Source organism: Streptomyces sp. NPDC055749, from assembly GCF_053617235.1.
Genome location: NZ_JBSHFH010000046.1, coordinates 1 through 57671 on the forward strand (window position 1 = coordinate 1; position 57671 = coordinate 57671).

Annotated in this window: 49 protein-coding genes and 3 pseudogenes (1 of these 52 running past the window's edge); 23 read left to right on the top strand and 29 right to left on the bottom strand. The window is 70.3% G+C overall.

What is annotated here, in order from left to right; translation table 11 throughout:
- A pseudogene (locus tag ACWGO0_RS28115) lies at positions 1 to 82 on the bottom strand (electron transfer flavoprotein subunit beta); the annotation flags it as partial.
- Between the two features lie 108 nt (positions 83 to 190).
- Between ACWGO0_RS28115 and ACWGO0_RS28120 the strand changes: the two are divergent.
- Positions 191 to 1003: a TetR family transcriptional regulator gene (locus ACWGO0_RS28120; protein ID WP_453540864.1), complete on the top strand. Its 813-nt coding sequence runs from the start codon at positions 191 to 193 to the stop codon at positions 1001 to 1003.
- A gap of 98 nt (positions 1004 to 1101) precedes the next feature.
- Entirely contained in the window at positions 1102 to 1485 is a 384-nt protein-coding gene (locus ACWGO0_RS28125; RefSeq protein ID WP_453540867.1) for a Zn-ribbon domain-containing OB-fold protein, read from the top strand.
- A gap of 39 nt (positions 1486 to 1524) precedes the next feature.
- On the opposite strand, the gene ACWGO0_RS28130 is transcribed toward ACWGO0_RS28125, so the two are convergent.
- The 9 genes from ACWGO0_RS28130 to ACWGO0_RS28170 form a co-directional block, all read right to left on the bottom strand.
- Positions 1525 to 2487 carry a DUF3048 domain-containing protein gene (locus ACWGO0_RS28130; protein WP_453540870.1) on the bottom strand — a complete coding sequence of 321 codons (963 nt, stop codon included), beginning with the start codon at positions 2485 to 2487 and terminating at the stop codon, positions 1525 to 1527.
- A 187-nt stretch (positions 2488 to 2674) separates the two neighbouring features.
- Positions 2675 to 2863: a DUF6381 family protein gene (locus ACWGO0_RS28135; protein ID WP_453540873.1), complete on the bottom strand. Its 189-nt coding sequence runs from the start codon at positions 2861 to 2863 to the stop codon at positions 2675 to 2677.
- 96 nt (positions 2864 to 2959) lie between these two features.
- Positions 2960 to 3823, bottom strand: a complete 864-nt coding sequence (locus ACWGO0_RS28140) for a VOC family protein (protein WP_453540876.1) — start codon at positions 3821 to 3823, stop codon at positions 2960 to 2962.
- A 303-nt stretch (positions 3824 to 4126) separates the two neighbouring features.
- On the bottom strand, positions 4127 to 4738 hold the full coding sequence (locus tag ACWGO0_RS28145) for a DNA polymerase ligase N-terminal domain-containing protein (protein ID WP_453540879.1): 612 nt from the start codon (positions 4736 to 4738) through the stop codon (positions 4127 to 4129).
- Between the two features lie 89 nt (positions 4739 to 4827).
- Complete coding sequence (locus ACWGO0_RS28150; protein ID WP_453540882.1) at positions 4828 to 5343, bottom strand: DUF4232 domain-containing protein; 516 nt, start codon at positions 5341 to 5343, stop codon at positions 4828 to 4830.
- Between the two features lie 124 nt (positions 5344 to 5467).
- Positions 5468 to 6739, bottom strand: coding sequence for a protein kinase domain-containing protein (locus ACWGO0_RS28155; RefSeq protein WP_453540885.1), 1272 nt, complete (start codon positions 6737 to 6739; stop codon positions 5468 to 5470).
- 168 nt (positions 6740 to 6907) lie between these two features.
- Positions 6908 to 7627, bottom strand: coding sequence for an HAD family hydrolase (locus ACWGO0_RS28160; protein ID WP_453540888.1), 720 nt, complete (start codon positions 7625 to 7627; stop codon positions 6908 to 6910).
- 25 nt (positions 7628 to 7652) lie between these two features.
- The gene (locus tag ACWGO0_RS28165; protein ID WP_453540891.1) at positions 7653 to 8135 is read right to left on the bottom strand and encodes an Lrp/AsnC family transcriptional regulator; all 483 of its coding nucleotides are present in this window, start codon (positions 8133 to 8135) and stop codon (positions 7653 to 7655) included.
- Positions 8136 to 8235: 100 nt separating this feature from the next.
- Entirely contained in the window at positions 8236 to 9348 is a 1113-nt protein-coding gene (locus tag ACWGO0_RS28170; RefSeq protein WP_453540894.1) for a glycerophosphodiester phosphodiesterase, read from the bottom strand.
- 151 nt (positions 9349 to 9499) lie between these two features.
- On the opposite strand from ACWGO0_RS28170, the gene ACWGO0_RS28175 reads away from it, so the two are divergent.
- A complete protein-coding gene (locus ACWGO0_RS28175; RefSeq protein WP_453540897.1) occupies positions 9500 to 12202 on the top strand; it encodes a SpoIIE family protein phosphatase in 2703 nt (900 codons plus the stop codon).
- Between the two features lie 157 nt (positions 12203 to 12359).
- Positions 12360 to 13889 (top strand): alkaline phosphatase family protein, encoded by a 1530-nt coding sequence (locus tag ACWGO0_RS28180; protein ID WP_453540900.1) that lies wholly within the window; start codon positions 12360 to 12362, stop codon positions 13887 to 13889.
- 59 nt (positions 13890 to 13948) lie between these two features.
- On the opposite strand, the gene rhaS is transcribed toward ACWGO0_RS28180, so the two are convergent.
- The 4 genes from rhaS to ACWGO0_RS28200 are packed head-to-tail and all read right to left on the bottom strand — an operon-like array spanning position 13949 to position 18692.
- Positions 13949 to 15034: a rhamnose ABC transporter substrate-binding protein gene (gene rhaS, locus ACWGO0_RS28185; protein WP_453540903.1), complete on the bottom strand. Its 1086-nt coding sequence runs from the start codon at positions 15032 to 15034 to the stop codon at positions 13949 to 13951.
- 52 nt (positions 15035 to 15086) lie between these two features.
- Entirely contained in the window at positions 15087 to 16118 is a 1032-nt protein-coding gene (locus tag ACWGO0_RS28190) for an ABC transporter permease (protein WP_453540906.1), read from the bottom strand.
- Positions 16111 to 17166: an ABC transporter permease gene (locus ACWGO0_RS28195; RefSeq protein WP_453540909.1), complete on the bottom strand. Its 1056-nt coding sequence runs from the start codon at positions 17164 to 17166 to the stop codon at positions 16111 to 16113. The genes ACWGO0_RS28190 and ACWGO0_RS28195 overlap by 8 nt, the downstream gene beginning before the upstream one ends.
- Positions 17163 to 18692 (bottom strand): sugar ABC transporter ATP-binding protein, encoded by a 1530-nt coding sequence (locus ACWGO0_RS28200; RefSeq protein ID WP_453540912.1) that lies wholly within the window; start codon positions 18690 to 18692, stop codon positions 17163 to 17165. The genes ACWGO0_RS28195 and ACWGO0_RS28200 overlap by 4 nt, the downstream gene beginning before the upstream one ends.
- A 244-nt stretch (positions 18693 to 18936) precedes the next feature.
- Between ACWGO0_RS28200 and rhaI the strand changes: the two genes are divergently transcribed.
- The 4 genes from rhaI (at position 18937) to ACWGO0_RS28220 (ending at position 26483) form a co-directional block, all read left to right on the top strand.
- Positions 18937 to 20103, top strand: coding sequence for an L-rhamnose isomerase (gene rhaI, locus ACWGO0_RS28205; protein WP_453540915.1), 1167 nt, complete (start codon positions 18937 to 18939; stop codon positions 20101 to 20103).
- A 74-nt stretch (positions 20104 to 20177) separates the two neighbouring features.
- On the top strand, positions 20178 to 22223 hold the full coding sequence (locus ACWGO0_RS28210) for a bifunctional aldolase/short-chain dehydrogenase (RefSeq protein ID WP_453540918.1): 2046 nt from the start codon (positions 20178 to 20180) through the stop codon (positions 22221 to 22223).
- Between the two features lie 16 nt (positions 22224 to 22239).
- On the top strand, positions 22240 to 23709 hold the full coding sequence (locus ACWGO0_RS28215; RefSeq protein ID WP_453540921.1) for a rhamnulokinase: 1470 nt from the start codon (positions 22240 to 22242) through the stop codon (positions 23707 to 23709).
- Between the two features lie 29 nt (positions 23710 to 23738).
- Complete coding sequence (locus ACWGO0_RS28220) at positions 23739 to 26483, top strand: SpoIIE family protein phosphatase (RefSeq protein ID WP_453540924.1); 2745 nt, start codon at positions 23739 to 23741, stop codon at positions 26481 to 26483.
- 583 nt (positions 26484 to 27066) lie between these two features.
- Here the strand turns inward: ACWGO0_RS28220 and ACWGO0_RS28225 are convergent.
- Both ACWGO0_RS28225 and ACWGO0_RS28230 read right to left on the bottom strand, forming a co-directional pair.
- A complete protein-coding gene (locus ACWGO0_RS28225) occupies positions 27067 to 27729 on the bottom strand; it encodes a response regulator (RefSeq protein WP_453540927.1) in 663 nt (220 codons plus the stop codon).
- On the bottom strand, positions 27704 to 28876 hold the full coding sequence (locus ACWGO0_RS28230) for a sensor histidine kinase (RefSeq protein WP_453540930.1): 1173 nt from the start codon (positions 28874 to 28876) through the stop codon (positions 27704 to 27706). Before ACWGO0_RS28230 ends, ACWGO0_RS28225 begins: the two co-directional genes overlap by 26 nt.
- A gap of 175 nt (positions 28877 to 29051) precedes the next feature.
- On the opposite strand from ACWGO0_RS28230, the gene ACWGO0_RS28235 reads away from it, so the two are divergent.
- Positions 29052 to 31322, top strand: a complete 2271-nt coding sequence (locus ACWGO0_RS28235) for an MMPL family transporter (protein WP_453540933.1) — start codon at positions 29052 to 29054, stop codon at positions 31320 to 31322.
- A 168-nt stretch (positions 31323 to 31490) separates the two neighbouring features.
- Here ACWGO0_RS28235 and ACWGO0_RS28240 read toward each other — a convergent pair.
- A pseudogene (locus ACWGO0_RS28240) lies at positions 31491 to 31796 on the bottom strand (transposase); the annotation flags it as partial.
- Between the two features lie 262 nt (positions 31797 to 32058).
- Here ACWGO0_RS28240 and ACWGO0_RS28245 point away from each other — a divergent pair.
- The 5 genes from ACWGO0_RS28245 to ACWGO0_RS28265 all read left to right on the top strand — a co-directional run bounded on the left by ACWGO0_RS28245 (position 32059) and on the right by ACWGO0_RS28265 (position 38508).
- Complete coding sequence (locus ACWGO0_RS28245; protein ID WP_453540935.1) at positions 32059 to 32649, top strand: hypothetical protein; 591 nt, start codon at positions 32059 to 32061, stop codon at positions 32647 to 32649.
- Positions 32650 to 32962: 313 nt separating this feature from the next.
- The gene (locus ACWGO0_RS28250) at positions 32963 to 33898 is read left to right on the top strand and encodes an NAD-dependent epimerase/dehydratase family protein (RefSeq protein ID WP_453540938.1); all 936 of its coding nucleotides are present in this window, start codon (positions 32963 to 32965) and stop codon (positions 33896 to 33898) included.
- 267 nt (positions 33899 to 34165) lie between these two features.
- Positions 34166 to 36022, top strand: a complete 1857-nt coding sequence (locus ACWGO0_RS28255) for a glycosyltransferase family 2 protein (RefSeq protein WP_453540941.1) — start codon at positions 34166 to 34168, stop codon at positions 36020 to 36022.
- Positions 36023 to 36068: 46 nt separating this feature from the next.
- Entirely contained in the window at positions 36069 to 37097 is a 1029-nt protein-coding gene (gene galE / locus ACWGO0_RS28260; RefSeq protein WP_453540944.1) for a UDP-glucose 4-epimerase GalE, read from the top strand.
- Positions 37098 to 37125: 28 nt separating this feature from the next.
- Positions 37126 to 38508, top strand: coding sequence for a UDP-glucose dehydrogenase family protein (locus ACWGO0_RS28265; protein ID WP_453540947.1), 1383 nt, complete (start codon positions 37126 to 37128; stop codon positions 38506 to 38508).
- Here ACWGO0_RS28265 and ACWGO0_RS28270 read toward each other — a convergent pair.
- A complete protein-coding gene (locus tag ACWGO0_RS28270) occupies positions 38487 to 39758 on the bottom strand; it encodes a right-handed parallel beta-helix repeat-containing protein (protein WP_453540950.1) in 1272 nt (423 codons plus the stop codon). The two genes, ACWGO0_RS28265 and ACWGO0_RS28270, sit on opposite strands and share 22 nt — an antisense overlap.
- A gap of 66 nt (positions 39759 to 39824) precedes the next feature.
- Positions 39825 to 40211 (bottom strand): hypothetical protein, encoded by a 387-nt coding sequence (locus ACWGO0_RS28275; RefSeq protein WP_453540953.1) that lies wholly within the window; start codon positions 40209 to 40211, stop codon positions 39825 to 39827.
- 690 nt (positions 40212 to 40901) lie between these two features.
- On the opposite strand from ACWGO0_RS28275, the gene ACWGO0_RS28280 reads away from it, so the two are divergent.
- Positions 40902 to 42413, top strand: coding sequence for an FUSC family protein (locus ACWGO0_RS28280; protein WP_453540956.1), 1512 nt, complete (start codon positions 40902 to 40904; stop codon positions 42411 to 42413).
- 25 nt (positions 42414 to 42438) lie between these two features.
- Here ACWGO0_RS28280 and ACWGO0_RS28285 read toward each other — a convergent pair whose 3' ends face one another.
- Complete coding sequence (locus ACWGO0_RS28285) at positions 42439 to 42570, bottom strand: hypothetical protein (RefSeq protein WP_453540959.1); 132 nt, start codon at positions 42568 to 42570, stop codon at positions 42439 to 42441.
- 215 nt (positions 42571 to 42785) lie between these two features.
- Between ACWGO0_RS28285 and ACWGO0_RS28290 the strand changes: the two are divergent.
- Both ACWGO0_RS28290 and ACWGO0_RS28295 read left to right on the top strand, forming a co-directional pair.
- Positions 42786 to 42943 (top strand): annotated as a pseudogene (locus ACWGO0_RS28290) (FUSC family protein); the annotation flags it as partial.
- Between the two features lie 96 nt (positions 42944 to 43039).
- Positions 43040 to 44107 (top strand): lactonase family protein, encoded by a 1068-nt coding sequence (locus ACWGO0_RS28295; protein ID WP_453540962.1) that lies wholly within the window; start codon positions 43040 to 43042, stop codon positions 44105 to 44107.
- Between the two features lie 118 nt (positions 44108 to 44225).
- Here ACWGO0_RS28295 and ACWGO0_RS28300 read toward each other — a convergent pair whose 3' ends face one another.
- The 4 genes from ACWGO0_RS28300 to ACWGO0_RS28315 form a co-directional block, all read right to left on the bottom strand.
- Positions 44226 to 45149 carry a sirohydrochlorin chelatase gene (locus ACWGO0_RS28300; RefSeq protein WP_453540965.1) on the bottom strand — a complete coding sequence of 308 codons (924 nt, stop codon included), beginning with the start codon at positions 45147 to 45149 and terminating at the stop codon, positions 44226 to 44228.
- Positions 45150 to 45298: 149 nt separating this feature from the next.
- Positions 45299 to 46381, bottom strand: a complete 1083-nt coding sequence (locus ACWGO0_RS28305; RefSeq protein ID WP_453540968.1) for an N-acetylglucosamine kinase — start codon at positions 46379 to 46381, stop codon at positions 45299 to 45301.
- Entirely contained in the window at positions 46378 to 47055 is a 678-nt protein-coding gene (locus tag ACWGO0_RS28310) for a uracil-DNA glycosylase (RefSeq protein WP_453540971.1), read from the bottom strand. The genes ACWGO0_RS28305 and ACWGO0_RS28310 overlap by 4 nt, the downstream gene beginning before the upstream one ends.
- A gap of 94 nt (positions 47056 to 47149) precedes the next feature.
- Positions 47150 to 48235, bottom strand: a complete 1086-nt coding sequence (locus ACWGO0_RS28315; RefSeq protein ID WP_453540974.1) for a WD40/YVTN/BNR-like repeat-containing protein — start codon at positions 48233 to 48235, stop codon at positions 47150 to 47152.
- A 235-nt stretch (positions 48236 to 48470) separates the two neighbouring features.
- On the opposite strand from ACWGO0_RS28315, the gene ACWGO0_RS28320 reads away from it, so the two are divergent.
- The 5 genes from ACWGO0_RS28320 (at position 48471) to ACWGO0_RS28340 (ending at position 52220) form a co-directional block, all read left to right on the top strand.
- Positions 48471 to 49187, top strand: coding sequence for a cupin domain-containing protein (locus tag ACWGO0_RS28320; protein ID WP_453540977.1), 717 nt, complete (start codon positions 48471 to 48473; stop codon positions 49185 to 49187).
- 65 nt (positions 49188 to 49252) lie between these two features.
- The gene (locus ACWGO0_RS28325) at positions 49253 to 49645 is read left to right on the top strand and encodes a hypothetical protein (RefSeq protein WP_453540980.1); all 393 of its coding nucleotides are present in this window, start codon (positions 49253 to 49255) and stop codon (positions 49643 to 49645) included.
- A gap of 147 nt (positions 49646 to 49792) precedes the next feature.
- Positions 49793 to 50902 (top strand): NADH:flavin oxidoreductase/NADH oxidase, encoded by a 1110-nt coding sequence (locus ACWGO0_RS28330; RefSeq protein WP_453540983.1) that lies wholly within the window; start codon positions 49793 to 49795, stop codon positions 50900 to 50902.
- Between the two features lie 86 nt (positions 50903 to 50988).
- Complete coding sequence (locus tag ACWGO0_RS28335) at positions 50989 to 51726, top strand: class I SAM-dependent methyltransferase (RefSeq protein ID WP_453540986.1); 738 nt, start codon at positions 50989 to 50991, stop codon at positions 51724 to 51726.
- 104 nt (positions 51727 to 51830) lie between these two features.
- Entirely contained in the window at positions 51831 to 52220 is a 390-nt protein-coding gene (locus tag ACWGO0_RS28340; protein ID WP_453540989.1) for an ArsR/SmtB family transcription factor, read from the top strand.
- Positions 52221 to 52239: 19 nt separating this feature from the next.
- Here the strand turns inward: ACWGO0_RS28340 and ACWGO0_RS28345 are convergent, their stop codons facing one another.
- Both ACWGO0_RS28345 and ACWGO0_RS28350 read right to left on the bottom strand, forming a co-directional pair.
- Entirely contained in the window at positions 52240 to 53619 is a 1380-nt protein-coding gene (locus ACWGO0_RS28345; protein ID WP_453540992.1) for an FAD-dependent oxidoreductase, read from the bottom strand.
- A 92-nt stretch (positions 53620 to 53711) separates the two neighbouring features.
- Positions 53712 to 54398: a DUF305 domain-containing protein gene (locus ACWGO0_RS28350; protein ID WP_453540995.1), complete on the bottom strand. Its 687-nt coding sequence runs from the start codon at positions 54396 to 54398 to the stop codon at positions 53712 to 53714.
- A 159-nt stretch (positions 54399 to 54557) separates the two neighbouring features.
- On the opposite strand from ACWGO0_RS28350, the gene ACWGO0_RS28355 reads away from it, so the two are divergent.
- Complete coding sequence (locus tag ACWGO0_RS28355) at positions 54558 to 56048, top strand: LVIVD repeat-containing protein (RefSeq protein WP_453540998.1); 1491 nt, start codon at positions 54558 to 54560, stop codon at positions 56046 to 56048.
- Positions 56049 to 56183: 135 nt separating this feature from the next.
- Here ACWGO0_RS28355 and ACWGO0_RS28360 read toward each other — a convergent pair whose 3' ends face one another.
- The 3 genes from ACWGO0_RS28360 to ACWGO0_RS28370 form a co-directional block, all read right to left on the bottom strand.
- Entirely contained in the window at positions 56184 to 56681 is a 498-nt protein-coding gene (locus ACWGO0_RS28360; protein WP_453541001.1) for a GNAT family N-acetyltransferase, read from the bottom strand.
- A gap of 49 nt (positions 56682 to 56730) precedes the next feature.
- Complete coding sequence (locus ACWGO0_RS28365) at positions 56731 to 56910, bottom strand: hypothetical protein (protein ID WP_453541004.1); 180 nt, start codon at positions 56908 to 56910, stop codon at positions 56731 to 56733.
- 95 nt (positions 56911 to 57005) lie between these two features.
- On the bottom strand, positions 57006 to 57671 hold the 3' portion of the coding sequence (locus ACWGO0_RS28370) for a phosphatase PAP2 family protein (RefSeq protein WP_453541041.1). Its footprint extends 3 nt past the window's final position; the window shows 666 of its 669 coding nt (coding positions 4-669); its start codon lies beyond the right edge, outside the window; it ends in the stop codon at positions 57006 to 57008.

Consider the following 57671-nt stretch of genomic DNA (forward strand, 5'->3'; position numbering starts at 1 on the left):
CCACCGTCAAGTCATCAGCGAAATGCCGATCACCAGTCGCGTCGGGCACATACTTCACACAGACAACGATCCTCAAGCTCACGCCGGCTCTCCTAGCTGATGCGATTCGTTGTCACGACAATATGGCACTCAGTACCCTCTCGCAAGGTACGTAGTGCCAATCGGTGCATTCCGGTGTTACGTTCCCGGCATGACTGAAGCGCGCAGAGGACGCAGGGCGGCAGCCGGCCCGGCATCCGGGGGTTCCCCCGTGAAGGTGCCCATGCGGGAGGCGCTTGCCGAAGCGGCTTTCCAGCTCTTCCTGGAGCGCGGCTACGAGCGGACCACGGTGGACGACATCGTGGCGCGGGCGGGTGTGGGGCGCCGTTCGTTCTTCCGGTACTTCCCGTCGAAGGAGGACGCGGTCTTCCCCGATCACGAGCGGTGCCTGGCCGATATGACCGCCCTGCTGGACGGTCGCGACGGCCCCGATCCGGTCGGCGCGGTGTGCGACGCGGCCAGGCTCGTGATGCGGATGTACGCGGCGAACCCCGAGTTCTCCGTACAGCGCTACGGGCTGACGCAGGAGGTGCCGGGTCTGCGCACCTACGAGCTGTCGGTGGTGCGCCGGTACGAGGGCACGCTCGCCGGCTATCTGCGCTGGCGCTGGGCGGAGGCTCCCGACGGCGGGCTGCGCGCCGAGGTGGTGGCCGCCGCGGTGGTGGCCGCGCACAACAACGCTCTGCGTTCATGGCTGCGTTCGGGCGGAGTGGGCGATGCCGAGGCGGCCGTCGACGAGGCCCTCGGGCTCGTGCGCGAGGTGTGGGGGAGCGCGGACGGTGGACCCGTCGCGGACAGGGGCGCCGATGCGGAGCCGCCGCAGGGCCGGGGCGGGCGCTCGGGCGGGGATTTCACCGTGGAGGCGGGCGAGGACGTGATCGTCATGGTGGCCTCCAGGTCGGCCCCGATGTGGCGCGTCGTGCAGCGGATCGAGGCGGCCATGGGGCAGTCGGAGCAGAAATAGGCACTGAGTACCTTTACCGCCAGGCACTCAGTGCCATATGGTGCGTGAGCGTCGCGCGATGGTGCGACGCCCAGCAGCCGAGTGCAGGGGGTCGAGACGTGTCCCAGCCAGGAAGCGGCACCGCTACGGCGGTGCGTGAGAGAACCGGTCTCATCTACCAGCGTTGTCGTTGGTGCGGCACGGCCTCCTTCCGGAGGCTCTTGTGCCCCGTATGCCAGTCGAGCGACCTGGAAGCGGAGTTGAGCGAGGGGCACGGGGTCGTGGTGCGGTCGACGGTGGTGCACCGCTACACCGAGTACGCGCGCAACGAATCCCTGGTCCGGTTCCCCGAGGGCTTCATGTTCCGTTGCCGCATCATTGGAACGGCGCCCCAACTGGTGTGGCCGGGAGCCCGGGTGCGCCCCGCGGCCGGTGCCGATCTCAGCACCGGAGAGGTCGTCCTCGAAACGGTCGAGCAGGTCGAACGCGATCCCTGGCGCTGAACTCCCGTACCGACGCGGGGCCTTCACCCGGCTGCCGCGTCACTCGGGAACCAGCACGACCCAGACCTGGCCGCGCGCGAATGTCATCGCCTTGCCGTCCTCGGTGGTGAAGTCCGTCGCCGACGCGGCGCCGTCCCGCTCCAACGTGACGTCGTAGGACTTGCCGTCGCGCAGTACGAGCGCCGAGCCGGACCCCACGGTCTCGGTGAAGGGCGAGGTGTTCCCCCACCGGTCCCGGAAGCGGGACGGACCCAGGGTCACGTCCTGGAGGACCACGGTGGCCGCTCCCAGTCGTTCCCCGGAGGCCGTACGGGACGGCTTGCCGTCCATGCCGACCAGCCATTCCTTCTGCTCCGGCGACCAGGAGAAGGTGAACCGCGCCGCCGGGTAGCTCACCGTGCGGCTGTCGGTCGGCTTCCCGCCGGCCGGTGCGGTGGCGAAGCGCATGCCGATGTCCTCGGCCGCGTTGATCTCGGAGGATTCGTGCGGGATGTCTCCGGGGCGCAGATACAGATTGTGCGGTGCCGGCCTGTCCTGGCTCCTGAAGTAGGCGTTCGGTGCCTTTGACGGCGGCAGCGCGTCGAGCGGAGCCGCCTCGATCGACGGCGTCAGCGCCGACTGGGCACCGGAGTACGCGAGGGTGGGCCGGTCGAACTGCCGGAGCAGTTCCAGATCCGTCTCGCGGGCGCTCCGTACGGGGCCGATCACGGACGGCACGTCGGAGGAGTAGACGGCGAGTATGCGGCTGAGCCCCGCCTCCACCTGCTCCACGTAGACGAGGTCGGCGTTCTCCAGTCCGGTCGGCGGCCGGGCAGGAGCAACGTTGTCGATCTTCACGGCGAGCACGTCGGCGCGCTCCGCGGATGCGGATGTCGGCGCGACCGGGCTGTCGGGAGAAGGGCTCGTTTCCCCTGTGCTCTGGCAGCCGCATGCCGCCCCGACGAGGAGCGCGAGGACGGCGAACGAGGCAGCGGCCGGTCTCTTCGTTCCAGAGGTGTGCATGACGGCCGCCCCTTTCGAGCCGGCTCGTCACACGGGCGCCGGCTGATGTCTGCTGCGGCGATGACTCTTCTGTCCATCATCACGCAGAAGACCGGCTGCCGGTTCCGCTGTTCCCCGATCGGCGCCCGCAACGCCTGTGGCCCGGACGGGGAGCAGTGCACCCGCCCGGGCCCGGCAGGCGGGGCTGTCACCGTCCGCCGGTACCGCCGTCCATCCCGTCGCCGTCCTGCTCGCTCTGGGCGATGAGCCGCTGGGCCTTCTGCTGGAGGCGCAGACGGTGCTCGGGATCGGTGGTGCGCTCAGCGGCCTGGCTCAACTCGCTTGCCTTCTGGCGCATTTGCTGGACGCGGCCCCTGGGGCCGGACGTGGCGCTCATGATCACTCCTGGGTTCAAGGGGAGCGGACAGTGCCAGAGAACCAGCCTCCTGTGCGGACTGCACCCCGTACCCTCACTCTCCGTGGTCAGGCGTGCTCACGGCCACTCCGCGCCTCCCTGTGCCGGTGGAGGACCGGCCGCCGATGCGATGCAGAAGACGGCTCCGCCGGGGTCGCGGAGCGTGGCGCCGTCCTCCAGGGCCGAGATCCGGCGTTCGACGACCAGGCCGCCGTACCGGACCGCCGTCGCCATCGCCGCCTCCACGTCCTGCACCGGGAAATGGATGTTCCAGCGCGGCCCGCGCCCCGGGACGGCCTCCGTGTTCTCGGCGCCCGCCGTGATCAGGGCGGCGACACGGCCGTCGTCGCGCAGCACCACGTCGTCGTGCTCGTAACCGACTTCGCAGCAGCCGGGACGCTCCGATGCCCAGTCGAGGATCTCGCCGTAGAACAGCGCGGCCTCGAACGGGTTGGGGGTCGTCAGGTCCAGCCACCAGGGGCGGTGCTGCCGCCAGGCCTCCCAGTCGGCCACGAGGCGCCCCTGCCAGACCCCGAACCGCGCACCCTCGCGATCGGCCGCGACCGCCGCCCGGCCGATGGGGAAGTCGATCGGCCCGACCGCGACCGTGCCCATGCGTTCCCGGATCCGCGCGGCGGCCACATCGGCGTCCGGGACGGCGAAGTACGGGGTCCAGTCGTTCGCGAGGTGCAGGGAGTCCGTCAGCTCCGCCACTCCGGCCGTCGGCACGCCGTCGGTGAGGGCCACACTGAACTCGTCGCCCAGGTCCGTGTCGCGGAAGGTCCATGCCAGAACGGCCCCGTAGAACTCCTGCGACGAGGCCAGATCACGCGTGGCGAGACTTGCCCAGCACGGCGCCCCGAGGCCCGAGGCGTCCGTTGTCGACCTCTGCTGCGGAGACCTCCGCCGCGGAGCCTCCTGCTGTGGATGCGAGCCGATCACGGTGCGTACACCTCCAGAGCGGACCGGCGCGACGCTTGCCCGGCCCTCGTGGGCGCCCGGGTGCGGCTGGTGCGGCACCTGCGGGCGCGGGCCGGGCGCGTGGCTGCCTGTCGTCGGGCTCCCGCCATGGACTTGTGAGTGAGTGTCCCGGCCGATGCCCAGCACGGCATGCGCGAAGCGCGGCCGGTCCTCGCGACCATGCTGCCCGAAGGCACCGGTCCGGGCCACTCGTGCGCCGCGCCTCCACTGCTGTCTTCCGGGTCGGCACGGTCTCGGCGGTCACCTGACCCGCAGCCCGGCGCGTCAGCTGCTGTGCTCGCGCTCCGCGGCCTCGACCTGGTGCAGTGTGCGCCCGGTACGGGCCGACCTCGCGTGGTACGGGTTGGGGGTGCCGGGCCTGTCGTGGACGGCCTTGTGGTCGTTCGCCTTGATCAGCATCCACGCCACCTGGCCCGCCCCCGGCACCTCGTCGCCCACCCGCAGGCGGGTGAGGGCGAATTCGCCGCGCAGTTTGGCACCGTCGAGCCAGAACGTCGCGTGACCGCGCTCCAGGGCCTCTTCGAACGAGACGGGCGTGCCCTGCTCGTCATGGCTGAGCGGCCGGTAGGTGCCCTGGTCCCAGACGATGACCGTGCCGCCCCCCTGCTCGTCCTGCGGAATGACGCCCTCGAACTCGCGGTACTCCAGGGGATGGTCCTGCGTGGGTACGGCCAGCCGCCTGTCCCGCGGATTGTCCGAGGGGCCCCGCGGGACAGCCCAGGATTTCAGTACGCCGCCGACCTCGAGCCGGAAGTCGAAGTGCATGCGGCGGGCGTCGTGGATCTGCACCACGAACCTGGGTGCGCCGGCCGTCGCCGCGTCGTTCCCGTGCTGCTGCGGACCCGTACCGGTCTGCCGTGCGCCGTCGGTGTTCATGCCAGGTCCTCCCGCCCGCGGTTGCTTCTTCCACTGTGCGGCCCGGGGCGGTGGACCGCACCGTGGTGAACCGGTGGCGGGACTCCGTATCAGCCGGTGTGCTCGGCGAGCACCGCGTCGGCCTCGGCCCGTGTGGTGTGCCACCACGTGGTGACGGGTTCGAAGACGCGGATTCCGTCCGGCATCCCGAGGGAAGCGGCGTCGAACGTCCGCCCGCGGTGCGCGGGATGCCCGGCGACGGTCACCTGGTCCACCAGCCGCAGCTCCGTCGAAGCGGGGTCCAGGGTGCGGACGGCCGCGTACGCGGACCTGCCCGCTCCCAGCCGGTACGGGGCGCTCTCGGTGTCCGGCACCGGCAGCGCCGGTCCGTCAAGGTCGCCGAAGACCACGGTGGGAATCCGGTCGACGACGCAGGGGCGCGCGCCCTGGTTGGTGACGCTGATCCGCACCACGTCCGCGACGTCGGGCGAGGCGGCGGCTGCCACCCTGAGAGCACTCTCCGCGCACATGGCGGGACCGGGCGCGGCAGCCGCCGGAGCGGCGGACGTGGCCAGCAGGGCGAGGACGGCCGCGGATGAAGCGGCGAGAGCAGGACGGATACGCATCGGATTTCCCCGTTCGTCGGCATCGGCCCGACCAGCATCCACCGCGGACGGGCGGTCTGCCTGATATGACGCGCATGCCCGGCAATCGGTTGTGGCGAATGAACCAACCGGGCCGTGACGGGCGTCAGTCGTCGTCCTGTTCCTCGTCCCTCTGCTTCCTGTCCTTCTGGTGGTCCTGCTGGCCCTCGCCCTGCGAGCCGTCGGTGGAGTAGCTCTCCTGCGGCACGGTTTCCTGGGTGGGTGCGTCCTCGGACGGCGTCACCGGCCCGGTCGTCCCGGTGGGGTCGGTGGCCGGCGTATCCGCCGAGCTGGGGTCCGGGGCGAACAGGACCATCCCCAGGTAGACGGCGGCGATGAAGGCGGCCGTCCCGGCGATGGCGCTGGCCACCCGCGGCCTTCGCCGGATCGCCTCACGGGTGCTGCGTCCGCGGGCGGGCGCGGGTGCACGTCTTCGGCCGGTCGCCTGCGGCAGCCGGTACGTCGTGGGACCCGCGGAACCGCCCGCGGTGTCGGGCCCGGTCCCGGTCCACTGCGCACCGGTGGCCATCGGAGAGGTGAGCGGCCCCCGCGCCGGGGGAGGCGGGGGCGCGTGTACCCGACCTGCGGGGGCTGCGTGCGGCGGCAAGGGCTCCGGACGCCCGCGCCAGGCGTCGGTGCGGAACCAGTCGGACACCTGCTGGGCTCCGGGCCGTTCCTCGGGCTGCTTGGCGAGCAGGCTCAGCAGATACGTGTCGAACGCGGCGGAGATGTCCACGCCCCGCTGCCGCAGCGGCACGGGAGGGGTGTCCACATGCTGATAGAGCGTCGCGGTCGCCGTATCGGAACGGAACGGCGGGTGGCCGACGAGGAGTTGGTAGATCACACAGCCGAGGGAGTACATGTCCGAGGCCGAGTCGGCCGTACGGCCGAGCGCGCGCTCCGGGGCCAGATAGAGGCTGGTGCCCACGATCTGTCCTGCGGTGGTCAGCGCCGTGGCGGGATCGTCGACGAACTGGGCGATCCCGAAGTCGCCAATTTTGACCGACCCTTCGGAGTCCAGCATCAGATTTCCCGGCTTGATGTCGCGGTGGACGACACCCTGTCGGTGGGCGGCGGCCAGACCGGCGGCCGCCTCGCCCGCGATCCGGGCCACCTGCTCCGGATGGACCGTCTCCTGGGCCGCGAGCAGATCACTGAGGCTCCGGCCCTCGACCAGCTCCATCACGAGATAGAAGCGGTCCTCCCACGCCCCGAAGTCGAACACGGCCACCAGGTGAGGGTGGCTCAGCCGCGCCGCGGTCTGCGCCTCCAGACGGAACCGGGCTGCCGACGACACGTCGTCGCGGTCGCCCAGCAGGAGTTTCACGGCGACGGCCCGGCCGAGCACCTCGTCCGTCGCACGCCACACCTCGCCCATGCCACCGCGGCCGATAGGGGATATCAACCGGTACCGATCAGCTACCAGCACCTGTGCACCAATCTCGAACTGTGGCCTGCTTCGACGGGCAAGGATATCGGCCTGCGGGAACGCAGTTGGCACCGGTGACCGCTGCCCGTGGACGGGAAGCGCTGGTGGGGGCGGCAATCAGCCATTCGGTACGGAGTTCCCGGGGCCGCCCGCCCGGAGCAGCCACCCATAGGCGGCCTCGGCCGTGAACTCGCCCTGCCCGCCCGCGAAGAGCAGATCCGCCGCCAGGAACGCCGGGTCACCCGCCGTGGCGGTCACATAGGGGACCGCCAGACAGCGCATCCCCGCCGCGCGCGCAGCCGCCGCGCCCGGAGCCGCGTCCTCCAGGACGACACAGTCGGCCGGTTCGGCGCCCAGGCGCCGCGCGGTCTCCAGGAACACGTCGGGCTCCGGTTTGCCGTGCGGGACCTCCTCGGCGGAGACGTACAGGGGGATGTACGCGGCCAGGCCGGTGACGGCGAGAACGGCCCCGATCGCCTTCCGGGACGAACCCGAGGCCACGGCCATCGGGACACCCGCACCGTGCAGGCGCTCCACGAGCCCGCGCATCTCGGGGTAGACCTCGGTGGAGGAACCGGCCAGTTCGAGATAGAGGGCGTTCTTGCCGGCCAGCAGTTCGTCGACCGACGCCGTGATCCCGTACTCGGCGCGCAGCGCGGTCAGCGTCTCCCGGGTGCCGATCCCGATGAAGCGGGTGTGGTGCTCCCAGCTGAAATCCGCCACCCCGTACCGGGCGAGGAGGCGGCGGCCCGCCTCGTAGTAGTTGGGCTCGCTGTCCACGAGTGTGCCGTCGAGATCGAAAATGACCCGGGGGACCTGGGTGTGCGTTGAACTCATGGCTCCCAGCATGCCGGGCGGACGATCAGTCCGCGCCGCCGGCCGTCCGTCCCACCGCTTCGACCAGGGGCAGCACCCGGTGCGCCACGCGCTCGCGCAGCGCCACCTCCGTACGGGTCCTGACCACGCCCGGGAGCTGGATGAGCTGCTGGATCAGATCCTCCAGATGCCCGTTGTCCCGGGCGACGACCCGGGTCAGCAGATCGCCGCCGCCCGTCGTCGAGAACGCCTCGATGATCTCCGGGACGGCGGCGAGGGCCTCGCCCACCTCGTCCAGGTGCCCCTGGGTGACCTCCAGGTGGACGAAGGCGAGCACGGGGTGGCCGAGGGCGGCGGGGGAGAGGGCGGGTCCCGTACCGGTGATCACGCCGTCGCGCTCCAGGCGGTCGAGCCGCGCCTGGAGCGTGCCGCGTGCGATCCCCAGGATGCGCGCGTACTCCCGCACGCTGGTGTGCGGCTGCTCGATCAGCAGGCGCAGAATGCGGGTGTCGAGAGTATCCACACCCATGACCCGTTGGCCTCTTCCTGGCTCGGCGAAACGTATCTCGACTGTACCAATGGCACAGCGAATGCTCGTCGGGCGCGGAACAGGGTGGTTTCCCCCGGCGTCAGGACCGAGGGGCGCGGTACGCCTTCGGGAGCTTGAAGCCGCGCTCGGTCATCACGGTGCGCAGCCGGTCGGGATAGTCGGTGATGATGCCGTCGACCCCGTCGTCGATCAGCTTGTTCATGGTGGCGGTGTCGTCGACCGTCCACGGGATCACCTTCATCCCGGCCGCGTGTGCCTTGGCCACCATCGCCCTGGTCACGTACGGCTGATAGCCCGGGTCGTTCACCGTGCCGCCCTGGGGGCTGCCGTGAACGGGTGAGACGGCGTCCGCGTCGAAGGACTTGGTGGCGGCCACGAGGTCGCCGCCGAAGTCGTCGATGTCCAGCCCGCCCAGCCAGGGCGACTTGCCTTCCATACCGGCCTGCAGGAACTGCTGTCCGTTGGTCAGGGCCACGATCGGCAGCCGCGGTTCGACCTGCCGCATGCGCATGAGCGCGCCCCAGTCGAAGCTCTGGACGGTCACCTGACCGAGAACACCGGCCTTGCGCACCTCGTCGGCCACGACCTGGACGAACTGCTCGCGCGGGGCGGTCTCGTGCGGAGCACCGGCCTCGACCTTCGTCTCGACGTTCATCGTGACCTTGTGGGCCTTGTACCGCTCGACGAGGCCGAAGACCTCGGACAGCAGCGGCATCTTCGCGCCGGGGCTCGGACGCTGTCCCGGGAACTGGGGAAGGGTCTGGGAGCCGCAGTCCAGTGTCCGTACCTGGGCGAGTGTGAGGCCGACGATGTACTTGCCGACGTACGGGTACTGGGGGTCTCCCGCGAAGGCCGGGCCCGTGTCGCGGCATTTCGTCGCGGCGATCCGGCGGTCGTGGGTGACGACCGCCTTGCCGTCCTTGGTGATCTGCACGTCGAGTTCCAGTGTGCTGACCCCCGTTTCGAGCGCGTTGGAGAACGACGCGAGGGTGCTCTCGACGACGAGCCCGAGTCCTCCGCGATGGGCCTGCAGATCGAACGCGTGACGCTGGCCCTGCATGCCGCTCTCGGTGGCCGCCGCGGAGCCGGCGGGAGTCACCGCCCCGATGGCCGCGAGAGCGACGAGTGTGGAGGCCACGAGCCTGAGCCGCGCGGAGCGCCGGGAGAGAGGGGGCAAGGGGTGGAACTGCATGCCGTGTCCTTCGGGGGGATGACTGAAGCCGAATTCGTGGTCCAAGGTTCAACGGTGCCGTGGTCTGCCGGGCCGACGCCAGAGGTCTGCACGGTGTCCGCCCGGTGACGGTTGCACCGGGCGGGCATGCCGAATCCGAGCCGCGCCTAAAATGGTTGCCGTGGACGGGTTCAGCCGGTTCTTCGCCGGGCTCCGCCGCGCCGGCCGACCGTCGGGCTCACGCTCCCTGTTCGGCATACGAGGGGTCGCGGGCCGGGTCTTCGCGCTGATGCTGGGCCTCGTCGTTCTGGTCGTCGCCGCCGCGGCCGTGTCACTGGTGCTCCAGGGCAGGCGCGACAGCGGAGAGTCCGCAGAGAGCCGCTCCCTCGCCATCGCGCAGGCGTTCGCCTACTCCCCGGGGCTCGTCGCCGCACTCGAAGGCCCGGATCCGACAGCGGCACTGCAGCCGCCGGCCGAGGCCACGCGCAAGGAGACCGGGGTCGAGTACGTCGTCGTGTCCGACAAAAACGGCTTCCGCTACACGCACCCCGACCCCGCGCTGATCGGCAAGCACATCCTCGGCCCGTACAAGGAGGCGGCTGCGGGTCACCCCTTCACCCGGACCTTCACGGGGAGCCGGGGACCCGCCGTGAACTCCGTCGTCCCCGTCCTGCGGGACGACGGATCCGTCGCCGGACTCGTGTCCGTGGGGATCACCGTCGAGACCGTGAACCGCCTGGCCGACCGCGACGTTCCGGTGTTCCTCGGCGCGGCGGCGGCCGCGCTCCTCTGCGCCGCGGGCGGAGCCGCCCTGGTGAGCCGGCGGCTGTCACGCCAGACGCATGGCCTCGGCCCCGTCGAGATGACGCGGATGTACGAGCACCACGACGCCGTACTGCACTCCGTCAGGGAGGGTGTGCTCATCGTCGGGGCCGACGGCAGACTGATGCTCGTCAACGACGAGGCCCGCCGCCTCCTCGGTCTCGCGGCCGGCACCGAGGGCCGTCCCGTGACGGAGCTCGGCCTCCCGGCCGACGTCACCGCCCTCATCGCCTCCGGCCGTACGGTCACGGACGAGGTGTGGCGGGCGGGAAACCGGGTGCTGGCCGTCAACCTCCGCCCCACCGGCGCGGCCGACGGCGCTTCCGGCACCGTCGTCACCCTGCGGGACACCACGGAGCTGCGGGCGGTGACCGACAGGGCCGAGGAGGTGGGCGAGCGCCTGCTGCTCCTCTACGAAGCGGGGGCCAGGATCGGCACCACCCTCGATGTGCGGCGCACCGCGGAGGAGCTGACCGAGGTGGCCACTCCCCGGTTCGCCGACGCCGCCACGGTCGACCTCGCGGAACCCGTACTGCGCGGCGACCAGCCCCCGTCGTCCGGGAGGACGGCGGCCGACATGCGGCGCACCGCCGTGTCGGCCCCCGGCCCCGACCCCCCGTTCTACGAGGTCGGCCGGCTGGTCGGCGTACTGCCCGCAGCTTCGGAGTATCTGAGCGGCGCCAGGCGCCACACCCTGCCGATCGCCGATTCCACGGTGCTGGGCCGGCACAAGGTGGAGCCCGGACAGGTCGAAAGGATCGAGCGGAACGGATACCGATCGCTGCTGACGGTTCCGCTGCACGCCCGAGGGGTCGTGCTCGGCATGGTCAACTTCTGGCGCCGGGACGGCTCGGAGCCCTTCGACGACGACGACGTGTCGTTCGGCGAGGAGCTCGCCGCCCGGGCCGCTGTCTGCATCGACAACGCCCGCCGCTACACCCGCGAGCACGAGACGGCGGTGACCCTGCAGCGCAGCCTGCTGCCTCGCGGGCTGCCCGAGCAGAGCGCCCTCGACGTCGCGTACCGCTATCTTCCGGCCACGGCAGGTGTCGGCGGCGACTGGTTCGACGTCATCCCGCTGCCCGGGGCACGGGTCGCGCTGGTCGTCGGCGACGTGGTCGGTCACGGCCTGCACGCCGCCGCCACCATGGGCAGACTGCGCACGGCGGTGCAGAACTTCGCCATGATGGACCTGCCCGCCGACGAACTGCTCGCCCGTGTCGACGAACTCGTCGTACAGGTGGACAGCCACGATCCGGACTCCGTCGGTGACGCGGGGATCACCGGCGCCACCTGCCTGTACGCGATCTACGATCCGGTCGGCGGCAGCTTCTCCCTCGCCAAGGCCGGGCATCCGGGACCCGCCCTCGTCCTGCCGGACGGCACAGCGGCCTTCCCCGACGTGCCGGCCGGCCTGCCGCTCGGTATCGGTGGCATGCCGTACGAGGCCGTCGACCTTCCCGTACCGGAGGGCAGCCGCCTCGTCCTGTTCACGGACGGGCTCGTCGAGACGAGGGAACGCGATATCGGCGCCGGGCTGGAACAGTTGCGCGCCGTCCTGGGCGGCGGTGTGCGAACCCCCGACCGGACGTGTGCCGCGCTGCTCGACGCGATGCTGACCTCCTCCCCGGCGGACGACGTCGCTGTCCTGGTCGCGGGAACGCGCGTCTTCGCCCCCGAGAGGGTCGCCGTCTGGGACGTGGAGCCCGAGGACTCGGCGGTTGCCGTTGTCCGCAAGGGAGTTGCCCGGCAGCTGTCGGCGTGGGGGTTCGACGAGGAGGCCTTCACCACCGAGCTGATCCTCAGCGAACTCGTCACCAACGCCATCCGTTACGGACGCCCGCCGATCCGCGTCCGGCTGCTGTACGAGCGGTCCCTGATCTGCGAGGTCTCGGACGGCAGCAGCACCGCGCCGCATCTGCGGTACGCCGCGACCACCGACGAGGGTGGCCGCGGACTGTTCCTCGTGGCGCAGTTCTCCTCGCGCTGGGGGACGCGCTACACGGACCGGGGCAAGGTCATCTGGTCGGAGCAGACCCCCGACGCGATGTAGGTAACGGAAGCGTAACGGGTCTGGTCCAAGATTTGGGTACGGTTCACGCACTGATCCCCAACGGGACGTCACGCGATCACCGCGGTTCACGAATCTGTGCGGGACGCCGGGTATCCCGCCCGGCAATCCGGAAATCCCCCCGAACCCGGAGGATCACGTGCCCGTACCCCGTTCCGCGCGTACCGTTCTGGCCGCCGCAGTCGTAGCGGCCGTCGCTCTGCCCCTCGGCTCCCTGGCCCATGCCGCCGAAGAGGGCAACGCCCCCGCGTACGCCGGTCTGCCGTCCGGCACCAAGCAGGCCAAGACGCTCGTCATCGGCGTCGACGGCGCGGCGTTCGACGCCTTCGCCCGCGCCGAGGTCCCGCACCTCAGGAAGCTGATGGCCGACGGCCTGACGGCGCGGAGCAACCTGTTCGCCAACCCCATGGCCCCGACCGTCTCCGGCGCCGCCTGGTCGAGCATCGCCACCGGAGTGTGGCCCGACAAGCACAATGTGAGGGACAACAACTTCACCGCGCCCAACTACGCGCAGTACCCCGACTACGCCACCCGCCTGGAGACCGCGGACCCCGCCACCTCCACGCTGGTCGTCGGCACCTGGAGCCCCATTCCCCAGAAGGTGTTCGGCGCCAGGACCGATCTGCGGATCGCCGGCGGCAACGACGCGGGCACCACCACCAAGGCCGAGGACTACCTCCGTAACGGCAACCCGGACAGCACCTTCGTCCACCTCGACGAGGTCGACGGCGCCGGCCACGCGAGCGGCACAGGCAGCGACCTGTACCTCAAGGCACTGGGCACGGCCGACGCGCAGATCGGCCGGCTGCTCGACGCGGTCACGTCCCGGCCCACGTACGCGCAGGAGGACTGGCTCGTCGTCGTCACCTCCGACCACGGCCACACGCCGACCGGCGGCCACGGCGGCAACTCTCCCGGCGAGCGCGGCACCTTCGTGATCGCCACGGGCAACGACATCGAGCCCGGCTCGGTCCGTCACGACGTCAAGATCACCGACATCGCGCCCACCGTGCTCCGCCACACCGGCGTCGCCACCGACCCGGCGTGGAACCTCGACGGCACGGCCCTCAGCAAGCTGAAGCGGGACTCCTTCGACAAGCTGCGCGACTCCCTGCGCCCCGCGGCCGACGAGACGAAGCCCCCGGCCGGAGTCACGGGCTGGACGACGACCGCCCCCAAGGGCTGGTCCATCGACAACTCGAAGATGCCGGCAGGCGGTGTCACCGAGTGGCGCGGCTGGTCGTTCGCGACCGACGAGTTCTGGACCAACACGGATCTCGGCCAGGGCCGCGAGACCAATGTGCGTGCCAGGAACGTCTTCGCGGTCGCCGACTCCGACGAGTGGGACGACAAGGCGCACGGCGAGGGCCAGTTCGACTCGACACTGGTCAGCCCCGTCCACCGGCTCAACGGTGCGGCCGGGGCGACCGTCTCGTACGCCACCAACTACCGCGTCGACGGGCCGCAGACGGGCGATGTGTACGTCGCCTACGACGGCGGCGAGCCGCAGCTCGTCAAGTCCTACCGGGCGAACGCCAACACGTTCGAGCGCCTGGACCTGAACGTCCCGGCCGGGGCCGGGACCGCGCAGCTCAGCTTCCGGTACACGGGCACCAACAGCGCCTTCTGGACGGTCGACCAGGTCGCGTTCGAGCAGCCCAAGCCGTAGTACGGGCACCGGCCGGGCCCGCGCAGGGCACCGGCCGGTCCCACTGCCCGTCGCACGGGTCAGAAGTCGAACTCGTCGATGTTGGACTTGTCGAAGACCGTCGGCTCGCCGGGGGAGACGACGCCGTCCTCGCCTAGGGTGAAGCTGCCCAGGTCTCCGGCGGTGAAGGTCTCGCCCTTCCTGCCGGTGATCCGGCCCGATTCGAGGGCGACAGCGGCGTGCGCGGCGAGGGAGCCGAGCTTGGCCGGGTCCCACAGCTCGAACGCGTCGACCGTGCCGTTCTTCACGTAGGCGCGCATGTCGTTGGGTGTGCCGAGACCGGTGAGCTTGACCTTGCCCTTGTACTTGGACCCGGCCAGGTACTGGGCGGCGGCCTTGATGCCGACGGTGGTGGGGGAGACGATGCCCTTCAGGTCCGGGTACTCCTGGAGCAGGCCCTGGGTCTGCTGGAACGACTTCTGGGCGTCGTCGTCCCCGTACGCGATCTTGACAAGCTTGATGTCCTTGTACGCGGGCTTCTTCAGCTCGTCCTTCATGTAGTCGATCCAGGTGTTCTGGTTCGTCGCGGTCTGGGCGGCGGAGAGGATCGCGATCTCGCCCTTGCCGCCGATCTGCTGGGAGAGCAGCTCGATCTGGGTGCGGCCGAGAGCTTCGGCGCCGGCCGGGGAGACGAAGACCTGACGGCAGTCCTTGTCGGTGTCGGAGTCGTAGGTGACGACGCTGACGCCGTTGCTCATGGCCTGCTTGAGCGCGGTGCACAGGGCGCCCGGGTCCTGTGCGGAGACGGCCATGGCGTCGACCTGCTGCTGGGTGAGGGTGTTGACGTAACTGACCTGGCCGGCGGTGTCGGTGCCGCTGCTCGTGCCGACCTCCTTGTAGGTCGAACCGAGCTCCTGAAGCGCCTTCTTGCCGCCGTTGTCGGCGCTGGTGAAGTACGGGTTGTTGACCTGCTTGGGCAGGAAGGCGACGGTGAGGCCCTTCTTGGTCTCCGCGTTCGGGTCGGCCTTGCCCGCGGCTGCGGTGCCGCTGTCGTCGGATGCGGAGTCCTTGGTGGTGCCGCCGCAGGCGGTGGCCCCGAGGGCGAGGACGGTGGCGGTGGCGAGCGCGAGGGTCAGCCGACGTGATCTGGCGGAACTGCCGAACATGGGAGGTCCTTTACCTGTGCGGGCGGGAGGAGGGGTTTACGTACGGGAGGAGTTACGGGGACGGGACCGTCAGGGGCGGGACCGCGGCGGTTCTCCTCCGTGCCCGGGCCCGGGAGACCTGCCGGCCGACCCGAGGCGCGAGAACGGAGATCACCAACAGGACCCCGGTGGCCACGATCTGGGACTGGGCGGACACATTCAGCAGGCTCATCGCGTTCTGCAGCGTGCCGAGCAGGAACACCCCGGCTATGGCGCCGCCGATGGTGCCCTTGCCGCCGTCGAAGTCGATGCCGCCGAGCAGCACGGCAGCGATCACGGACAGTTCGAGCCCGGTGGCGTTGTCGTAGCGGGCACTGGCGTAGTGCAGGGTCCAGAAGACCCCCGTAAGGGCGGAGATCACACCCGTGGACACGAACATCGCCAGCTTGAGCCGCTTGACGCGGACGCCCGTGAAGCGGGCGGCCTCCTCGGAGGCGCCGATCGCGAACAGGGAACGGCCGACAGGCGTGGCGTGCAGCACGACGACGGCGATCGCCAGCAGCATGACGAAGGGGACGACGGCGTACGGGAGGAAGGTGTCCCCGAACCGTCCCGCACCGAAGTCCAGGTACTGGGTGGGGAAGTCGGTCACTGAGTCGGAGCCGAGGACGATCTGTGCGATGCCCCGGTAGGCGGCGAGCGTCCCGATCGTGACGGCCAGCGACGGGAGTCCGAGCCGGGTGACGAGCAGCCCGTTGACCAGGCCGCACACCACTCCGAGCAGGACGCACAGCGGGATGATCGTCTCGATCGCCATGCCCGCGTTCCAGAGCGCGCCCATCACCGCACTGGACAGTCCGGCGGTGGAGGCGACGGACAGGTCGACCTCGCCGGACACCACGAGCATCGCCATCGGCAGCGCGATCAGGGCGATGGGCAGGGTGTTGCCGATCAGGAACGAGATGTTCAGCGCGTTGCCGAAGTTCTCGACGAAGGAGAACGAACAGATCAGCAGCACGACCAGCAGGAGGCCGACCGAACTGTCCCAGCGCACCGCGCCGCCGAGGCGGGCGAGAACGGGGGACTTGGCGGTGTTGTCAGGCATGGCGGGCACTCCTCGTCTTCGCGGCCTTCTTGCGCAGGGCTCCGGCAACGCGCAGCGCCAGGATCCGGTCGACGGCGATGGCGAGCAGCAGCAGGAATCCGTTGATGGCGGTGACCCAGACCGAACTCACGCCCAGGGCGGGGAGCACACCGTTGATGGACGTCAGCAGTACGGCGCCCAGCGCTGCGCCGTAGACGGAGCCGGCCCCACCGGTGAAGGCCACACCGCCGACCACGACCGCGCTGACCACGATGAGCTCGTAGCCGTTGCCCGTATTGGAGTCGACGTTGCCGAAGCGGGCGAGATACAGCGCGCCGGCGAGTCCGGCGAGAGCGCCGCAGACCACGTACGCGGTCATGATGCGGGCCCGGACCGGGACACCGGCGAGCCGTGCGGCCTCCGGGTTGGACCCCAGTGCGTACATGTCCCGCCCGCTGCGGAAGTTGCGCAAGCAGTAGGCCACGACGACCAGGACGGCCAGGGTGAGGAGCGCGAGGTAGGGCACCACGGAGATGCCGTCGTGTCCCAGGTCGACGAAGCCGGCGGGCAGGTCGTCGGCGGTGATCTGGCGGGAGCCGACCCAGATGGAGTCGACGCCGCGGATGATGTAGAGGGTGCCCAGCGTCACCACCAGGGCGGGCACCTTCCCCAGACTCACCAGTGCGCCGTTGAGCGCGCCGAACAGTGCACCGAGGCCCACGGCCAGGAGGACCGCGACGAGCGGACTGCCGCCGTCCTGGAGGTAGACGCCCGAGGCGAACGCGGAGATCCCCAGTACGGAGCCGACCGACAGGTCGACGTTGCGGGTGATCACCACCATGGCCTGGCCGACCGCGACCAGCACCAGGATGGTCGCGTTCAGCATCAGGTCCTTGACGCCCTGCTGGGACAGGAACTGGCTGTTGGACAGTTGCGTGGCCCCGAGCATCAGCACGAGTACGCCGATCACGGCCAGTTCGCGGGCCTTGAACACCTTGTCCATGAGCCGCCGTGCGGCGACGGACTCGGGCGCGACGCCCTGCCGCACCGGCTCGGTGGTCGTCGTCATGACGCCTTCCTCTCTCGGCCGCTGCGGCCCGTCGCGGCTGCCATGACGGTTTCCTCGGTCGCCTGCGACCGGGGGATCTCGGCGGTGATGCGGCCCTCGTGCATCACCAGGACCCGGTCGGCCATGCCGAGGATCTCCGGCAGATCGGAGGAGATCATCAGCACCGCCACGCCGTCGGCGGCGAGCGAGGACAGCAGCCGGTGCACCTCCGCCTTGGTGCCCACGTCGATGCCGCGGGTCGGCTCGTCCACGATCAGCACCTGGGGAGCCGTGGCGAGCCACTTGGCCAGCACGACCTTCTGCTGGTTTCCGCCCGAGAGCGTCCCCACGACGTCGGCCAGGCGTGCGTACTTCACCTGGAGCCTGGTGGTCCAGTCCACGGCGCGGCTGCGCTCGGCCCGACGGTGCATCAGCCCGGCCCGGGAGGTGGCGGCGAAGCCGGTGAGCCCGATGTTCCTCTCGATGGACATGTCCATCACCAGGCCCTGCGCGCGGCGGTCCTCGGGCACCAGGGCGAGACCGGCCGCCATGGCCACGCTCGGAGCCCCCGGCGGAAGCTTCCGGCCGAGCACCTCGACCTCACCGCCGTCGAACCGGTCCACGCCGAAGACGGCCCGGGCCACTTCGCTGCGGCCCGCCCCGACCAGACCGGCGAGCCCGAGGATCTCGCCGCGGCGCACCTCGAACGACACATCGGTGAAGACGCCTTCGCGGGTCAGACGGCGCACGCTGAGGGCGACCTCGCCGATTCGGGTCTCCTGCTTGGGGTAGAGCTCCGCCAGATCGCGGCCGACCATGCGGCGCACCAGGCCGTCCTCGTCGAGGGCGGCGAGCGGCTCGCTCGCGATCCACGCGCCGTCCCGCAGTGTGGTGACCCGCTGGCAGAGCTCGAAGATCTCCTCCAGGCGGTGCGAGATGAACAGCACCGCCGAACCCTGCTCGCGCAGCGTCCTGACGACGCCGAACAACCGGGCGACCTCGCTGCCGGTAAGCGCCGCCGTCGGCTCGTCCATGATCAGCACACGGGCGTCGAAGGAGAGCGCCTTGGCGATCTCCACCAACTGCTGGTCGGCAATGGAGAGACCGCGGGCGGGCTGGTCGGGGTCGAGGGCCACACCGAGGCGGGCGAAGAGTTCGGCCGCGGCCTGCCTGACTGCCCGGTGGTCCACTCTGCCCAGAGAGCGCCGGGGCTGCCGGCCGATGAAGATGTTCTCGGCCACGGACAGGTCGGGGAAGAGCGTCGGCTCCTGGTAGATCACCGCGATGCCCGCGTCACGGGCATCCGCTGGGCTGTGGAAGTCCACCGGCCTGCCGTCGAGCAGGACCGTCCCGGTGTCCGGACGGTGCACGCCCGCGAGAGTCTTGATCAAGGTGGACTTGCCCGCGCCGTTCTCGCCCGCCAGGGCGTGGGCTTCGCCCGCGTACAGGCGCAACGAGACGCCACGCAGGGCCCGGACGGCGCCGAAGCTCTTACTCACTCCCTCCAGGGCGAGCACCGGAGTGGTCTCCGGTTCAGGATGAGTCATGAGTTCTCTCCAGTACGTGTGCCAAGCGGAAACCCGGTTATGAAATGTTTCAATGGGGTTGCCGGGAAGCTAGCTCCAGGCCGCCCGGGGCGTCAAGAGGTTGGGCCAACAGGTGCGCCGAGCGCGACAGGAGTCCTTGACGGCAACAGAGTCACGAGCTAACTTCTGCGGCATCCTGAATCGATTCACGCAATCGGGTCACTGCGCCCCGGCGACGGGGCCACTTGCGCATCCAGAGGTGGACATGCCTGACATCACTGCTGTGAAAACCGCACTCGCCGACCAGCGGGTCGAGACGCCTTCCTGGGGTTACGGCAACTCCGGAACGCGTTTCAAGGTGTTCGCGCAGCCCGGCGTGCCCCGGACGCCGCGCGAGAAGCTGGACGACGCCGCGAAGGTGCACGAGTTCACCGGCATCACCCCGCGTGTGTCGCTGCACATCCCCTGGGACAAGGTGGACGACTACACGGCGCTGGCCGGGCACGCCAAGGACCGCGGCCTGGAACTGGGCGCAATCAACTCCAACGTCTTCCAGGACGACGACTACAGGCTCGGCAGCGTCTGCAACCCGGACGCCGCTGTACGGCGCAAGGCGCTCGCCCACCTCCTCGAGTGCGTCGACATCATGGACGTCACCGGCTCCCGCGACCTGAAGCTGTGGTTCGCCGACGGCACCAACTACCCGGGCCAGGACGACGTCGCCGCCCGTCAGGACCGTCTCGCCGAGGCTCTCCAGGCCGTGTACGAGCGCCTGGGCGAGGAGCAACGGATGCTGGTGGAATACAAGTTCTTCGAGCCCGCCTTCTACACCACGGACGTTCCCGACTGGGGCACCGCGTACGCGCACTGCCTGAAGCTCGGAGAGAAGGCGCAGGTCGTCGTGGACACCGGGCACCACGCGCCCGGCACCAACATCGAGTTCATCGTGGCCGTCCTGCTCCGCGAGGGAAAGCTCGGAGGCTTCGACTTCAACTCCCGCTTCTACGCCGACGACGACCTGATGGTCGGCTCGGCCGACCCCTTCCAGCTCTTCCGGATCATGCACGAGGTCATCAGGAACGGCGGCCTGGACCCGGCGACCGGCGTGGCTTTCATGCTGGACCAGTGCCACAACATCGAGGCGAAGATCCCGGCGGTCATCCGCTCGGTGATGAACGTCCAGGAGGCCACCGCCAAGGCGCTGCTGGTCGACGCCGATGCGCTGGCCGCGGCGCAGGCGGCAGGCGATGTCCTGGCCGCCAACGCCGTCCTGATGGACGCGTACAACACCGATGTGCGGCCTCTGCTGGCGGAGGTCCGTGAGGAGAAGGGGCTGAGCCCCGACCCCGTCGCCGCCTACCGCGCCAGTGGCTGGCAGGAGCGGATCTCCGCCGAACGCGTGGGCGGCGAGCAGGCCGGCTGGGGCGCGTAACCGCCGGTCGTACGTCCTCCGAGTCCCCTCGCCACCTCATCCCGAAGTCCCGAAATCCCGAAGGAAAGATCATCATGGCCTCCGCCATTCATCCTGAAGTCGCCGGGCTCCTGGCGCGCTCGCACCGGCTGGGTTCCGACCCGCGCAACACCAACTACGCGGGCGGGAACACGTCCGCCAAGGGCATGGCCCCGGACCCCGTCACCGGCGGCGAGGTGGCGCTGCTGTGGGTGAAGGGCTCCGGCGGCGACCTGGGAACCCTGAAGCCCGAAGGACTGGCCGCACTGCGCCTGGACCGGCTGCACGCGCTGAAGGCCGTCTACCCGGGAGTCGGGCGCGAGGACGAGATGGTCGCCGCGTTCGACTACTGCCTGCACGGCAAGGGCGGCGCCGCGCCGTCCATCGACACCGCCATGCACGGCCTGGTCGACGCGGCACACGTCGACCACCTCCACCCCGATTCCGGGATCGTGCTGGCCTGCGCGGCCGACGGCGAGAAGCTGACCGCCGAGTGCTTCGGCGACAAGGTCGTGTGGGTGCCCTGGCGCCGCCCCGGGTTCCAGCTCGGCCTGGACATCGCCGCGATCAAGGAAGCCAACCCGCAGGCCATCGGCTGCATCCTGGGCGGCCACGGCGTCACCGCCTGGGGCGCCACCTCGCAGGAGTGCGAGGCCAACTCGCTCCACATCATCCGGACCGCCGAGGCGTTCCTCGCCGAGAAGGGCCGCGACGAGCCGTTCGGCCCGGTCCTCGACGGATACGAGCCGCTGCCCGGGACGGAGCGACGGGCCCGCGCCGCCGCGCTCGCCCCCCACGTCCGCGCCGTCGCGTCCGCGGACTTCGCCCAGGTCGGCCACTTCACCGACTCCGAAGCGGTGCTGGACTTCCTCTCCCGCACCGAGCACCCGCGGCTCGCGGCGCTCGGCACCTCCTGCCCGGACCACTTCCTGCGTACGAAGGTCCGCCCGCTCGTCCTCGACCTGCCGGCGGACGCACCGCTGGAGCAGGCCGTCGCACGGCTGAAGGAACTGCACACCGCCTACCGCGAGGAGTACCGCGCGTACTACGAGCGGCACGCCACGGCGGACTCGCCCGCGCTGCGCGGTGCGGACCCCGCGATCGTCCTGGTGCCGGGCGTGGGCATGTTCTCCTTCGGCAAGGACAAGCAGACCGCCCGGGTCGCCGGAGAGTTCTACGTCAACGCGATCAACGTGATGCGTGGCGCCGAGGCCGTCTCCTCGTACAGCCCCATCGAGGAGTCGGAGAAGTTCCGCATCGAGTACTGGGAGCTGGAGGAGGCCAAGCTGCGCCGGATGCCCGCCCCCAAGCCGCTGGCCGCCAGGGTCGCGCTGGTCACCGGCGCCGGCTCGGGCATCGGCAGGGCCATCGCCCACCGGCTCGTCGCCGACGGCGCCTGCGTCGTGGTCGCCGACCTCGACGGTGCGGGCGCCGCAGCCGTCGCCGAGGAACTCGGCGGACCGGACAAGGCCCTCGCGGTGACGGTGGACGTCACCGGCGAGGAGCAGATCGCCGCCGCGTTCGCCGAGGCAGTGCTCGCCTTCGGCGGGGTCGACCTGGTCGTCAACAACGCCGGTGTCTCCATCTCCAAGCCCCTGCTGGAGACCACGGCCAAGGACTGGGACCTCCAGCACGACATCATGGCCCGCGGCTCCTTCCTGGTCTCCCGTGAGGCCGCCCGCGTGATGATCGCCCAGAAGCTCGGCGGCGACATCATCTACATCGCCTCCAAGAACGGCGTCTTCGCGGGCCCCAACAACATCGCCTACGGGGCGACCAAGGCCGACCAGGCCCACCAGGTGCGGCTGCTGGCCGCCGAACTCGGCGAACACGGTATCCGTGTCAACGGCGTCAACCCCGACGGTGTGGTCCGCGGTTCCGGCATCTTCGCCCGCGGCTGGGGCGCCGAGCGGGCAGCGGTGTACGGCGTGGAGGAGGACAAGCTCGGCGAGTTCTACGCCCAACGGACGCTCCTCAAGCGCGAGGTGCTGCCCGAGCACGTGGCCAACGCGGTCTTCGCCCTCACCGCAGGCGACCTGAGCCACACCACCGGGATGCACATCCCCGTGGACGCGGGCGTCGCCGCGGCATTCCTGCGCTGACCCGGAGGTACAGCACGTGACCACCACCCCGGCCTCCCCGTCCGCCTTCGCCGCGGTCGACCTCGGGGCCACCAGCGGGCGGGTGATCCTCGGCCGTGTCGGGCCGGACAGCCTCGACCTGACCGAGGCGCACCGGTTCCCCAACACCCCCGTACGACTGCCGGACGGGCTGCACTGGAACCTGCTCGCCCTCTTCCAGGGAACCCTCGACGGCCTGCGGGAAGCCGCCCGAGCCGGCGGCGTCACCTCGATCGGAGTGGACACCTGGGCCGTGGACTACGGACTCCTCGACGCCGACGGCGCACTCCTCGGCGCCCCGTACCACTACCGGGACAGCCGCACCGAAACCGCCGCCGCACGCGTATGGCCCCACGTCGGACCCGAGGAGCTGTACCGGATCACCGGGCTGCAGCACCTGCCGTTCAACACCGTCTTCCAGCTCGCCTCGGCCGCGGGCAGCGCCCAACTGGGCGCCGCCCGCACCATGCTGCTGATCCCGGACCTGCTGATCCACTGGCTGACCGGATCCATCGGAGCGGAGGTCACCAACGCCTCCACCACGGGCCTCTTCGACGCCCGTACCGGCACATGGTCGAAGGAACTCACCGACCGGCTCTCCATCGGACCCGGTCTGCTGCCACCCCTGCGCCGCCCCGGCGACCCGGCCGGAACCCTCCTGCCGCACGTCGCCGCCCACACCGGCCTCGACGCCCGCACCCCGGTCGTCACCGTCGCCTCGCACGACACGGCGTCCGCCGTCGCCGCTGTCCCGGCCACCGAGCCGCACTTCGCGTACATCTCCTGCGGTACGTGGTCCCTGGCCGGCCTCGAACTCGATGCTCCGGTCCTGACGGAAGCCTCCCGGGCCGCGAACTTCACCAACGAGCTGGGCGTGGACGGCACCGTCCGCTACCTCCGCAACATCATGGGCATGTGGCTGCTGGAGGAGTGCCGCCGGACCTGGGGGCGGCAAGGCATGCCCACGCAGATCCCCGTACTCCTCGCCGACGCGGCCCGTGCCGAGCCGTTCGGCGCGATCGTCGACCCCGGCGACCCCGGGTTCCTCGCGCCCGGCGACATGCCGGAACGGATCCGGGACCACTGCCGCCGCACGAACCAGCCGGTCCCTGACAGCCAGGGCGCCGTCGTCCGCTGCGTTCTGGAAAGCCTCGCACTGGCCCACCGTCGCACCCTGCGCAGGGCCGCCGAACTCGCCGACCGCGACATCACCCACATCCACCTCGTCGGCGGAGGCTCCCGCAACGAACTGCTCTGCCAGTTCACCGCAGACGCCACCGGTCTTCCCGTCATCGCAGGCCCGATGGAAGCCACCGCCCTCGGCAACATCCTGATTCAGGCCAGAGCCGCAGGACAGGTCGCCGACCTGGCCGCCATGCGCCGCCTCGTCGCCTCCACCCAGCAGCTGAGGCGCTACACGCCACACGGCGACATCGCCGCCTGGGACGCCGCCGCCACCCGCCTCTGAGCTGCTGCTTCCATGCTAGAAATGGGGGTATGCGCCCTTTCAGGCGATCTGAGGCGCGATCCGGCCTCTCGGGCTCTCAGCCGCGCAGCCGTTTCCGCTCGCTGCTCGGCGTGCGCAGCGTGGCCGGGCAGGTCGTCCTCCTGCAACTGGCACTCGTGATTCTGCTGGTCGCGGGTGCGGTGGTGTCACTTTTCCTGCAGGGCCGCCGGGACAGCATGGAGCAGGCCGCCGGCACCACGCTCGGGGTGGTCCAGACGCTGGCCCGCGCACCCGGGATGGTGGAGGCGATGGACAGCGGCAACCCCCCGGCGGCCTTGCAGGACGGGATCGAGAAGGTCCGCGCGGCGAGTGGGGTCGACCTGCTCGTCGTGTACTCCCCGGAGGGGATCAGGTACACCCACCGGGACCCGTCGCTCATCGGGAAGCATGTCGTGGGTACCGGCATCCCTCCGCGGGAGCCCGTCACCCGGTCCATCGAAACGACCTGGGGCTTCTCCGTGATCTCGGTGGCGGCGGTCCGCCGCGACGACGGCTCGGCCGCCGGTTCCGTGTCGGCGGGGATCACCATCGACCGCGTGCAGGGTGCCGCGAGTCGTGACCTGCCGGTCCTCCTCGGTTCCGCGGCGGCGGCGCTCGCGGTGGCGTCGGTGGGCGCCGGGCTGGTCAGCAGGCGTCTGCGTCGGCAGACCCGCGGCCTGGACCCCGCCGAGATGACCAGGATGTACGAGCATCACGACGCGGTGCTCCACTCCGTCAGGGAGGGGGTGCTGATCGTGGGGGCGGACGGCCGACTGGTGCTGGCCAATGACGAGGCGCGCCGGCTGCTGGACCTCGGGGCGAACGCGGAGGGGCACGCGGTGACCGACGTGGGCCTGGACGCGGCGGTCGTCCGGCTCCTGGTCCCGGGCCGGTCGGTCACGGACGAGGTGCTGCCCGTCGGCAAGCGGCTGCTGGCGGTGAGCCTGCGGCCGACCGATGAGCGGGGCGGGCCGCAGGGCACCGTGGCGACGCTCAGGGACACCACTGAGCTGCGGGCCGTGACCGGCAGGGCGGAGGTGGTGCAGGAGCGGCTGTTGCTGCTCTACGAGGCGGGTACGAGGATCGGCACGACGCTCGACGTGACGCTGACCGCGAAGGAACTCGCGGATGTCGCCACCCCCGCTTTCGCCGACTTCGCCACGGTCGACCTCGCCGAGTCGGTGTGGCGCGGGGAGGAACCCGGACCGTCCCGCGGAACAGTGATGAACATGCGCCGGGCCGCCGTTGCCGGCCCGGGCGGCGACCATCCCTTCTATCCCGTCGGCCGGGTGATCGGATACGCGCCCGACAGCCCGCCGTACGAAGGCGTCAGCGTGGGACACGCGATCCTCGAACGCGACATCTCCACGGCGTGGGGCTTCCGGCAGCAGGACCCGGAACACGCGGACCGGATCATCGCGTACGGAGCTCACTCCCTGCTCTCCGTCCCCGTGCACGCCCGTGGTGTCGTCCTCGGCGCCGCCAACTTCTGGCGTGCCTCGAATCCGGAACCCTTCGGCGAGGAGGACCTGTCGTTCGCCGAGGAGCTGGTGGCCCGGGCGGCGGTGTGCGTGGACAACGCCCGGCGCTACACGAAGGAACACGAGACCGCGGTCGCCTTGCAGCACAGCCTGCTGCCTCGGGACCTGCCCGAACAGAACGCGGTCGACGCGGCCTTCAGATACCTGCCGGCGGAGGCGGGGGTGGGCGGGGACTGGTTCGACGTGATTCCGCTGCCCGGAGCGCGCGTCGCCCTGGTGGTGGGTGATGTCGTGGGCCAGGGTCTGCATGCCGCCGCCACGATGGGACGACTGCGAACCGCGGTGCACAACTTCTCATCGCTGGACCTGCCGGCCGATGAACTCCTGGCGCGTCTCGATGAGTTGGTCTGCCGGATCGACCGGGAAGGGGCCGCCGCCGACGAGGGGATCACGGGGGCGACGTGTCTGTACGCGATCTACGATTCCGTCGACGGGAGTTGCTCGTTCGCGAGTGCGGGCCATCCCGTACCCGCGATCGTTCTTCCCGACGGCGGTGTCCGGTTCCCGGACATTCCGCCCGGTGTCCCGCTCGGTCTGGGCGGCCTGGGAGGTCTGCCCTTCGAGGTGGTGGACCTGCGGGTCCCGGAGGGGAGCCGGCTGGTGCTGTTCACGGACGGCCTCTTCGAGGTGAGGAGCCGGGGTACCGACACCGGCCCGGAACTGCTGCGCGGTGCGCTGACCGACCTGGGCCTGCGGTCCCCGGAGGACACCTGTACCGGTGTGCTGGAGGCGATGCTGCCCACGCCCGCGGACGACGATGTAGCTCTGCTGGTGGCCGAAACGCGGATCCTCGATCCCGAGAGGGTCGCGACCTGGGAGGTCGAGCAGGACCCCTCGGCGGTGTCCGGGGTGCGCAGAGACGTTGCGAAAAAGCTCGACAGCTGGGGACTGGAGGAGGAGACCTTCGGTACGGAACTCATCCTCAGCGAGCTCGTCACCAACGCCGTCCGCTACGGCGTGCCTCCGCTTCGGGTGAGGCTGCTGTACGACCGGACTCTGGTCTGCGAGGTGTCGGACGGCAGCAGTACGGCTCCGCACCTGCGCTACGCGGCGACGACCGACGAGGGTGGCCGGGGGCTGTATCTGGTGGCCCGGTACGCGGAGCGGTGGGGCACGCGGTACACGGGGACCGGCAAGGTCATCTGGTCGGAGCAGACGCCCGGCGTGGGCGGGGGAGCGGTCGACGTCGATCTGTGGATGACATCGGAGCTTTAGCCCCGGACGCAGGGGCCATCTGGCCGTTGGTCTACCAATTGTCGCGGTCGAGGCCGATGTGGTGTGCCAATGGCGCAGCTGCTTGCCCGGCGGTTGAGTCAATGGGGACAAGGAACGGTCCGCGGTGCCTTCGTCGTCCCTGTGCGCCGCCCTCCTCACCCCGGAGGGCCGCAGGCGCGGCGCGCACCACTGCAAAGGGGGGCGGCACACCTCCGTGAAGAGGATGTTCGTGGCTCCGGATCCGGGGCGTCCGAGGCTGAAGAACTCGGGACTCGCGGCGCTGCTCGCCCTTTTCACCGTCACCGACGCGAGCGTGCGCGCCCAGCGGATCACCACCCGTCAGCCCTGTGTAGCGCGTGTCTTTGATGGTCAAGCGCAGGTTCGAGCGTAAGTGCCGATCCGCACGTGCGAGCAGGTGTATTCAACTGAATCAGGGCGTGTGCTGACTGCTTGGTGATTTCCCTGACCAAGTGTCAGCCTCTTGGATCCGTCTTCGACCAGCAGCGGCTGGTGAGCCCGACGTGAGCCGACCGGTGCACTGATGTCCGGGCGGGGACTCATGGGACATGGCCCGGCACCCGGCTCAGGTTCCGGGGAGGATACGGCGCGTTTCGTAGGCCCACATCGCGATCTCGACCCGGTTGCGGGCGCCGAGTTTGGCCATCAGGCTGGCCAGATGCGTCTTCACCGTGCTGAGGCTGATGTGCAGTGCATCGGCGATCTCGGTGTTGGTCAGCCCGCGAGCGACGGCGAGGAGCACCTGCTCCTCGCGGGGGGTGACGGGGGAGACCGGCTGGGCCATGGGCCGGCCGGCGGGCAGGTCCGCGAATGCCTGGAGCAGACGGACGGTGACGCTGGGGGCAATGAGCGCCTCACCGTCGGACGCCGACCGTACGGCCTGGGCCAGAAGGTCTGGTCCCGTGTCTTTGAGGAGGAATCCGCGGGCGCCTGCACGCAGCGCGCCGTAGACGTACTCGTCGAGGTCGAACGTGGTGATGACGACCACGGCCAGCGGGTCGTCGACGCCCGGGCCGGCGACCAGCCGGGTGGCCTCGAGCCCGTCGATCACGGGCATGCGGATGTCGAACAGGCAGACGTCGGGGCGCAGTTCGCGGGCCAGACGTACCGATTCCTGTCCGTCGGCGGCCTCGCCGATCACCTCGATGCCGGGCTGGGCGTTCAGCATGATCCGCAGCCCGGTGCGGATGATGGTCTGGTCGTCAGCGACGAGGACGCGGATGGGCACCGCTCTCGGTCCTCCCTCTCGGCAGCTCGGCTTCGACATGCCAGCCCTGGTCGGCGCCGGGGCCGGCTTGTAGTTTGCCGCCGAGCAGGGCAGCGCGCTCGCGCAGTCCGGCAAGTCCGTATCCGGCACGGATTCGGCCGGTGCGTTGGCCGTTGTCGCGCACGCTCACCCGTACAGTGTGCCGTTCCGCGGTGACCCGGACGACGACCTCGGTCGCGTCGACCGCATGGCGCATCGCGTTGGTCACCGACTCCTGCACAATGCGGTAGACGGCCGCGTCCACGGCCGGGGGCAGCGCGTCCAGTTCGCCGTCGAGTCCCAGGTCCACCCTGAGGCGACCACCCGGGGTGCGCACCAGGCGCTCCAGATCCGCGACGCCGGCAGGCGGCGCCAGCTCGGCGCCGGCCCCGCGGTTGCGCAGCGTGGCGACCATGGCTCGCATTTCCTCCAGCGTGCGCGCCCCTTCCTCCTCGACCCCCTCCAGCGCCTCGACGGCGGCGGACGGGTCGGCGCCCGCGAGCACCCGGCCCGCCTGGGCGATGATCACCATGGCCGACACGTGGTGGGCCACCGTGTCGTGCAGTTCCCGGGCGAGCTGCTCGCGCTCGCGGGAGCGCACCTGGTCCAACTGCCGCTCGCGAGCGGTCACCCGGAACCGCACGGCAGCCCCGACCACGCCGTTCAGCAGCAGGAAGACGAAGCCCGCGACCTTTTCGACGACCGGGGTCTCGTCCGTGACGGTCACCAGGGTGCAGGCCGCGAGGATCACCGCGCCGCCGAGCACAATCTCCCGTCCCGATCCCCACCGGGGCAGCGCGTACACCAGCACGAGTACGACTGCGCCGGTGTCCAGGCCGACCGGCTCGCGCGGTGCAGCGACGAGCGAGGCCACTTGAAGCAGGATCACCGAGCCGAACGCCAGCTTGACCATCGCCAGTGGGCGGGTCCGGCGCCACAAGGGCAGCAGGCACAGCCATACGGCGAACACCACCGCGACCGGCCGCCACACGACGTTCTCGCGCAGGGTGGCCTCCAGCACCACACCGCCCAGGCTGACGGCGAGCAGCGCCCAGTCCCGCCACACCCGGGCGGGCGCGTCGGGCGGCCGGGGTTCGGTCCACAGGGTTCGCAGGTCGTCTCGCAGCACGGTTCTCAGCCTAGGCACCGCGCCGTGCCGCGCATCGGCCGAAAGGACGGGGCGTCGCTCCGCCCTGGGGCTGACTGATCCGCGGCCCGCGGGCCGATGTCGCGGAGCGCCGTGGCGACGAGCCTTGCCATCGGCGGCCGTACAAGGACGGCCGACGAGGTGGTTGGAGGACCCGATGCTCTCGAAAGCCCTGTTGCGCCTGGGCACAAGCGCCGCCCGCCATCCCTGGCGGGTGATCGCGGCATGGCTGATCGCCGCCACGCTTGCCGTCCTCGCCGCGATCGCCTTCGGCGGGCGGACCGCGGACTCGATGACCGCTCCGGGGCTGGACTCCCAACGGGCCGCGGAACTGATCGAGCGAGCCGGCACGGGCCAGGAGGGGATGACCGCCCAAGTGGTCGTCACCCCCCTCGCCGGCGGTGCGACGTTCTTCGACCACGGCAGCGCGCGCACCGCTCTCACGCGGCTGCAGACCGAGGTGAAGCGGCTGCCGCACGTGCTCGGAACGAGCGACCCGGCGGGGGCACTCGACGCACGCGGGGACACCGCCGTGCGCGGCGGCCTTGTCTCGGCCGACGGGCGGATCGCAGTCGTCCGGGTGCAGTATCCCGACCAGAGCCGGCTGTCGGCCGAAGACCTCGACGCCCTCGTCGATCTCGGTGACCGGCTGCGCGCCGAGCTGCCCCTGCGCATCGAGATGGGCGGGAACCTCTTCTACGCCTTCTCCGACCCCAACGGCGGCGCAAGCGAGCTGATCGGCATCCTCGCCGCGGCCGCGATCCTGTTCCTGGCGTTCGGTTCGCTCGTCGCCGCCGCGCTGCCGATCGGCATGGCGGTCTTCGGGCTGACCATCGGAGTTGCCACGATGACGGTACTGGCGGGAGTGACGGACGTCCCGACCTTCGCCCCCGTCCTGGGCAGCATGGTCGGGCTCGGAGTGGGCATCGACTACGCGCTGTTCGTGCTCGCCAGGCACCGGGAGTACCTCGCGCGCGGGCTCGATCCTCACGAGGCGGCGGCGCTCGCGGTGGCCACGGCGGGGAGGCCCGTGGTCTTCGCCGGCGGCGTCGTCGTCGTATCGATCCTCGGCCTGGCGGTCGCGAACGTGCCGTTCATGACGGTGGGCGGACTCGCCGTCTCGATCGTCGTTCTGACCATGGTGGTCGCGTCGGTGACGCTTCTGCCGGCCTTCCTCGGCGCCGCCGGCCCACGCCTGGCCCGGGCCGGCCGGATCGGCCGGGCTCTGCAGACCGGGAAGCTGCGCCGACTCGCACGGCGGCGGGACACGGTGGCGGGCGCCGCTCCCGCCGCCGGTTGGCGGCGCTGGATCGGGCACGTCAGCCGGCACCCGGTGCTGTACGCGATCGGCGCGGCGGGGCTGCTGCTGACCGCGACGCTGCCCGTGCTCGGCCTGCGCGTGGGCCTGCCCGACGACGGCTCAATGCCCCAGAGCCGTACCGAGCGCCGCGCCTACGACCTCGTCGCCGAGGGGTTCGGCCCGGGCACCAACGGTCCCCTCGTCATCGCCGCGGACCCCGCCGGTGATCCGGGAGTGCTGGACCGACTCGTCGGGGCGGTCGCGGCGGATCCGGGCATCGCATCCGTCGCGCCGACGCACATCGATCGGGCCACCGGCATCGCGACCCTCGTGGTGTTCCCGACCACCAGCCCTCAGGACAAGGCCACGGCCGACACCCTCGCCCGGCTGCGCACCGGCGTGCTGCCCACGGCGATCGGGCACGGCCCGGCCAGGGCCCACGTCGGCGGCGCCACCGCGAGCCTGTCCGATGTGGGCCAACGCACCAGCCAACGCCTGCCGGTGTTCGTCGCCGCCGTGCTGGCGATGTCGTTCCTGCTGCTGATGCTGGTCTTCCGCTCGATACTCGTACCGCTCAAGGCGGTACTGCTGAACCTGCTGAGCATCGGCGCGGCCTTCGGCATCATGGTCACCGTCTTCCAGTGGGGCTGGGGAGGCGCACTCATCGGGCTGGAAGCGACGGTTCCGATCGTGTCGTTCATCCCGATGTTCCTCTTCGCCATCCTGTTCGGCCTGTCGATGGACTACGAGGTGTTTCTCCTCTCCCGCGTACGCGAGGAGTACCTGCGCACCGGCGACAACGGCACGGCGATCGTTGAGGGCGTCTCGCGCACCGCCCGGATCATCACCTCGGCCGCCCTCATCATGGTGGCGGTCTTCCTGTCCTTCGCCGTCGCCGATGACCCCTCCACCAAAATGTTCGGGCTCGGCCTGGCCACCGCGATCTTCATCGACGCCACGGTCGTACGCATGGTGCTGGTACCGGCGACCATGACACTCCTCGGCCGGACCAACTGGTGGCTGCCGAAGTGGCTGGACCGGATGCTTCCCCGCGGCCCGGTCGGCACCGACGACACCGACGCGGAATCCACGGGTGAGGCCCCGCGTCCACGGCTGGTTGACCGTTGACTCAACTCCTGCCCGCCCTTGGCGTCCGGCACCTCAGCGCGTCACCCAGGGGCATATCGAGTCGTGATCATCGGGTGGTCCTGGTGAGGTCCTTGATCCAGATCACAGGTAGTTGTCGGGAGTCTTGTCGTATCGGGTGGCGATGCCTCGCCATGCTTTGAGCTTGTTGATCAGAGTGGAGTCGATGCTGACCAGAGACAGGTCCACCTCACCCCGCTTCGCAGCTTCCGTGATCAGGCCCTCCAGTAGGGCCTCGAAGGCGCTGGCGTCACGCCAATGCCGGAAGCGGTTGTGGACGGTGGACCAGGCGCCGAACTCCGTCGGCATCTCCCGTCACTGCCCGCCCGTCTTGAACTGCCAGATCACGCCCTCGAACTGCAGCCGCAGGTGCGCGGGGTACGGGCCGTACTTGCCGATCGGCAGGTACGGCTCGATGAACTCCCAATCCGGATCGGTCAGTTGCACTCGCCTCACGTAAGACCGTCTATCGGACCGGACCGTGCCACGAAGGCACATCCCGCAAATTGATCACGAGTCGATACGCGCCCTAGTCCACATCCGTCAGCTGCTGACCGAACGGCACAGAGGCCTGGTCAACGAGAGGCTGGGCCTTGACCCAAGGCCGGGTGGTTACAAGGCCTGTCCGACGGATCTTGTCGGCCGCCTGTGTGCAGGATGGGGCAGGTGGGCGATAACAAGGTGCGGTGGGCAAGGTGATGTCGGCAGGATGCCCGGCGTGACTGAGCTGCCGAGCAATGCCGTCCCAGCCCCTGCCGTCCTTGATGCTTTCGGTGTGAAGGGGGCGGCTGTCCCGCTGGTCGGTGGGCAGGGCCGAAGCGTTCTCATCGGCGGGTTTGTATTCAAGCCTGCTGAGGGCCCTGACAACGAGGTCGAGTGGGCGGCTTCTGTGTTCGAGGAGCTGGCGTCATGCAGAGGCTTTCGAGTTCCGCTGCCGCTGCGGGCCGCCGACGGGCGAAGCGTCGTGGACGGCTGGACTGCCAGTGAGTTCCTGACCGGTCAACCTGGTCCGCAGGGGCACTGGACCGGTGTGCTCAGCGCCGGCCGCGCCTTCCACGCCGCTCTTCGAGAGTTGCCGCGGCCCGACTTCCTTGACCGGCGGGTGCATCCCTGGGCAGTGGCCGACCGAGTTGCGTGGGGCGAGCAGGCCATCGACGTAATCGACGACCTCGCCACACCGTTCTCGACCCTGCAATGGGGCAGGTCCATTCCCTTCGGGCGATCGGCCTCGACGTGCAACGGGCCGGCGGCACCTTCAGGAACTGCTGATCGCTCACACGTTCCAACGGTCGGGTCGCCCGTGCCGTGACCGCCGACGCGCGCGATGGCCGTTCACACGCATGAGTGGAGGGTTCGAACGGCGCCCCGGCCGCCGCTCGCGATGCGATCCCGCGACACATCCGGCCCTGCTGTGCGGACAGTCACAACGGACGTCTTCGCGCATTGCGACCGAACAGCGCATTCCCCCGGAGGGGATTCCGGGCACTATTCCTGTACGCCCATGCTATTTTCCTGCGGAATCGAAGAATCGATTTCCGCCTTCCGTCCCCTCCTGGAGAAAAGCCATGCGCATTGCCGTGACCGGCGGCGGGTGATTTCTGGGCTCACGCCTGTGTGAGGCATTGCTGCGGCGTGGGGATGCCGTCGTCTGCCTCGACAACTTCGCCACGGGAAATCCCGAGAACATCGCACATCTGCGCGAGTTCCATGCCTTCGAATTCATTCTCGCCGACGTGAGCGAGTTCGTGCAGGTACACGGACCCCTTGACGCCGTCGCCCACCTCGCGAGCCCCGCCTCGCCACCCGACTACCTTCGCCAGCCCCTCCAGACGCTCGCCGTGGGCAGCCGCGGCAGCGAGAACATGCTGCGGCTGGCGGAGCAGAACAACGCGCGTTTCCTGCTTGCCTCGACCAGCGAGGTCTACGGTGACCCCCTGGTGCATCCACAGGACGAGGAGTACTGGGGGAACGTCAACTCCGTCGGGCCGCGCAGCGTGTACGACGAGGCCAAGCGGTACGCCGAAGCGGTCACCATGGCATATCACCGGAGCCGCGGTGTCGACGTGGGCATCGTCCGCATCTTCAACACCTACGGCCCACGCATGCGACCGCACGACGGACGTGTCGTATCCAGTTTCATCACGCAGGCGCTAAGCGGCGAACCGCTCACGATTTACGGCGACGGCAAGCAAACACGTAGCTTCTGCTATGTCGACGATCTGATCCGCGGAATTGTCGCCATGCTGGACTCGTCCGTCACCGGGCCGGTCAATCTCGGCAATCCGGAGGAGCGGACGGTGCTCGAACTCGCGGAGCTCGTCCTCGAAATCACCGGCTCGACATCGGACATCCAGTACCACTTGCTCCCGACGGACGACCCCACCCGTCGGCGACCGGTGATCACTCGTGCAGCGGAACTGCTCGGCTGGAACCCCGAGGTGGACGTCCGGCAAGGGCTGCGCAGGACCGTCGACTGGTTCGGTAACCGACCTCAGGACATCGCAGTGGCAGCGGCAGCGATCCGCGGCGGGCAACAGGACACCGTCCCGGGTCCGTGACCCTCCGCCGGCTTCCCAACCGGTGTCTGCCCTGAGCGAAGTCGTGGGGGGGCCCCCGGGGGTGGGGGCCCCAGAGCCCCCGGGGGGCGCAAACCCCCCCCCCGGAGACCGGGCGCCCCCCCCGCCCCCCCGCCCCGGGCCCGCCCCCCCCCGCCCCACCCCCCCCGGCGCGGGCCGCGCCGCCCTGGGCCCCCCCCCCCCGGGGGCCCCCCCACGACTTCGCGCAGGGCTGCACAACACCGGCGACCTTCCTCCTGGAGCACACCCATGACGCAGGCCGCACCTGGCCCCGCTCTCAACTCCGACACGATCACCCTTACCCCGCCGGCCGCACCAGCCGACGAGCTCCACACGCTGTCCGCCGGCAACGTCGTGGGTATCTCCCCCGACGGGCCCGTGTTCGGGACCCCTCCCCGTACGGCCCCCACACGAGCCGACAGCTTCGTCGCCCAGTTCTCCCGCGCCGACCGGGTCAAGGTGATGCTGCTCAGCGCCGGGTGGCTCGCCGGGCTCGTATGGTTCTGGGTCTGGTGGCTCCAGCCCGGGCACCGGGTCGGCTGGGTGGGGCTGATCGTCAACAGTGCCCTGCTGGTCTACCTCACGGTGCTGCCCTTCCACTTCGTCTTCGTGTGCGCCCGGATGCGGCGTTTCAACCCGGCGATTGCGGTACCTCGGGTACGGGCCGCCTTCGTGGTGACCCGTGCGCCCTCCGAGCACTGGCACATGGCCCGGGCCACACTGCGCGCAATGCTGGATCAGACGTTCCCGTACGCCTACGACGTCTGGCTCTGCGACGAGGACCCGACGCAGGAGATCTTGGACTGGTGCCGGGAGACCGGGGTCGGGCTCTCCTGCCGGCGCGGTGTCACCGAGTATCACCGGGCCTCCTGGCCGCGCCGGACACGGTGCAAGGAAGGCAACCTCGCCTACTTCTACGACCGCTGGGGTTACGAGCACTACGACGTCGTGGCCCAGCTGGACTGCGACCACATCCCGCACCCCGACTACCTCGTCGAGGTCGTGCGGCCCTTCGCCGACCCGGCGATCGGCTACGTCGCCGCACCGAGCATCTGCGACTCCAACGCCGAGGCATCCTGGTCGGCGCGCGGCAGGCTCTACCGTGAGGCGGTGTTCCACGGTGCCTTCCAACTCGGGCACTCCGAGGGGTACGGCCCCCTGTGCATCGGCTCCCACTACGCCGTCCGTACCCAAGCCCTGCGGGACATCGGCGGTCTTGGCCCCGAGCTCGCCGAGGACTTCTCCACCACCTTCCTTCTGAACTCCGCCGGCTGGCAGGGCGCGTTCGCCATCGACGCCAAGGCGCACGGCGAGGGGCCGATCACGTTCGCGGCCATGGCCACCCAGGAGTTCCAGTGGTCGCGCAGTCTCGCCGTCCTCCTCTTCGGCATGCTCCCGAAGCATCTGGGCCGGATGAGTCGTCGCCTGCGCCTGCGGTTCGGGCTCATCGCCCTGTACTACCCCCTTCTCGCGACAGCGACCGCCGTGGGCATCGCGCTCCCCCCTGTCGCCGCCGTCACCGGCCTGCCCTGGATCAACGTCAACTACTTCTCCTTTCTGGGCCACTTCTGGGCCATGTCTGTGTGGCTGATCCTCCTCACCCTGATGGTGCGCCGCTGTGGCCTGCTTCGCCCGCGTGATGCCCCCGTACTGAGCTGGGAGAACTGGCTCTTCGTACTGGCCCGTTGGCCCTTCGTCGTCTGGGGCATCGGCGCTGCACTGCTCCAGCGGCTCCGTCCACGGCCCGTCGTCTTCAAGGTCACGCCCAAGTCCCGCAACGGACTCGAACCACTGCCCCTGCGCCTGGTCGTCCCCTACGTGCTCATCAGCTGCGCGCTTTCGTCGGCCGCGGTGGTCGGCGAACTCACCGGCCCCGCAGCGGGCTACGTCTTCCTGTGCATCCTGGGCTCACTGTCCTACGTCGTGGTCACCTTCGCCGTGTCTGCCCTGCATATCGTCGAGGCCGCCCGGGGAGCCGAAGTTCGCACCCACCGGGCCCTCGTCACCGCGTGGGCGCCCCTGCTCGCGGGCACCCTCGCACTGCTTCCCCTGACCCTGGCCGCGTTCCTGTACCCGGCCTACCTCTCCGGTGTCCTGGGCTGGTGACTCGGCTCGTGCTCTCGCCCGGACCCGCGAACCAGAAAGGTGCACCATGCCCGGTTCCTCCACTGTCCTCGTGACCGGTGCCGCCGGCTTCATCGGCAGCCACACGTGTGTCGAGCTTCTTGAGCACGGCCACGAGGTCGTGCTGGTCGACAACTACTCCAACAGCTCACCCGAAGCCGTGGAACGGATCGCCAAGGTCGCCGGCCGCCCGCCGGCCGCCGTGTACGAGGCCGACCTGCTCGACCGGCGAACGCTCGACAAGGTGTTCGAGGCTCATTCCTTCGACGCCGTCATCCACTTCGCCGCCAAGAAGGCGGTGGGCGAGTCCGTGGAACAGCCGGTCGACTACTACGACACGAATGTCGGCGGGACGACCGCGCTGCTTCGCGCGATGCACGACCACGGCGTGCGCCGTCTGGTCTTCTCGTCCTCGTGCTCGATCTACGGTGATGCCGCTAAGGTTCCGCTGACCGAGAGCGACCCGGCCCGCCCCACCAACCCGTACGCCACTTCGAAGTGGCTGTGTGAGCAGGTGCTGTCGGACGTCTGCCGCCGGATCCCGGAGCTCTCGGTGCTGGCGCTGCGGTACTTCAATCCGGTCGGCGCCCACCCCTCAGGACTCCTGGGCGAAGTACCGCACGGTGTTCCCAACAACGTCATGCCGTACATCGCGCAGGTCGCGGCCGGCCGACTCGGCCGACTGAAGATCTTCGGCGACGACTACCCCACTCCGGACGGCACAGGGGTGCGCGACTACATCCACGTGATGGACGTCGCTGAGGGACATCGCGTCGCCCTGGACCATCTCGACGACGAGCGCGGCATGAGGGTCCTCAACCTCGGTACAGGCCGGGGAACCTCCGTACGCCAGCTGCTGGCAGCTTTCGCGGATGTCTGCGGAGCGCCGATTCCCTACGAAATCACCGGTCGTCGGCCCGGTGACGTCGCCGAGCTCGTCGCCGACCCCACCGCAGTGGCACGGGCCTGGGGCTGGGCCACCACACGGGACCTGACCGCCATGGTCAAAGACGCGTGGCGCTTCCAGCAGATCAACCCGTCCGGCTATGAGAACTAACTGAACCTCGGATCAGGAGAAGAACAAGATGCGGCTCACCGTGATTGGAACGGGCTACCTGGGTGCGGTGCATGCCGCGTGCATGGCGGACATCGGACACGAGGTGCTCGGCGTCGACGTGGATGCCCACCGGGTCGCGATGCTCGCCGAGGGCAGGACCCCCTTCTACGAACCGGGGCTCCAGGAGACCCTCGCCCAGGGTCTCGGCTCCGGCCGCCTCCGGTTCACCACCTCGCTGCGCGAGGCCGCCGAGTTCGGGGACGTCCACTTCATCTGCGTCGGCACCCCGCAGAAGGAGGGCTCCCACGCTGCAGATTTGCGGTACGTCGATGCCGTCGTCGATGAGCTGGTGCCTCACCTGCGACGGCCGTGCCTCATCGTGGGCAAGTCGACGGTGCCCGTCGGCACGACGTCCCGGCTCGATATGCGCCTCGAAGCGCTCGCTCCCGAGGGCGCGGGCGCCGAGGTCGCCTGGAACCCCGAGTTCCTCCGCGAGGGCCGTGCCATCGAGGACACGCTGCGGCCCGAACGGATCGTGGCAGGCGTCTCGTCACCCCGTGCCGACGCTGTCCTGCGGGAGGTGTACGCGCCCATGCTGCAGGCGGGTGTTCCCTACATCAGCACGGACCCGGCGACCGCAGAGCTGGTCAAGGTGGCGGCGAACTCCTTCCTTGCCACCAAGATCTCGTTCATCAACGCGATGGCTGAAGTGTGCGACGCGGCCGGCGCGGACGTGTCCACCCTGTCGGAGGCCCTCGGCCACGACCCTCGGATCGGACGCGCCTTCCTCTCCGCGGGCCTCGGATTCGGCGGCGGTTGTCTGCCCAAGGACATCCGGGCGTTCATGGCGCGCGCCGGGGAACTCGGTGTAAGCGACTCCGTGGCGTTCCTGCGCGAGGTCGACGAGATCAACGGGCGTCAGCGGCACCGCACGGTCGGCATCGCGCGGAACATGGTCGGCGGGGACTTCGCGGGCCGCCGTATCGCCGTACTCGGCGCCACCTTCAAGCCGGACAGCGACGACGTAAGGGACTCACCCGCACTCGCCGTGGCCGCCGCGGTCCACCGCGAGGGCGCGGCCGTCAGTCTGTACGACCCGCAGGGCATCGAGAACGCCCGGTCCGTACTGCCGCAGATCGAGTATGTCCACGACGTGGCGAAGGCGTGCGAGGGCGCCGAACTCGTCCTGCACCTCACGGAGTGGGCCGAATTCCGCCGGATCGACCCCGCGGTGCTCGCTGCCGCCGCTTGCGAACCGCGGATTCTCGACGCCCGCAACGCACTGGACGCCGCGCTCTGGCGCTCTGCGGGGTGGACCGTCCGCGCGCTCGGAAGGCCGGCGCCGCCTGCCCTGCCCAACCAGCAGGCGACCGCCCCCGTGGCCGTGGCCTACTCCTCCGAACTGGGCTGAGCCGCACCGGCGGCGGCTGTCGGGGCGAGGCGCTCACCGAAGTAGTCGACGGCTCCGGGGGCGATACCCAGCTCCTGGAGATTCAGCGCCGCCGCGGTCAGTTCGTCCGTGCAGCCAGGCACCATCAGAGCGGCCCCCTTCGCACTTCTGACGGGGGCCGTCGTGCTCTCCAGGCACGGGTCGGCCGCCGAGCCCGTGGGGCCGGATTCGTCCTGCTCCTGACCGTTGGCGGAACGCCAGGAGTCGAGCGTCAGATGGCTCTGGGCGCCCCACCGCACCTTCCAGGCGTCCGTGCTGAAGTAGTCGTTGCCCTGCAGGATCACGTCGTCCGACGCGAAGGCCTTGGTCGAGAGCACGAGCGGTGCGCCGTCCGTCACGAAGATGTTGTTCCGGATCCTGGCGCTCGTCAGTCCCGCCTCCAGGCGCAGGGCGGGCGCGTCCTCCGATGTGCGGCTCGATGCCTTCATCACCACGGTGTTGTGGTAGATGTCCAGGTCTCTGACGAGGCCGCCGTACGCGACGATCCCGCCGTACTGACGGTGCTTCCGGGAGTCGTCGTGGCTCAGGTTGAAGCGCACGACGTTGTCCCGGTGCGCGCCGTTCCGGTCGCGGGTGTAGAGGAGATAGCCCGGTCCGTCGTTGCCGAAGGCCAAGTTGTACTGGAGGACCGACGAGGAGACGTTGTTGTCGAGGCCGAAGCCGCCACCGTCCACATGAGAGCCCGACCGGTTGGCGTACGAGACGTTGTGCTCGATGACCACGCGGGTGGAGTCGTAGGCCCAGATCCCCTCTGGCCCTTCCTCCGCCCGGCTCGACGACTTCCGGCCGTTGTGATGCGACGACGAGCGCCGGACCTCGGCGTCGCGGACGCTGCCCAGCATGATGCCGCTGCCGGTGTTCCGGTCGGCCGACTTCGGATCGCCGTCGTTCTCGTACGCCTGCACTCGGGCCAGCGAGACTTTCTCGTGGGCGTACAGGGGGTCGTCCGCGTCGAACGCGGGCCCCACGGAGGAGATGCCTGCGTCCTTGTTGCCGTGGACGACGGTGTCGCTGATGCGCACGTCGCGAAAGCCGGTTCCTCGGTTGGCGCCGACGAGTGTGACACCGTCGCGGAAGCGCGAGATGTCGAGGCGGGAGAGGACCACGTGCGACAGTTTCCGGTCGTCCGCGAGATCACTGAAGAACCGGACCCCGGTGCTCCTGGTGAACGAGCGGTCGTCTCCCACCAGTTCGAGGTCCCGGATCTCCACTCCTGCCGTGTTGTAGACGGAGATGCCTGGCGTTCCGGCTGTCTCGATCGTCGCACGGCCGCCGCCCTACGAGTCGACCACCACCGGCTTCGTCGCTCTGCCCGCCTCGTCCTCGTCGAGCGAGAGGGAGCCGCGGTAGCGGGCACCCGCTCGTAGCCGGAGACGGTCACCCGGTCTGTAGGTCACCGCGTCCGCCTTGCGCAGCGTCCGCCAGGCCCGCTCCGGGGAGAGACCGTCGTTGTCGTCGTCGCCGTCGGGACTCACGTAGAAGGTGAACCCGTCGGCGGCGTTCTTGCGGGGCGGCACATAGGTGTCCGGCAGCGAGCAGCCGGACGCAGCAAGCAGGGCGGTGACCAGCGCGCACGGCACGGCGCGTGAGCGGTACCGTCCCGGGGCCTGCCGACCACGCGGCTCCTCGGACGTGGCCCCCTGCTTCTCCGTTCGTTCCTGCATCGATGCTCGCGCTCCCTGGCTGTCTGGTGCATCAACGGTGCTCAGGCAGCCTGACAGAGAGTCGGGGGCCGCCACCGGCAATGACATGACGCACAGGGCTGAAGAATTACGCCAGGGTGAACGAACCAGCACGAGTCCGTGGCCCTTCGCTTCGAGCAGCGATCTGCCTCCCGAGGTGGCGATGATCGCGCACGCCGCGTGGACACGGACCCGGCGAACGCGGGAGCACTCCGCAATAGGTGCGGCACATCCGTCTCTGAGCCACGCCAAAACGTATGTCGGTCGGATCCTTCATCTGCCGGTGGCAGAGAGGCCGTGGACACTGTGACGCGATGATCGAGGGTGGCAATTCCTGCGGAATGGGCGTGGCCGCAACGCCAAGATCCAGTTCAAGGTTTCCGAGGTGACGGCCTGGGTTCGGCAGCAGAGGCTGCAGTGATCAGGCGGAGGTTCTGAGTCGGTAGCTGCCGTTCGTACGCCGGTGTTGCGTGAGGCTGGTCCGTTGGCTCTGCTGCGGCCGAGCGAGGTGAAGCGACTTGGACCATTGGCCCAAAGAATTGGGCCTCAGTTGAACCATCAGCCCTCTAGATGCTGAAATGGGTATGTCAACGGCGCTGCGGGTCCCCCCCGGGGATCTCTGTGGCGCCTTTCTCATGTCTGCGTGGTCTATGTGCGAAAGGGCGGGGCAACTTGCTGAAGAGGGCGTTCGGTGCTCACGATCCGGGGCGAATCCGGTTGCGGTTCGCGTCCCGGGCTGTGCTCGGCATTGGGCTCGCCGTCGCGCTGTGCGGGGCGGCCGGGCACTCGCTGGAGGCGGTCATCACTGGTGGCCTGGCCGCGCTGCTCGCACTGTTCACGGTGACCGACCCGACAGTGCGTGGGCAGGCCACCACGACCGCGCTTCTCCCCGTCGTCGGTTTGCCGGTGCTCACGCTCGCCGCCGTGCTGCATGATGTGCCCGTCGCGCGCGACCTGGCATTCCTTGCCGTCGTGGGGGCGGGGGTGTACGCCCGGCGGTGGGGGCCCCGCGGGCACTCGCTCGGCGTGTTCGGTTTTATGGCGTATTTCTCTGCCCAGTTCCTGCACACGGTGCCCGGCCAGCTGCCCGAGCTCTACGCGGCCGTGCTGCTGTCGCTCATCGCATCGTCGGCGGTGCGGTTCGGGGTGTGGTGCTACGAGCGTCGGCTCGCGGCGCCCGTTCCAGTTGCCCTCCCGATCGGGGCAGCGGGGCTAGGGCGGATCACGACGCGGCAGGCCGCACAAGCGACGTTGGGGTCGGGGTTCGCGCTCGCTGTGGGGCAGGTGCTCTCCGATCAGCGCTGGTACTGGGCGGTCGGCGCCACCTGGTGGGTGTTTGTGGCCACGACCTCGCGAGGCGAGACCGTCGTGCGCGGGTTCAGACGATTCCTGGGGACGGTGCTCGGGATCGGGGTGGGCTTCGCCGTGGCTGTGCCGCTGCACCATGAGCCGGTCGTGGCCGCCGTGGTCGTGGCGGTGAGCGTGTTCGGGATCTTCTATACCGCCGCTGTCTCCTACACCTGGATGATGCTCGCGGTGACCGTGATGGCGAGCATGCTGTACGGGCTGCTCGGTGTGCTCGACGTGGGTCTGCTCATGCTGCGGGTGGCTGAGACGGCGGTCGGGGCGCTTGGTGCCGTACTAATGGTGCTGTTCGTCCTGCCGGTAACCACGCACTCGGTGACCGAGGCGTGGGTGGAGCGGGCGCTGCGGTGCGTGCACACATGTACAGCGGAGGCCGCCGCCCGGCTTGCTGGGAGCGAGGACGCCGACCCACACCGGCGCGTTGTCGAACTGGAGGCGATCCTTGGCCGGGTGCGCTTGTCGCTTGCGCCGCTGGTCCATCCGCTCAATCCGATGAAGGACCGCAAGCGACGGGCGCGGCATGTGCTCGCGCTGCTGGATGACTGCGCACGCGAGGTACGCGGCCTGGCCTCCGTCGCTGCTGACCCGGAGGCCTCGCACGACATCCGGCTCGCCGCAGCCTGCTGGCGGGTGGAGGCCGCCGTCGAGGCCCTTACTGATGCGCCGACCGTCGGGCGGGACCTCCGATTCGACAACGCGACGGCTACGGAGCCGACGGGCGCCGAACCCGTGTTCGCCCACCTCCATGCGCTGGAGCGGGCCCTGCTCGAACTCGCCGTGCCTCTGCGGAGGTCCAGTCAAATTCCGGCCGACGCCTGAGCCGTCGCGCGTGGCGAGGCGTAAATCAGATCCCCATGCCGAGCAGCCTCGCGGCCCTGCCTATGGAAGACGGCATGAGGTGGCGGTGGATGCGATACGTCACCTCGCTGGGCTTGTGGCCCATCCACTCCGCAGCATCCGTGATCGGAATTCCCATGGCGAGGAAATTGGAAGCGAAGAAGTGCGCAGGCTGTGCATGGTGTAGCCCGTAGTTATGCCAGCGGCGCGCATAACCTTTTGCCATTTGTAGCGGAATGCATTTCCGCTGCAGTACGGGCTGCCGCCGACACCGGCCCCGCCACGACCGCCATTAGTCAATAGATACCCGTGCGACTCCGCAGGGTGTTTTTTTCCGTGTATTGCAACAAGCGCAATGCCCGCCTGGTGGCCGCCTGCTGGCGCGTCGAAGCCGCGGTGGACGCCCTCACCGCCTGTGAGCTGCCCCGAGGCCGCACGGCCTGGAGAAGGCGCTGGCGGAGCCGGCCAGGCCGCTCGGGTCCTCGCACGGCTCGCCCGTGGTCACTTCCTGATGGGCTCACCGATGATCTGAATTGGTCTGGACCAAGGCGTGCTGCCTGCTAGCGTCGGCCCAAAGATCGCGACAGACGGTGAAGAGGGGTAGCGCGATGAGCGGGAACAGCGCCGGGCGGGCATTCATTGGGTCGTTCACCTCGGCGGGCGGGCTGGGAATCACCGCCGCCGCCGTGGACCGGGAGACCGGCGCGCTGACCGCGCTCGGCTCCACCGACGCCCTCCCCGACCCCTCGTACCTGGTGACCGGCCTCGGCCCCGGGCCGGGCGGAACGGCCCTCTACGCGGTCAGTGAGAGCTCGCAGGGCGCGGCTGCCGCCTTCGACGTCTCGGGTGACGTGCCGCGCCTCCTGGGTACCCCGCAGTCCGTGCGCGGGGAAGCCCCCACTCATCTGACGCTCGCCGCGGGCCACGTGGTCACGGCGAACTACGGCTCCGGCAGCGTCACCGTGCTCCCCGTACGGGCCGACGGCTCGCTCGGGGCCGCTGAATCGGTTCTCCAGCATGAAGGCAGCGGCCCGGACGCCTCCCGCCAGGCCGCCCCGCACGCCCACGAGGTGCTGGCCGACCCTTCGGGGCAGTGGCTGCTGAGCGTGGACCTCGGCACCGACTCCGTGCGCGTCTGTGCCGTCGACCCGGCCACGGGGGAGCTGCGGCTGCACGGCGAGACGGCGCTGAACCCGGGTACCGGACCGCGCCACCTGGCCTTCCACCCGGCGGGCCAGGTCGCCTACGTCGTCGGCGAACTCGAACCGACCCTCACGGTGTGCGCCTGGGACGCGGTCACCGGCGTCCTGGAACCTGTCGCCGTGACCGCCGTGCTGCCCGACAGCGTGACCGGCGACGCAGAGGTGCGTACGTACCCGTCAGAGGTGGTCGTCTCGCACGACGGACGCTTCCTGTGGGTCGCGAACCGGGGGCACGACAGCATCTCGGTCCTCACCCTGGACGTGACCGGCGAGAAGGTGGCCCTGGCCGCGTCCGTCAGCTGCGCGGGGCACTGGCCGCGTGACCTGGCCCTCGACCCCACGGGGCAGTGGCTGTACGCCGCCAACGAGCGCTCCGGAAACGTCAGCTGGTTCGCCGTGGACGCCGCGACGGGCATCCCCCGCCACGCGGGCTCCCTGGACATCCCCGCGCCCTCCTGCGTGACCTTCGCCTGACGTTCGAGAAGGCGGCGGCCCGCGCGACGGCCGGGCGCAAGGAAACGGCCGGTGCGGTACGGACCCGGAATCCCGGCTCCGTACCGCACCGGCCGGCGTGCGGTGTGTCAGCGGCGGTTCAGTGCGCCTGGGCGCCCTGCGGCGTCGCGGGGGTGATGCCGAGCGCCGTCGCGTACAGCGACAGCACCAGCTTGCCGATGGCCGGGTAGGCGCCGAGCGGCTCGGCCGTCGCGCAGCCGGCCTCCTTCGCGGCGGCCTCCAGCAGACTCGGGTCGATCTCCGGGCCCACCAGATACGGCGCGAGCGCCAGCTGACCCGAACCGGAGTTCTGCAGCTGCTCGGCGATCGAGGCGACCGAACCCTCCACGTCGAGGGCGGCGGCCATCACCGGCACGGCGAGCCGCGCGGCCAGCAGCATGCCGGTGATCCCGGCGGCCTGCACGGCCTCGTCGCCGCCCACGGTGGCCAGCACGATGCCGTCCGCCGCGGTCGCCACGGTGAACAGCCTGGCGCGGTCGGCGCGCGCCAGCCCGGCCTCCGAGAGGCGCACGTGCAGCGCCTCGGCGAGAAGCGGGTGCGGGCCCAGCACATCGGTCAGCTCGACCTGGGTGCCGCTGTCCATCACTGCCTGCCGTATGCGCCGGACGAGGGCGTTGTCGGGTCCCGCGAGAAGCGGCACCACGACGGCGGACGGACCTTCGGGTGCGACGACCTCACGGCCCGCCGCGATGCCCTGCTCGTAGCGCGCGACGCGCTCGGCCGCGGCGTGGGCGAGCACGGAGGCGAGAGTGGGGTACTCGGCGTCGTCGCCGTCGAGATAACCGATCCGGGCATTCAGGCCGGGAAGCTCGGAACGAGCGATGCTGATCACCTCTTCGGCCAGGCTGCGCGTGGCCGAGGAAGGGGTACCGGGAACGGCGAGAACGAGCGCGGCAGCGCCCTCGGGTGCGACCACGGGCTCCGGGCGGCGGTGCCGTCCGGACTGGCGAGGTCGCGGCATTCGTACAGGCAGGCCGGAAGCGGGCCCAGTGGGGGTGCTCATGGCGCCGCATGCTACTGGTTTTGGGTGCTCCTCTGTTCGGGGAGGGCCCAGTCAGGCGTTATCTGTCCGCTAATGTCCGTTGAGTCACATAGCAGTCAACTGCCCTGTTCTGTCGGTCGGAATGTCTTCCCGAATGGCTGCTCGTATCCCTAATCGGCAACTGGTCCGTGCTTCCGTCCGGGCCCGGACGCCGCCTCCGGCGCGATACCCGCCGCATGGCCGGGAACGAACAACAGTGTCGGGTGGAGCGGCAGCCGAAGAGCGGAGCCGGCCAGTGCCCGTGCGATGCGGAGGGAGCCGTCGAGCGGATCGCCCGCGGCGGCCACCGGCACCGCCTGCGGCACCTGCCGCGCCAGCTCTTCGCGCAGGGGTACGAGGAGGGGGTCGCCCATCCGGAACAGGCCACCGGTCAGGGCCACTTCGCGTCGCTCCGCACCCTCCGGACCGGCCGCAGGGCACACCGCGGCGGCCGTCTCCGCGATATGGGCCGCGGCCTCCCGCAGGATGCCCGCCGCGACCGGATCGTCCCCGGCGCACGCCGCGACCTCGGGGGCGAAGGAGGCGAGCAGCGCCGGCCGGTCCGTACGCGGATAGAGCAGGCCCGGCAGGTCCGTTGCCGGACCGAAGACCGCCACCAGCCGCGCGAGCAGCGCCGGTGACCCACCACGCCGCCCGTCGTGGGCGCGCATCGCCGCTTCGAGCCCGGCCCGCCCGATCCAGGCCCCGCCGCCGCAGTCACCCAGAAGATGACCCCAGCCGTCGGCCCTGCGCCAGTCGGCAAGATCCGTGCCGAGCGCGATCATGCCCGTGCCGCCCGCCACCACCGCGCCGGGCCGCTGGCCGAGCGCGCCCGCGTACGCGGTCACCGCGTCGGCGGCCAGCGCGATGCGCCGTACGCCCAGTTCGGCCGCGAGCGCGCCGGGCAGCTCCGCGCGCAACCGCTCACCGAGCGTCGCCATCCCGGCGGCCCCGATCGCGAACGCGGCGATCTCGGCAGGGGAGTCCGCGCCGTCCTCGTGGCTCTCCGTGGCACTGGCGAGCAAGTGCTGGACGGCAGGCAGGAGCTGCGCCAGCAGATGGCCGGCGTCGATGCCGCCCGACCCCGTCCGCACCGGTTCGGAACAGACCGCCGTCGACACGGGCTCCTCCCCGTCGACCACCCCGAGCGCCACCCGCAACCCCGATCCGCCGGAGTCCACGCCGACGACGAACCGGCCCGCGGCAGTCGTCACGGAAGCCGCCAGTCGACCGGCTGCGCTCCCTGGCGCTCCAGCAGCTCGTTGGTCCGGCTGAACGGACGTGAGCCGAAGAAGCCCTTGTCCGCCGACATGGGGGAGGGGTGCGCGGACTCGATCGCCGGACAATCGCCCAGCAGCGGGCGCAGATTGCGCGCGTCACGCCCCCACAGGACCGACACCAGCGGAGTGCCCCGGGCCACCAACGCGCGGATGGCCTGCTCGGTGACCTCCTCCCAGCCCTTGCCGCGATGGGCCGCAGGCCGCCGGGGCGCTGTCGTCAGCGCCCTGTTGAGCAGCAGCACCCCCTGGCGCGTCCACGGTGTCAGATCGCCGTTCGACGGTCTGGGGAGTCCCAGGTCCGCGTGCAGCTCCCGGAAGATGTTCTCCAGGCTGCCCGGCACGGGACTCACCTCCGGTGCCACGGCGAAACTCAGGCCGATCGCGTGTCCGGGAGTGGGATAAGGGTCCTGACCGACGATCAGAACCCGCACCTCGTCGAACGGCTGCTGGAACGCTCGCAGGACGTTGGGTCCCGCGGGCAGGTAGGTGCGCCCCGCGGCGATCTCGGTACGCAGGAAGTCGCCCATCGCGGCGACGCGTTCGGCCACGGGCTCAAGGGCTTGCGCCCACCCCGGCTCGACGATTTCTTTCAACGGTCGTGGTGCCACGGGCCGCACTCTACTGGTGATACGACCAGGCTGATCAACTGACCTGTGAGGGCGCCGTCATCCGCCATGCAGGCCGACGGGCGCCGCGGGCCGGTCAGCCGATCATCGCCGCCCGGACGCACAGCACGTCCGGCAGGTGCGACAGGAGCTGCTGCCAGGTGTCGCCGTCGTCGGCGCTCGCGAACACCTCGCCGTTGCGATTGCCGAAGTAGACACCCGCCGGGTCGGCGTCGTCCGTGCAGAGCGCGTCGCGCAGGACCGTGCCGTAGTGCGCGCCCTGCGGAAGGCCCGAGGACAGCGGCTCCCAGGTCCGGCCCGCGTCGCTCGTACGGAACACCCTGCAGCGGCGCTCGGCCGGGACGCGGTCGGAGTCCGCGTTGATCGGGAAGATGTAGGCCGTCTCCCCGCGGTGCGGGTGCGCGGCGGCGGCGAACCCGAAGTCGGAGGGCAGCCCCGCGCCGATGTCCGTCCAGGAGTCCCCGGAGTCGTCACTGCGGAACACCCCCCAGTGGTTCTGGAGATAGAGCCGGTCGGGATCGGCCGCGTCCCGTGTCACCTTGTGGACGCACTGGCCGAACTCCGGATCCGGGTCCGGCAGGAAGACGGCCGACACCCCCTTGTTCGACGGAGCCCAGCTCGCGCCGCCGTCCTTGGTCCGGAACACCCCCGCCGTGGAGACCGCCACGGTGACCGCCCTGGCGTCCCTCGGGTCGGTCAGGATGGTGTGCAGGCCCTCGCCGCCCCCGCCGGGCACCCACTTCGAGCGGGTCGGGTGCTCCCACAGCGGACGGACCAGCTCGAAGGACTCGCCCCCGTCCTCGGAGCGGAACAGGGCCGCCGGCTCGGTGCCCGCGTACACCACGTCCGGCGCCTCGGGGCCGGCCGGATGGAGCTGCCACACCCGTTCCAGCGACGCTTCGGTGAACTGCGGGAACTTCACCGCCGGTTGCTTCGGCTCGATCCAGGTCGCACCGAGATCGTCGGAGTGGAAGACCGAGGGTCCCCAGTGCGCGCTGTCGCCGCCGACGAGCAGCCGGGGAGTGTCACGGCGGGTGTCGATGGCGATCGAGTAGACCGCCTGGGCGTTGAACTGCGGGCCCTCGAACTCCCACGTACCACCGCGCCTGCGGCCGATGAAGAGTCCTTTGCGGGTGCCTACGGTGAGCAGCACGTCGGTCATGACAGAGACCTCCCGAAACGCCGTTGAGTCGGATACGGGCCAGTCTGCACCCGGCCACTGACAGTGGCGCGTAGAGAAGCCGTTCGCGCAGCTCGGAGCGGCGATGGCGGGGTTCGGGAGAGCTGCCGCGCCCTCCGGGCGAGGGCAGGCGCTCTTGACCACCGTCCGGAGAGCGGCCTAGCGTGCGCCCTCAGAAAGCGCTTACCGAGCCGGGCGTCGACACCGAGGAGCTCCTGTGGTGACTTTCGAAGGTCTGCCGGGTGCCGTGGCCGTCTCCCACCTCCGGGTCTACGACTGGCCCACCGCGGACGGACTGCGCGGCGGGACCCCGCACCTCCATCTGAGCTGCTCCGAGGGCTATGTCGTCGTCGGCGGCAGCGGCTCCGTGCAGACGCTCACCGCGACGGGATTCCGGCAGACTCCGCTTTCCCCCGGCGGCCTCGTGTGGTTCACGCCGGGGACGATCCACCGTCTGGTCAACGAGGACGGCCTGCGCATCGTCGTCCTGATGCAGAACAGCGGGCTGCCGGAGGCCGGTGACGCCGTGCTCACCCTGCCGCCCCGGTTCCTGGCCGACCCCGCCGTCTACCGCGAGGCCACGGCGCTCCCGGCCGACGGGACCGAGGCGGAACTGGAGAAGGCGGCCCGCGCCCGCCGTGACCTCGCCGTGGAGGGCTTCCTCGCCCTGCGCGCCGCCACGGATGCGGGCGACCCCGAGCCACTGGCCGCGTTCCACCGGGCCGCGGCGGCGCTGGTCCGGTCCCGGGCCGGCGACTGGCGCGAGCGCTGGCAGCGGGGTGCGGCTGCCGCGTCGGAGGCGACCCGTACCCAGCTCGACGCCCTCGCGCGCGCCGACGGCGGCTACCTCGCCGACGCCACCGTCCATGCGGCGCGGCCCTCCGCTCTCGGGAGGTTCGGGATGTGCGGTCGCCTGGACGTGTACCCGGGCTGAGCCGCCCCGCCAGGGTTCCCGCAGGTCACGGCTAAGGTCGTGACCGGGACGAGGAGGCGACTGCCATGAGTATCGAGATCGAGGACGCCCAGGGGTGCCGGGTGCCCGTCGAGGTGACCCCGGGTGCGCTCCAGGTGGGCATCCAGCTCGCCGCACGGTCGGCGGGGCTCTCCTGGACGTGTACGCCGGTGGCGGCCAGGGGACTGGCCGCCGCGCTCGTCCGGGCCGCCGATGAGGCGGAGAGGGCGTCGTCGGCGGAGCCCGTCACCGTCAAGGCGCACGAGCTGCGCCGCGGGGACGTACGCGACGGGGACCGGCACATGACGGTGGAGAGCGTCAGGAACGACGGGTCCTTTGCCCATGTGACCTGGAAGTCCGGCGCGGGGCGCAGCTGGACCCAGGCGTACGGAGCCGACACCGGCATCACGCTGCGCTACCGCCTGCCGGCGGAAGGCTGAGCGGGCGGCGCCCGGAGGGAGCGGCCTCGCTTGTACGAGAGGTGTCGTAATTCGACGATCGTCGTAGTACGGTGTTCCTCGTACAAGGCGCGGCGCTGATCCGCCGCGTCCGTCGTGTCCGTCGCATCAGGTGAAACGGAGTCCGTCGTGAGCGCCCTTTTCGAGCCCTACGTCCTGCGATCGCTGACCATTCCCAACCGCATCTGGATGGCGCCCATGTGCCAGTACAGTGCCGAGGTCTTCGGGCCGAACGCGGGCGTCGCCAACGACTGGCACTTCTCGCACTACGCGGCGCGTGCTGCCGGCGGCACCGGCCTCATCCTGGTGGAGGCCACCGCGGTCAGCCCTGAGGGCCGGATCAGCCCCGCGGACCTGGGCCTCTGGAACGACACGCAGGTGGAGGCGCTCCGCCGCATCGTCGACTTCCTCACCAGCCAGGGAACGGTTCCGGGAATTCAGCTGGCGCACGCCGGACGGAAGGGATCGACCGAACGCCCCTGGCGCGGCGGCGGCCCGATCGACGCGGGCGCACCGGACAGCGAGGGCTGGCTCCCCGTCGCCCCCAGCCCCACGCCGTACGACGAAGACCGCCCGGCTCCCCGCGAGCTGACCGTGGACGAGATCGGTGAGGTCGTCGCGCAGTTCGCGGACGCCGCCCGCCGGGCACTGGCCGCCGGCTTCCAGGTCGCGGAGGTCCACGGTGCGCACGGCTATCTGATCGGTGAGTTCCTCTCCCCGCACAGCAATCACCGCACCGACGCCTACGGCGGCTCCTTCGAGAACCGCACCCGCTTCGCCCTGGAGGTCGTCGACGCGGTGCGCGCGGTGTGGCCAGAGGAACTCCCGCTGTTCTTCCGCATCTCCGCCACCGACTGGCTCACCGAGAACGCCGACGACGAGCGGGAGGGCTGGACGGCCGACGACACGGTCCGCTTCGCGCACGAGCTGCGGGCGCACGGAGTCGACCTGCTCGACGTCTCGACCGGCGGCCTCGCACCCCGGGCGAGCATCCCCGTCGGCCCCGGCTACCAGGTGCCGTTCGCCGAGCGGGTCCGTACCGAGGTGGGCCTCCCCGTGGCCGCGGTCGGTCTGATCACCGACCCCGTCCAGGCCGAGAAGATCCTCGCGGATGACCGGGCGGACGCCGTGCTGCTCGGCAGGGAACTGCTGCGCGACCCGTACTTCGCCCGCAATGCCGCGCGCGAACTGGGCAGCGGAACGGTGCGTGTTCCCGAGCAGTACGGCTGGGCGGTCTGACCCTTCAGTACCGCTGGGCGGTCTGACCCCGCGCCCCGCGTCGTCCCGCGTCGCTCCGGGGCCCTCTGTGGGTACGCTGACCCGCGATGTTCACTCCAGAGGGCCCCACTCTCCGCGAACTCGCCGTCCAGGCGCTCTCCTCCATCGAGCGCGGATACGACCTGCTCGCCCCGAAGTTCGACCTGACCCCCTACCGGACCCCGGACCGGGTGCTCGACGCCGTCACGCGTGCGCTCCGGCCGCTCGGGCCGTTCGGCGCGGGACTCGATGTCTGCTGCGGCACCGGGGCGGGCGTGGGCGTCCTGAGGCAGGTGTGCGACGAGCGGGTCACCGGTGTCGATTTCAGCGCGGGCATGCTGGCTGTCGCCCGGTCCTCCCTGGCCGAAGTGGGCGCGTCCGAAGCGGGCCCCGCGGTGGACTGGGTGCGGGCCGACGCGCTGGCCCTGCCGTTCGCGCCCGCCTTCGATGTGGCCCTCAGCCTCGGGGCGTTCGGCCACTTCCTGCCGGCGGAGCGGCCGGTTCTCTTCGCGCAGGTGCACGCCTCGCTGCGGCCCGGCGGCCGGTTCGTCTTTCCGGTGGGAGCGCCGCCCGCTGTGGGCTCGAAGGTCTACTGGTCGCTCCTGGGCTTCGACCTGGCCATGCGGGTGCGCAACGCGCTGTGGCGGCCGACCTTCGTCATGTACTACCGGACCTTCCCGCTCCCCGATGTCATCGACGATCTGGGCCGGGCCGGATTCACCGTGCGGCTGGTGCCGCTGACCGAGCTGGGCACCCGCCCGGACGGCAGCCCCCGCGCCCGGCTCGTGGTGGCTACACGGGAGTGACCCGTAGGGAGAGGTTCGCACCCGGCGCAACGGTCCCGGCCGGCGCGCCCCAGAACTACGACGACTCTCGTACAATGGAGTTCCCTGGACGAAGTGGAGCCATCGTGACCCCCGTAAGCGCCACCGCCGCGGACCCCGCAACGGTGTCCGGCTCCCGCGCACTTGCCCACCCCACAGGCGAGGAGATCCGCCTCGAAGGCGTACTGCACGCCCTCGCCGACCCGGTGCGGCTGCGCATCGTCCGTCAACTGGCTGGTACGGACGACCTGCTGGCCTGCTCCATCTTCGATCTTCCGGTGTCCAAGTCCACCACCACGCACCACTTCAGGGTGCTGCGCGAGAGCGGGGTCATCCACCAGACCTACCGGGGCACGGCCAAGGTGAGCGGCTTGCGGACGGACGACCTGGACGCGCTCTTCCCCGGCCTGCTCGCCGCCGTGCTCGCGGCTGCGGACCGGCAGGCGGAACGCCTCGGCGAAGACCTGCCGGGCTGAGCCCGGCCCCCGGTGGCCGTCAGTCCGCCCCGCCCCGCGCCGCGTCGAGCAGTCCGGCCCAGTCCGGGATCTTCACCTGACCGCGGCCGAGCGACCGCCCGAGGTCGGCCTCGGCACGCTCGATCGCCAGCCAGCCGTCCCATTCGACGGGCCGGAACCCCCAGCTCCGCAGGGTGCTCAGCGGATCGGCCGCCACGGGCCGGTGCTGCAGAAGGGGTGCGTCCTCCAGCAGCGAGGCGACGGTCTCCTTGGCGCACGAACGGTTCGAGCCGATCACCCCGGTCGGCCCGCGCTTGATCCACCCCGCGACGTACTCCCCGGGCGACGGCCTGCCGTCCCTGAGCACCCGCCCCGCCAGATGGGGCACGGTTCCGCGCGCGGTGTCGAACGGCAGGCCGGGCAGCGGCAGACCCCGGTATCCGACGGCCCGCAGGACGAGCTGGGCCTCGATGTCCTCGTACGCACCGGTGTCCCGTACACCCCCTTGGCCGTCCGGAGCCGTGTGCGCGAACCGCACCCCCGCCACCCGCCCCGCGCGTTCCAGCAACTCCACAGGCCGCAGGAAGAACCGCAGGTGGATGCGGCGGAGCCGGTCCGTCGGAGCGGTCGGCGGGTCCGCCGCCCAGCCGCGCAGGACTTCGAGATTGCGCCGCACCACAGCAGGCAGCGGCGGAGTGTCCGGCCCGCCCGCCGGGGCCGTGTACGCCGGGTCGCGGGCGAGCTCCGCGGCGTCCACGAGCATCCGTGCCTGCGGGAGCGCGCCGAGCTCCCGCAGCTCTTTTGTGGTGAACCGGGCCTGCGACGGGCCGCGCCTGCCCGCGATGTGCACATCGCGCACCAGGCTGCCCGCGAGCGCGCTCAGGGCGGCGGGCGGCACGTCGGTGGATCTCAGCTCGTCCGAGCCGCGCGCGAGGATCCGCGCCACGTCGACAGCCACGTTCCCCACGCCGATCACCACCGCGGAGCGGGCCCGGAGCGCGAAACCGTCGGCGACCGCGTCGGGGTGCGCGCTGTACCAGGAGACGAACTGCGTGGCCGAGAAACTGCCGGGCAGTTCCTCGCCGGGAACCGAGAGACCGCGGTCGGTCGCGGCCCCCACGCAGTAGACGACCGCGTGGTACAGCTCCTTGAGCCGGTCGGGCGACAGCCCGCTGTCGCCGCCCACCTCGACATGGCCGACGAAGGTGATCCGCTCGTCCTCCAGGACGGCCCGGAGGTTGTTCTGGAGAGACTTGATCTTCTCGTGGTCGGGCGCGACGCCGTAGCGCACCAGCCCGTACGGCGTCGGCAGCCGGTCCAGGACGTGCACCCGCACGTCCGGGACCAGGGACTGCTGCGTCAGGGCCTGGGCGGCGTAGACCCCACTGGGACCGGAACCGATGACGGCGACACGGAGCACGGCGCACCTCTTCCCGCGGGCTGCTTCCAGCATCGCACCGCCGCGCGGATCGGGGGAGGGGCGCGACCGGGCTTCTCAGGCCGCCGCACCCGTCACTTCACCAGTGAGCGCATCCGGTCGATCTCCACCGTCTGCTGGGCGACGACATCCGTGGCCATCTCCTCGACCAGGATGTCGTTGCCCTCGGAGAGAGCCTCCGTCGCCATGGTGATCGCTCCCTGGTGGTGGGTGACCATCAGCTTCAGGAAGAGCTCGTCGAAGGTCTTGCCGCGCGCGGCGCGCAGCTCCTTCAGCTGAGCCTCCGTCGCCATTCCCGGCATCGTGGCGTGGTCGTGGGTCTGCTTGCGCTTGTCCCCACCGTTGTTTTTCAGCCAACCTTCCATCGCGGCGATTTCGGGCTTCTGACCTGATGCGATCCGATCCGCGAACCGTTCGACCGAGGAGGAGCCCGCACGGTCGGCGACGAGATCGGTCATCACCAGAGCCTGCGCATGGTGCTCGATCATCATCTGCGCATAGCGGAAGTCCGCGGAGTTGGGGGCGGGTACCCCGGCCTCCTTACGGGCCTCGTCGGCGGAGAGACGGCGGGCCGGTTCGCCCGGTTTTCCGGGCGCCACCACCGAAGGGCCCTTGTCCGCCTTGGCGTTGGCGTCCTTCTCCCCGCTCTCCGAGTCGCAGGCGCCGAGGGTGAGAACGGCAGCGGCGACCGCTGTCGCGAGAGCGGCTCCGCGCATGCGTCTGGTCTGACGGCGGATCAACACGGCGACCTCCTGTGCCACATGGGTTTGTTGCACACCGTCCTAACACGCTTCCACAGAGCAGTGATCAAAAACTTTTATTACGTCTGTGTTGCCATCTGTTGATGTGCACATGGAAGGGACGATACTGCCGGGGTCCGTGAACCCGTTCAACTGTGAACGGATACTAGGGAGGACACAGTGACCTCGTTGCACACCACCCGCGTGCGGCGCAGACGTCTGGGTGTGGCAGCAGCCGCGGCCGGGCTCTTCGCCACTCTGCTGACCGCCGGAACCGCCGTCGCGACGCCCGATCCCGGTGATGCCCCCACCACCCGTAAGGGCATCTCCGCCGGCCAGGAGGCCGAAGCCACGGCCGCGATACAGAGCGGCGAGATACCCGGCGTGGACGAGATCGTCCACAGCCCGAACATCAAGCACCTCGCCAACGTCCCGAAGGACGCCCTCAAGGGCACCAACTCGGACCTGGCGTTCCAGGGGAAGTACGCCTTCTCCGGCAACTACGACGGCTTCGTGATCTACGACATCAGCAGGCCGTCGGCCCCGAAGACCGTCTCGCAGGTGCTCTGCCCCGGATCGCAGAACGACATCACGGTCTCCGGCGACCTGCTCTTCCTGTCCACCGACTCCTCGCGCAGCGACAACTCGTGTGCGAGCGTCTCCCAGCCCGCCACGGAGAAGTCCTCCTGGGAGGGCATGAAGATCTTCGACATCAGCGACAAGAGCAACCCGAAGTACGTCGCCGCTGTCGAGACCGCGTGCGGATCGCACACCCACACCCTGGTCCCCAAGCGTTCCAGCGTGTACGTGTACGTCTCCTCGTACTCGCCGAACGAGGCGTTCCCCGACTGCCAGCCGCCGCATGACGGAATCTCCGTCATCAAGGTGCCGCGCAACGCCCCCGAGGAAGCCCGGATCGTGAACTTCCCGGTGCTCTTCGCGGACGGTGGGAACCCGGGCGCGCCGACCAACCCGGGCGTCTCCAAGACGACCGGCTGCCACGACATCACCGTGCTGCCCTCGAAGGACCTGGCCGCCGGAGCCTGCATGGGTGACGGTCTGCTCTTCTCCATCGAGGACCCGGAGAACCCGAGGATCATCGACCGCGTCCAGGACAACGTGAACTTCGCGTTCTGGCACTCGGCGACCTTCAACCAGGGTGCCAACAAGGTCATCTTCACCGACGAGCTCGGCGGCGGCGGCGCGGCGACCTGCAACGAGGCGATCGGCCCGAAGCGCGGCGCCGACGGCATCTACGACATCGTGGGCCGCGGCGACAACCGCAAGCTGGTCTTCCGCAGCTACTTCAAGATCGACCGCCACCAGGCCGACGCCGAGGTCTGCGTCGCCCACAACGGTTCGATCATCCCCGTCAAGGGCCGCGACCTGATGGTCCAGGCGTGGTACCAGGGCGGCATCTCGGTGTTCGACTTCACCAACTCCGCGGCGCCCAAGGAGATCGCCTTCTTCGAGCGCGGTCCGGTCACCCTTGACCGGGTCACCACCGCCGGTCCGTGGTCCGCGTACTACTACAACGGCCACATCTACAGCAACGACATCGCCAAGGGCTTCGACGTGCTGAAGCTCGACGACCGTCGGACCGACCCGGCGGCGAAGGTGCGGATGTCCGAGCTCAACCCGCAGACGCAGCCGGACTACTTCGACCGCTAGACCGTCCGCTCCGTGCGCACGGCATACTCCGGGCGCACGGCGTAGGACACGCTGTATCCCTGCGTCGGCCGGACCCTTCGGGGCCCGGCCGGCGCGGTGCCCGTCCGGCTCCGGCGACACGGTGGATCGCCGGATTCAGGCGTGCTCCATGCAGACCATTCCGTCCCGCGCGTCCCATGGTTCGACCGCGGTGAAGCCGAGCCGCTCGTAGAGCGCGATCGCTTCCGTACGCCAGCTCCACACGGAGAGCGTCACCGGACTCGCGCCGATCTGCGCGGCGTGATCCAGCGCGCACCCGACCAGCGCGGACGCGACCCCGGCGCCCCGCATCGCGGGATCCACCCACAGCCGCTTGATCTCCGTCCGCCCGTCGACCGGGGCGGTCACCACCAGACAGCCAACTGGGGCACCCTCACTCCTGGCGATCACCACGACGTCGTCCGCGAAGGCGCTCTGCGGTGCCAGGATTTCCGCGCGGTAGCGCGCGGGCAGCGCGTCCGCACCGTCCACGGCGACGCCCTTCTCGGCCTCGGTACGCAGGTGGTACGCGGTCAGCAGCGCGGTGAGTCCGTCGGCGGGGGAGAGGTCCCGGCCCGCACGACGGTGTATGAGCACAGTGGGCCGGTCGGTCATGTCAGCAGCATCGCACAGGGCGCCGAGCCAAACGGAACGTTTCCGTCCGTCAGGCGGCCGACCGCACGGCCGTGCCCGCGGCGGCGGCCCATTCCACCAGCAGTCGCTGGTACTCCGCCTCGTCGTCCGGGGACAGGTATCCGTCCGAGTGCTGCCACAGGTCGCGAATTGCTTCATTGACGACGGAGGCGGAACGCACGGAACCTGACGAGGACGGAGTGGTGGGCATACGGACAAGGCTACGACCCCGATCCGACAATCCGACACATTGTGCGAGCGGGATATCCCTCACATCTCCACATCGGCCAGGTTTATGGCTGATTCCTATCGGCGTGTCACGGTGTAGCCGAGGATCGAGAACGCGACCACGGCCGCGCCCAGCAGTGTGCCTCCCACCACATCGGTCATCCAGTGGACACCCAGATAGATCCGCGTGAAGCCGACGCCGACGACCGAGACGACCGCCACCACCAGCGCGGTCCGCCACCACAGCGCTCCCGTTCCGTTCATCCGCAGCAGCCACAGCAGAAGACCGCAGCTCACCACCGCCGTCATCACGTGGCCGGAGGGAAAGGCCGCGTAGTGCGCGGAGTCCACCGGGTCCGGCCACCGGGGCCTGTCCCGTCCGACAGCGGCCTTGAGCCCTTGCTGTACGAGGGTGGAGAGCGCACTTGTGGCGGCCACCCAGAAGGCGAGCCACCGGGCGCCGCGCCACCACAGGGCGATCACTGTGACGGCGATCACGGCGCGCATCGTCCAGGGGTCCCACACCCAGTCGGTCAGCACGCGGTTGGCGTGTACCAGCCCTGGTTCGGTCACGGCGCTGCGGTGCAGGGCGTCGGCGATCGTACGGTCCACCGACATCAGAGGGGACCAGCTCACCGCCACCAGGATGACCAGTGCCACCGTGAGGGCCGCGCAGACGATGCCCGTACGCACGAGACGGCGGTCCGCGGGGCGGTGGCCGGAGAAGTGAAGGTGTGGGGGTTC

Coding starts and splice junctions, on each gene's coding strand:
- ACWGO0_RS28120 (WP_453540864.1), top strand. CDS start 191: ATGACTGAAGCGCGCAGAGGACGCAGGGCGGCAGCCGGCCCGGCATCC.
- ACWGO0_RS28130 (WP_453540870.1), bottom strand. CDS start 2,487: ATGCACACCTCTGGAACGAAGAGACCGGCCGCTGCCTCGTTCGCCGTC.
- ACWGO0_RS28135 (WP_453540873.1), bottom strand. CDS start 2,863: ATGAGCGCCACGTCCGGCCCCAGGGGCCGCGTCCAGCAAATGCGCCAG.
- ACWGO0_RS28145 (WP_453540879.1), bottom strand. CDS start 4,738: ATGAACACCGACGGCGCACGGCAGACCGGTACGGGTCCGCAGCAGCAC.
- ACWGO0_RS28150 (WP_453540882.1), bottom strand. CDS start 5,343: ATGCGTATCCGTCCTGCTCTCGCCGCTTCATCCGCGGCCGTCCTCGCC.
- ACWGO0_RS28155 (WP_453540885.1), bottom strand. CDS start 6,739: ATGGGCGAGGTGTGGCGTGCGACGGACGAGGTGCTCGGCCGGGCCGTC.
- ACWGO0_RS28160 (WP_453540888.1), bottom strand. CDS start 7,627: ATGAGTTCAACGCACACCCAGGTCCCCCGGGTCATTTTCGATCTCGAC.
- ACWGO0_RS28165 (WP_453540891.1), bottom strand. CDS start 8,135: ATGGGTGTGGATACTCTCGACACCCGCATTCTGCGCCTGCTGATCGAG.
- ACWGO0_RS28170 (WP_453540894.1), bottom strand. CDS start 9,348: ATGCAGTTCCACCCCTTGCCCCCTCTCTCCCGGCGCTCCGCGCGGCTC.
- ACWGO0_RS28175 (WP_453540897.1), top strand. CDS start 9,500: ATGGTTGCCGTGGACGGGTTCAGCCGGTTCTTCGCCGGGCTCCGCCGC.
- rhaS (WP_453540903.1), bottom strand. CDS start 15,034: ATGTTCGGCAGTTCCGCCAGATCACGTCGGCTGACCCTCGCGCTCGCC.
- ACWGO0_RS28190 (WP_453540906.1), bottom strand. CDS start 16,118: ATGCCTGACAACACCGCCAAGTCCCCCGTTCTCGCCCGCCTCGGCGGC.
- ACWGO0_RS28195 (WP_453540909.1), bottom strand. CDS start 17,166: ATGACGACGACCACCGAGCCGGTGCGGCAGGGCGTCGCGCCCGAGTCC.
- ACWGO0_RS28200 (WP_453540912.1), bottom strand. CDS start 18,692: ATGACTCATCCTGAACCGGAGACCACTCCGGTGCTCGCCCTGGAGGGA.
- rhaI (WP_453540915.1), top strand. CDS start 18,937: ATGCCTGACATCACTGCTGTGAAAACCGCACTCGCCGACCAGCGGGTC.
- ACWGO0_RS28210 (WP_453540918.1), top strand. CDS start 20,178: ATGGCCTCCGCCATTCATCCTGAAGTCGCCGGGCTCCTGGCGCGCTCG.
- ACWGO0_RS28220 (WP_453540924.1), top strand. CDS start 23,739: ATGCGCCCTTTCAGGCGATCTGAGGCGCGATCCGGCCTCTCGGGCTCT.
- ACWGO0_RS28235 (WP_453540933.1), top strand. CDS start 29,052: ATGCTCTCGAAAGCCCTGTTGCGCCTGGGCACAAGCGCCGCCCGCCAT.
- ACWGO0_RS28255 (WP_453540941.1), top strand. CDS start 34,166: ATGACGCAGGCCGCACCTGGCCCCGCTCTCAACTCCGACACGATCACC.
- galE (WP_453540944.1), top strand. CDS start 36,069: ATGCCCGGTTCCTCCACTGTCCTCGTGACCGGTGCCGCCGGCTTCATC.
- ACWGO0_RS28265 (WP_453540947.1), top strand. CDS start 37,126: ATGCGGCTCACCGTGATTGGAACGGGCTACCTGGGTGCGGTGCATGCC.
- ACWGO0_RS28275 (WP_453540953.1), bottom strand. CDS start 40,211: ATGCAGGAACGAACGGAGAAGCAGGGGGCCACGTCCGAGGAGCCGCGT.
- ACWGO0_RS28285 (WP_453540959.1), bottom strand. CDS start 42,570: ATGGGAATTCCGATCACGGATGCTGCGGAGTGGATGGGCCACAAGCCC.
- ACWGO0_RS28295 (WP_453540962.1), top strand. CDS start 43,040: ATGAGCGGGAACAGCGCCGGGCGGGCATTCATTGGGTCGTTCACCTCG.
- ACWGO0_RS28300 (WP_453540965.1), bottom strand. CDS start 45,149: ATGAGCACCCCCACTGGGCCCGCTTCCGGCCTGCCTGTACGAATGCCG.
- ACWGO0_RS28315 (WP_453540974.1), bottom strand. CDS start 48,235: ATGACCGACGTGCTGCTCACCGTAGGCACCCGCAAAGGACTCTTCATC.
- ACWGO0_RS28325 (WP_453540980.1), top strand. CDS start 49,253: ATGAGTATCGAGATCGAGGACGCCCAGGGGTGCCGGGTGCCCGTCGAG.
- ACWGO0_RS28335 (WP_453540986.1), top strand. CDS start 50,989: ATGTTCACTCCAGAGGGCCCCACTCTCCGCGAACTCGCCGTCCAGGCG.
- ACWGO0_RS28360 (WP_453541001.1), bottom strand. CDS start 56,681: ATGACCGACCGGCCCACTGTGCTCATACACCGTCGTGCGGGCCGGGAC.
- ACWGO0_RS28365 (WP_453541004.1), bottom strand. CDS start 56,910: ATGCCCACCACTCCGTCCTCGTCAGGTTCCGTGCGTTCCGCCTCCGTC.